The following is a 57,304-nucleotide window of genomic DNA, read 5'->3' as shown; positions in this document are numbered from 1 at the left end:
ACTCATCTTGAAAGAGGACATGGGCGATGTTCCCATCTACCAGTTTTTTTTTACTTCAGGGAAGGTGATTTCGACGAATTCTTTTTGTTTCTCTTCATCGGCATTGGCTAGTGTATAGGTCGGTTTCGTATAGCTTAGCCCTAACCGATGCAGAATGTCACTTGTTCCGCGAAGCGTGTATGTTGGCCCCCACTTTTGTTGAATGAGTTCAGCGATTATCGCAAGCGTCCAATTATATTTTGCTTCGAATCCCACATCTACGGGGAGCTGATGTTCAATGATCAAAGCCAGCTCTTTTTCCTGCTCAGGGGTCAATCGACGTGGGGCGCCAGGTGAGTATTTCATCTCCAGTCCATCAAGACCGCGCTGGGCGTAGGCATGAATATAGTTATAAATAGTTTTCTTGGATCGACCAATAATCGTTGCGATTTCTCCTTTGGTATATCCCTGCAAATGAAGATAAATCGCTTGGTAGCGTTCATATGCTCGTTTACTTTTTGCTTCTTTCATGGCAGTGGACAACTTTTCGATCTCGTCTTTGTGATTCGGCATCGTATCTTCTTTCCGTTCCCCTATTTTCTTTTTTTATTATTCACCGTGGAACGGGAGAAAACCTTTATTTCAATTTATACAGTAAAAGTCTTTATGCGAAATCGTCCCGTCAAAATCAGAAACAAACGCCCATTTGTTCATGAGATAACCTCCGTTTTTTGTATATGCATTCATCAAAGAAATTGAATCGCTTGGGCAACATCGTAGTCGCTTTGTTGTAATGTGGTAGATTGCCCAAGAATCATTTTCGCAAGCTCTGCTCCAACATACGGTCCTGCAGTCAAGCCGGATGCGCCAAGCCCATTCGCCACGTAAAGGCCTTCGATTTGTGGTACTGAACCAAATATAGGTAAAAAGTTCGGTGCATGGGGACGGAAGCCAACACGTGTTTCCACATGGGTCCAATCCGCTAAGTGAGGGGCAATAGTTAATGCTTTATGTAACACTTCGTATAATCCACCAGCAGTCACACGACAGTCGATATCGACACCGTCTTCATGTGTAGCTCCAACAACCATTTTTCCTTTTGGAAAGGCGAGTAAATATTGATTGTTTGGTGGCATGACGACAGGCCAATGATCGGTATGTTGTTCGGGATGTTGTAGATGGACAATTTGTGCTCGCTGCGGTGTGATGAGAAAATGAATGCCGAGCGGCAAAAGCAATGATTTCGCCCAAACACCTGCTGTGACAACGACCGCATCTGCTTCAAAACGTTCATTCCCAACTGTTGCGCCAATGACCCGTCCATTTTTATGCAAAAGGGTCGCGCTTCCTTTTACATATGTTGTTCCTAGTTGAATGGCAGCATGAATAAGAGCACGTCTTAATGCACGCCCATCCACTCGGGCAGCACCGCTTACATATATCGCCTCGTACCCATCGCTTAATACGGGAAAGCGCGTTATGACTTCCTCCGAAGACAAACGCGTAACCTCTCCGATTTCAGGGGCCTCTTCACGTCGTTTGTACACGCGTTCTTCCATACTTTGCAACTTGTCGGAATCATAATGTAAACAAATGACCCCGACACGTTTGTATCCTGTTTGATGACCGTACGCTTGCAATTGTTCAATGAGATAAGGGTAAAATGCTGCTCCTCCTTTTGCAAGGGCATACCATTTTTTGTTTCTGCGTTGCGATGTCCATGGACAAATTATTCCCGCCGCAGCATCAGTTGCTCGCCCTTGATCTTCACGGTCGATTAAAATGACGTTTGCTTTTTCTTTTGCTAAGTGAAAAGCAACAGAGGAGCCAACAATTCCACCGCCAATGACGATATAACGATTCATCGTTTACACCTTTCCTTTTCGTGATACTGTATCATTACGATAACATAGGACGTCAACTACCCAACGACTAAAGCCGTGGGCTTGCAACTCCCCAGAAGTGCAAGCGGATGTTATCCTCCTTCCTTCACTTGGGGTTGCATCAGGGCAGGTTGACAACTACCCAACGACGCAGGTCATGCCTGTGTCGTTCCTTCAACGATGTACTCGATTCCTTTTCGTTGAAGGTTCATCGCACCAACTCGGTCATCGTTTGAGGTATATCCGCATGTTCGACAACAAAACGTGTGCGTTTTCTTATTTCGGTTTGCTTTCTCTGTATGTCCGCATTTTGGACATGTTTGGGATGTGTATGTTGGGTCTACCACAATCACTTTGGCTCGGTGTTTGTGTGCTTTGTACTCGATTTTTTGTCTTAAATCATAAAACGCCCAAGATACCATTTCATACCGATGGTTAACGGACACTTTTTCTGTTCTTTGGCGAACACCTGTTAAATCCTCTAACACAAACAGCGTGTTCTTACCATAACGCTCAACGAGTGCCTTACTGATGCAATGGTTGACATCTTGCATCCAACGGTTTTCTCGTTGACCGATTTTCTTTAATCTTCTACGAGCAGACGGAGTTTGCTTTTTTTGTAGTTGTCTGCGGAGTTGTTTATACTTTGCTCGTTTGTGTTTGATGTGTCTACCTTTGAAAAATAACGTCTGTCCGTTTGAATCATAAACAGTCGCAAGAAAATTTACACCCATATCTACGCCAACCACTTGGCAAATGTGATGAAGGTTTGCTTCTTCCATTTCTTTGGATACAGGGATATGGAGAAACCACTTTTGATGTTTATTCACTAACTTTGCTGTTCCAAACGTCCATGTTCCGTCGAAATACGTTTCAAGTTCTTTCGTTTGAAAAGGAACTTTGATTCGTCCTTCTAACGTATTGATGGAAAACAACCCTTTGGTTAGGCTGTAATCTCGATTAAAAACGAGGTCTATTTGCGGTTTTTTAAACGCAATCTGACAACGCTTATGTTCATTGGTTTGGTTGGTTTTATATTTTGCAATCACCGTTTTTAACACAGACTGTGCCATTTGAGATTTTAAGCCAAATGTAGAGCGAAGTTTGCGGTACGTCATCTTGTGAAGTTTGGCTTGCACAAGGGTGTTTTCTTTGTATATCACTTCCGACACCGCATTGCACGCATCACGATATGCTTGCATCGTTTTTTGAAGAAGTTGTTCTTGTTCAGATGTCGGTAAAATTTTAATTTTTGCTGTTAAAGTCAATTTCATGTCCTCACCACCTTTCACTAATTTTATTTTATATTTTTTTAGCGAAAAATAAATAAAAAACGCATTCCTCCCCATGCTTGAAAGCAGGGGTTTCCTGCGTGATTAATCATGAAAAAAGCAAGGGTCTTCCCTTGCCTTTTAATAAAACCATTTTGCCATTTCATAATATAATGGCATGCCGATTGTTAAGTTAAATGGGAAGGTGAGCCCGAGCGCCATGCCGAGATAAATAGCAGGGTTTGCTTCTGGAACGGATGCACGCATCGCAGCTGGAGCTGCAATGTATGAGGCGCTAGCGGCAAGTACGCTAAGTAAAATCGTTCCTCCAAAAGATAGACCAGAATAATAGCCGATCACAACGCCTAAAAAGCCATATACAGGGGGGAGAAGGATGCCTAAGGCAAGCAATTTGAGCCCGTATTTGCGCACGGCCGCAAGTTGATTTCCGGCTGTTAACCCCATTCCGAGTAAAAAGAGAACAAGAATGCTCGGATATAAATCAATAAATAAAGGTTTTACAATGGTAAGAGCTCGATCTCCACCAATGAGCCCGACGAGAAGGCTGCCGACCATTAAAAAGACGCTTTTTCCAAATAACCCTTCTTTAATGATTGGTCCATACACAGATGTAGCAGAGAAGCGATATACCATTTCTTGTTTATGTGAACGACTTTCTAACAATTTCAATATGACAAGCGATACAATAATCGCAGGACTTTCCAATAAGACGACAAATGCATTCATATAGCTTTCGTAAGGGATATTTGCTTGTTCGACAAAAGCGAGTGCAGCACCGAATGTAACGATGCTAACTGAACCATATGTTGCGGCAATACCTGTTGCGTTTTTACGATCAATGCCAAGACGACGACAAACAGCAAACGTAATAATTGGGATGATGATACCAAGTAATAATGTTCCAACTAGTGGACGAATAAGCTCACTAAAAGAATGTTCCGCAAGTTCAATGCCACCTTTCATACCGATGGCGATTAATAAATAAATGCTTAACGATTCATTTAATCCTGTTGGTAATTTTAAATCCGATTTGACGAGAGCAGCAATAATGCCAAGAAGAAAAAATAAGATGGCTGGTGACGTTAAATTGTTGATAATCATTTCTTGCATGACAATCCTCTCCTTACGTTTCTGTTTTTATATTCAACAAAAAAACCGGAAACATTTTTCGATTCGATCGAAAAATATTTCCGGCTTATCTTTTACTGACCACAATGGGCCTTTAAAAGATCAACCTTGTATATCGATTGGCTCTTGTAACAAAAAGACGATCATCCGTTCCCCGGTTTTTGTACTAATATCCGTATGCATACTTGTTACTTGTTTACCTGTTAATGTATAAATCATTTGTTTTAACTGCTCGCTACCTGATTCAATTAAATCGGCACGAATGCGTTTAATAGACAACATTCCTTCTTTTGTTTCACACAATGCTTTTTCGGCAGGAGTTAAAATACCGCGCAACTGTACGATGACCATATTTCGTAAAATATCCGTTTTGACGGAGAGAGGACCGCGGCCTAAATATTCCTTCTCCCATTGAGTAAGGGCGCGACTAATTTGATCTTCTAGTTCTCCTTTTGTTCTCATAAGAATCCCCCTTTAGAAACGAAAATCGGCATGCTTCACGTATACACCATGTGAAACATACCGATGCATCTTTAGCCTAAACAGTTTCAACGTTTGCCTTTTCGCTTTCGCCATGTCACCACGTCAAAAGCGCTAAGGTAAAACAATGGAACTGCTTGGCTATCAATCACTCGGTGCGATAATTTGTTTTTAATTGTATAAAGCTTCAAAAATTATGTCAAGAGAAAAGATTAATGTTATCTATCGATATGCCATGATAGAATAATAAGGAAAGGAGAAGATAGGGAATGGGGGAGAAAGTTTGAAACTATATTTTATTGTCAATCCTTCGGCTAAAAATGGAAAGTGTAAAAAAATATGGAATAAAATTGAGCGGATGCTTCAACAGCAGCATATTTGTTATCGTGTTGTGTTCACACAAAAACAAGGAGACGGAGCGAAATTAGCACAACAAATAGCAGAACAGACAAATGAACCGATTGCATTCATTGCGGTCGGTGGGGACGGGACAATTCACGAAGTCATGAATGGGGTGGCCATGTACAGCCATGTGACTACAGGGTATATGCCCGCCGGGACAGGAAACGATTTTGCTCGTGGGATACAAATTCCAATAAAATGGAGCGAGGCTCTTAGCTATATGTTGTCGAGTGTTAAGGACGGGCATGTGGATGTGTATGACATCGGAACGTTCAAAGGAGCAAAGCAAGGTGTTTTTGTTAATAATGTCGGTTGTGGATTTGATGCGCATATTTCACGTAAGGTAAATGCGTCCAAATGGAAACATATTTTAAATCGCTTATATTTAGGGAAGTTTGTCTATATGTTTTATTTATTGAAAGAATTATTTACATATGAACCGACAGCTGTAAGAGTGACTGTTGATCAAAAACAATATACGTTTTCAAATGCGTGGCTTGTCACCGTTGCGAATCATCCGTATTATGGCGGTGGAATGAAGATTGCTCCATTTGCGCAGTCAAATGATCAACATTTTGATGTCGTTGTTGTCGATAATATATCACGTTTGAAATTACTCGCCTTATTTGTGACGGTTTTTTGGGGTGGTCATATAAAGATGAAAGAAGTACATACGTTTCGAGGGAAATATATTCATATTTGCAGCAACACGTCTCTTCCTCTCCATGCAGACGGCGAGCAAATTGGGGAAGGTGAGATTACGATTTCAGCAAACAAACAAATACGTGTACTGAAGTAGCCCGCATAAGAAAAAAATAGTGAAAGGCTCTTGTTGTCGCTAAGAGCCTTTAATACTTGTTTTGCATATGTCGCAATATTTCATAGGCGCGATCGCCAAGCAGTGCAAGTAGTTGCTCGAATATCGCATCTCGCTGTAGATCAAGCTCAATAATTTGTTTTGCTAAATCTATAGCTTTCTTTTCCATCGGCAATCTCCTTTCGAAGTTGTTCATATTTTTTTCGCAGTTCTGTTAGTGTCCAATGATGTATTTCTCCTTCTTCATGTAGTTTGTCGATATAAAATTGTTTTTGTTTCATCGTTATTTGCAGAAGGGTTCCCATTTCCTTTCCTCCTTCCATCATTTATTTGATAATCATTATATCGCTTCTCTATGTTGTAAACAGCACTTTTGTTACTTTTCATAACATAAATAATAAGTTTTGTTACTTTTTATAACAAAAATCATTCCAATATTCATAAAATACTGTATATTAATGTTATAAAATATAACGTACATGAGGGGGATGAGGATGGAATCGTATAAACATAAAAAAGTTATTTCAATTGGTATTGTTAGTGAGTTAACAGGTTTGTCACCGAGACAAATTCGGTATTATGAGGAGCGCCAACTTATTTTTCCTGATCGGTCAAAAGGGACGAGAAAGTATTCTTTCGCGGATGTTGAATGGCTCGTTGAGATTGCAAACAAACGAGAGGAAGGAGTGCAAACACGGGAAATTCGCTATGAAATGATGAAAGAAATTCGTGAAACGATGAGAAAAGGACAAATTAATGCTCATTTCCGTTCGCGTATGTAAATGACTCATTTCCGTGTTATAATGATAGCGGAAGGAGAGTTTCGGGCATGTTTATTGAGTTCCCGTTGGATCTGTTTACGTATGTATCGCTTTTTAGCGTTTTTATTGTCGCGATGACGTGTTATGTGACGCGTCAAGCGAAGCATCCTTTCTTCGTTCAGCGTTTCATCGCTCACGATGCAAGCGATGTTGTAATGGCAAGTGATATGTATGATATGCCGCTGTGTATGCGATTTGTTACGTTTCGACAGCGGAAAATTCCGATAAATGAGCAGTCGCATGCTAGCGATGAAGAAGGAAGGTGGCTCCTTGTTTGCTTATAATTACAAACAAGGAGGCATAAAATCGTGAAAAAATGGATGTTTTCGTTTTTTGTTGTAATATTAAGTGCATGTAATCGAAATGTGCCGATTACAGAGCATAGTCAAGGTGTATGGGATCATTATTTTGTTTACCCAATGTCAAAGCTATTACTGATGCTTGGACACGCATTTCAAGAAAATTACGGGCTTGCAATTATTGCGTTGACGATTGTTGTCCGTTTTGGGTTGCTTCCGCTCATGATTAAACAATTTCGTGCTAGTATCGCAATGCAACGCATTCGTCCTGAAGTACTAAAGCTCCAGCAAAAATACAAAGCAACAGACATGGAGACACAACGAAAGCTACAACAAGAAATGATGAAACTATATCAAAAGCACGGTGTCAATCCAATGAGCGGTTGCCTGCCGATTTTTATTCAAATGCCTATTTTCATGGCTCTATATTACGCGATTTCGCGTACAGAAGAAATTAAACTACATTCATTTTTATGGATGCAACTCGGTCATCGTGATCCATATTTCATTATGCCGATATTAGCAAGTTTAACGACATTTATTTCGATGCGTTTATCTCCATCTGCCACAACAACAGAAGTAGCGACACAAATGAAAATCATGTCATATGTTATGCCTGTGATGATTTTTATGGGGGCAAGTTCTGTCCCTTCCGCTTTATCGCTATATTGGGTCGTTGGTGGATGTTTTTCGATTATTCAGTCGCTTGTGATGCGTGCGCAATGGAAGAAGCATCAAGTAGAAACTGCCAAATAACCTGCTCGCTAGCTGAGCAGGTTTCTTTTCGTCAAGGGGTGAAAAAATGAAAGTGATTATTGCAGAAAAGCCTGATCAAGGAATGACGCTTGCATCGATTTTTCAAACAAAAAAACGAGAAGGATACATTGAAATTTTACCAAATGAGTTGTTTCCGAAAGGGGCTTATATGACATGGGCTGTTGGACATTTATTTGAATTAGCCTCTCCAGAAAAGTATGAAGCAAGTTGGAAACGATGGACGCTCGATACGTTACCGATTATTCCGAATCGTTTTCAATATGAGATTGATCGAAAAAAGGCGAAACAGTTTTCGATCATTAAGCAATTGCTTCATAAACCGGAAGTGACTGAAATTATTCATGCTGGTGATGCAGGGCGAGAAGGGGAATTAATCATTCGAAACATCATTTATATGAGCGGTGTAAAAAAACCGATCAAGCGTCTTTGGATTTCATCGTTAACACCAAAGGCGATTGAACAAGGATTTCGTCAGTTGTTGGATGAAAAACAGACACGTCCTTTATACGAGGAAGCGTATGCGCGAACATGTGCAGATTGGCTTGTCGGTATAAACGCCTCGAGGGTGTATACGATTTTATTGAAGCAAAGGGGAATGAACGATGTCTTTTCCGTTGGACGTGTGCAAACGCCAACACTCGCTCTAATTGTGAAAAGAGAAAAAGAAATTGAACAGTTTCGCTCGGAGCCGTTTTGGGAAGTTGTTGCTACATTTGATGTGGACGGAAAACGATACGAGGGAAAGTGGTGGCACGAAAATGAGACGCGCACATACGATCGAGAGCTTGCTGAGAAAGTGAGCGCGTTTTGCAGACGAAAACAAGTAGAGGTAGCAGAAGTTGTATGTGAACGAAAAACATTTTTACCGCCGCTTTTATTTAATTTATCAACATTGCAGGCAACGGCAAACAAGCGGTTTAAATATTCGCCACAAAAAACGTTAGATATATTACAAAAACTATATCAAAAAGGATATGTATCGTATCCACGCTCCGATTCACAATATGTAACTAAAGGAGAAGCGGAAACATTTCCACATATCTTAAAACAACTTTCACAAAAGGAAGAGTATGCTCCTTATTTTCCGCTTGTTCATGAATCAATTTTACATAATAAACGTTATGTAAATGAAAAGAAGGTAACAGATCATTATGCCATTATTCCAACTGAACAAGTGCCGAATTTGACAAAGTTAAGTCAGGATGAGCGAAATATTTACGACCTTGTCGTTCGGAGATTAATTGCTGCTCATAGTGAAGAAGCTATATTTGATTATACAACGATTGTAACCGTTGTCGATGGACGTGCTCGTTTTATTTCAAAAGGAAAGAAACAAATACAAGCAGGATGGCGGGACGTCCTTATGTCACAAGATGATGATGTACAACTTTTACCGAATGTACAAAGTGGAGAAAAAGGAACGGTATATGATGTGTATGTGAAAGAAGGAAAAACACAGCCGCCAAAGCGATATACAGAAGGCGAACTGATCACGTTAATGAAGACAGCAGGGAAGTTTTTAGATGATGAACAACTGGAGAAAGTATTAGCGAAAACAGAAGGACTTGGGACGGAAGCTACCCGCGCCTCCATTATTACAACGCTAAAACAGAGAAATTATATTGAGATAAAAAATAATCAAGTATATGTAACTGATAAAGGAAAAGTATTAATTGACGCAATCGGCCCGCACCTTTTGGCGTCTCCTGAAATGACAGCAAAATGGGAACAACGATTAAGTGAAATTGGCGAAGAAAAAGCATCGGCCACAGCATTTATGGAACAAGTGAAAAAATTGGCAGCGAAAATTGTGGCCGATGCGGTACAAGTGGCAAATCATTGGTCATTTGAAGGACTAGATACCACTTCGATTCAGCAGAAGAAAAAAACAACGATCGGAAAACATGTCGGGGTTTGCAAGCTTTGTGGGGGCTCGGTCATTGATAAAGGCTCGTTTTACGGTTGTGTCAACTATGCAAAAACAAAGTGCTCATTTACTATTTCAAAAACGATATTGGGCAAATCGATCTCACAAGCAAACGCCAAAAAATTATTAGCAGAAGGAAAAACGAGTGTTATCAAAGGGTTTAAAAAGGGAGAAAACACATTTAATGCTGCGGTTATATGGGATGAAAAAGAAAAACGTATATCGTTTTCGTTTGAAAAATAGGAGGCTTCCCTCCTATTTTTCAACTTCGCCTTTCCACTCATTCATACCGCCGGTCATATTATATATACTTGAGAAGCCTTCTTTTACTAGCAATTCGCTTGCTTGCGCTGAGCGATTACCGGAACGACAAACGACAATATACGTCTTGTTTTTGTTCAGTTCATCTACACGATCTGGAAGATGTTGTAAAGGTAATAAAATAGCTCCAGGAATATGACCGGAAGCATATTCCTCTTCTGTACGGACATCGAGCACAACAACGTCCTCTTTTTGCATCATTTGTGCAGCTTCATCGACAGAAATGTTTGTATAACGGTTTTGTGCACATCCGCTTATGATGAAAAGAAATGTAAATAAAAAAGAAAACCATTTTTGCGTCAACTACCCAACGACTAAAGCCGTGGGCTTGCAACTCCCCAGAAGTGCAAGCGGATGTTATCCTCCTTCCTTCACTTGGGGTTGCATCAGGGCAGGTTGACAACTACCCAACGACGCAGGTCATGCCTGTGTCGTTCCTTCAACGATGTACTCGATTCCTTTTCGTTGAAGGTTCATGGCACCAATTCGGTCATCGTTTGAGGTATATCCACATGTTCGACAACAAAACGTGTGCGTTTTCTTATTTCGGTTTGCTTTCTCTGTATGTCCGCATTTTGGACATGTTTGGGATGTGTATGTTGGGTCTACCACAATCACTTTGGCTCGGTGTTTGTGTGCTTTGTACTCGATTTTTTGTCTTAAATCATAAAACGCCCAAGATACCATTTCATACCGATGGTTAACGGACACTTTTTCTGTTCTTTGGCGAACACCTGTTAAATCCTCTAACACAAACAGCGTGTTCTTACCATAACGCTCAACGAGTGCCTTACTGATGCAATGGTTGACATCTTGCATCCAACGGTTTTCTCGTTGACCGATTTTCTTTAATCTTCTACGAGCAGACGGAGTTTGCTTTTTTTGTAGTTGTCTGCGGAGTTGTTTATACTTTGCTCGTTTGTGTTTGATGTGTCTACCTTTGAAAAACAGCGTCTGTCCGTTTGAATCATAAACAGTCGCAAGAAAATTTACACCCATATCTACGCCAACCACTTGGCAAATGTGATGAAGGTTTGCTTCTTCCATTTCTTTGGATACAGGAATATGGAGAAACCACTTTTGATGTTTATTCACTAACTTTGCTGTTCCAAACGTCCATGTTCCGTCGAAATACGTTTCAAGTTCTTTCGTTTGAAAAGGAACTTTGATTCGTCCTTCTAACGTATTGATGGAAAACAACCCTTTGGTTAGGCTGTAATCTCGATTAAAAACGAGGTCTATTTGCGGTTTTTTAAACGCAATCTGACAACGCTTATGTCCATTGGTTTGGTTGGTTTTATATTTTGCAATCACCGTTTTTAACACAGACTGTGCCATTTGAGATTTTAAGCCAAATGTAGAGCGAAGTTTGCGGTACGTCATCTTGTGAAGTTTGGCTTGCACAAGGGTGTTTTCTTTGTATATCACTTCCGACACCGCATTGCACGCATCACGATATGCTTGCATCGTTTTTTGAAGAAGTTGTTCTTGTTCAGATGTCGGTAAAATTTTAATTTTTGCTGTTAAAGTCAATTTCATGTCCTCACCACCTTTCACTAATTTTATTTTATATTTTTTTAGCGAAAAATAAATAAAAAACGCATTCCTCCCCATGCTTGAAAGCAGGGGTTTCCTGCGTGATTAATCATGAAATTATCGCCTCCGTATATAATCAAATACCCATACGTGTATTCTGGTTTATTTTTTCGATTTCTTCAAACGTTTCGACACCATTGTTATGTCTATATGTAGTACAATAGGAAGAAAGGTTTACATGGAAAGAAGGAGAGAGCATGTGCGGATCTATCATCGACTTGATTGGAAATACGCCCGTTGTTAAGCTCAATCGGGTTGTTTTTCGGGAGGGAGCAAGTGTATATATAAAGCTCGAGTCGTTCAATCCGGGTGGAAGTGTAAAAGATCGTGCGGCCAGACGAATGATTGAGCGGGCAGAGCAAGAAGGGAAAATTGTCCCTTTTCAAAGCACGATTATTGAACCAACATCAGGGAATACAGGAATTGGGTTAGCGATGGTATGCGCAGCGAAAGGTTATCGTTGCATCATCACGATGCCAGATAATGCGACAAAGGAACGAGTGAATTTATTGAAAGCATATGGTGCGGAAGTTCACTTAACTCCCGCTTCTTTACGTATGCAAGGAGCGATTGATGAAGCATATCGGCTTGCGGAGAGTATTCCAAACAGCTTTATCCCCATGCAGTTTGAAAATAAAGCAAATCCAGATGCTCACCGAATAAGTACAGCAGTTGAAATTGTAGAGGCATTTCCAGAAGGAATTGACGCGTTCGTGCTTACAGCAGGAACAGGGGGGACGGTAACAGGAACAGGGGAGGAGTTGAAGAAAACATTCCCTCATTTACGCATTTATGTTGTGGAACCATACGGATCCCCCGTACTTTCTGGAGGACAACCGGGGCCGCATAAAATTCCAGGTACTGGACCAGGTTTTATTCCGCCTATTTTAAATCGCAAGGTGTATGATGATATTTTGCTTGTCAAAGATGAAGAAGCACAGATGATGGCGCGGCGATTAGCTGCAGAAGAGGGGATTTTAGTGGGGGCTTCAGCTGGGGCAGCTGCCTTTTGTGCGGTTCAAGTGGCGCGAACTCTCCCGAAAGACGCACGTGTGCTTTGTATGGCACCAGATACAGGAGAGCGATATTTGTCCTCCGATTTATTTAACGGATAAGAGAGAGAAAAATTGTCGAGGCTATGAAATAAAAAGGAGTGATTGTATGTTTCGAGAAGAAGTAAAAACAATAGGAGGCCTTCGTCTTCATGTCATTCCGACGAAAAAATATAAGACGAATACGCTCGTATTAAAGATGAAAGCACCGTTATGTGAACGAGATGTAACGATGCGAGCCCTTATTCCGTATGTGTTACAAAACGCTACCGAGCGACATCCGTCGATGAAAGCGTTACGTACATATTTAGACGAACTATATGGTGCTACGTTACAAGTCGATTTAGCGAAAAAAGGAGAAAATCATATTATTACGATTCGAATGGATGTGGCAAACGAAAAATTTTTAGGCACCACATCTCCACTATTACGCGAAGCGTTGACCCTCTTTAGCGACATACTATTTCGCCCACTTACTGAACAGGGTGAATTTTCTGTTGCGATCGTTGAGCAAGAAAAACGGGCATTGAAACAAAAAATACAATCGTTGTTTGATGATAAAATGCGATATGCTCAACATCGACTCATCGAAGAGATGTATAAAGGTTCGCCTTATGCACTCGATGTTCACGGTAAACTGAGCGATATTGATACAATTGATGCTAAACGTTTATATAAACATTACGAACACATGCTGAAACACGATGAAATAGACTTATACATTGTCGGAGATGTGGCGTTAACGGACGTAGAACATGATGTTGTGGAACGTTTTCCGTTAGAAGCTCGTTCGTTATGTTCAACTGAAACGACAACGTTAACAAAACGAACAAGCGTGCAAGAAGTTATAGAAAAACAACATGTGAAACAAGGAAAGCTACATCTTGGTTATCGAACAAATACGACATACAACGATGCAGATTACGATGCGTTACAAGTGTGGAATGGGATCTTCGGTGGGTTTGCACATTCAAAATTGTTTATGAATGTGCGCGAAAAGGCAAGTTTAGCTTATTATGCAGCTTCGCGTATCGAAAGTCATCAAGGAATGATGATGGTCATGGCAGGAATTGAACCGAGCAATTATGAGCGTGCACTTGAAATTATTCATGCTCAGGCAGAGGCGATGCGTAACGGGCAATTTAGCGATGAGGAAATTATTCAAACAAAAGCAGTCATTCGTAATCAATTATTAGAAACAGTTGATACAGCGCGTGGAATGATTGAAATTTCCTATCATAACGTCATCGCGACGCGGCAACGTCCATTAGATGAGTGGTTAGAAGCGATTGAAAAAGTGACGTATGAGGATATTGTTCGTATAGGTGAAAAAATTGAATTAGATACAATTTATTTTTTAACAGAGAAGGAAGGTGAGAAAAAATGAAGATTATTCGCTACGATCAGTTGCAAGAACAATTATTTTATGAGCGATTAAACAACGGATTAGACGTTTACATTTTACCGAAAAAAGAATTCAATAAAACATATGCAACGTTTACGACAAAATACGGTTCGGTGGATAACTATTTTACTCCATATGGAAAAACGAGCATGAAAAAAGTGCCGGATGGCATCGCCCATTTTTTAGAGCATAAATTGTTCGAAAAAGAAGATGGCGATGTATTTCAAATATTTAGTAAGCAAGGGGCATCAGCGAACGCTTTTACATCTTTCACACGCACCGCCTATTTATTTTCGAGTACGACAAATGTAGAAAAAAATTTAGAAACTTTACTTGACTTTGTCCAAAAACCATACTTTACAGAGCAAACAGTCGAAAAGGAAAAAGGGATTATCGCTCAAGAAATTCGTATGTATGACGATAACCCGGATTGGCGTCTATATTTCGGAACAATTGAAAGCATGTACCACAATCATCCTGTAAAAATTGATATTGCAGGAACAGTGGAGTCGATTTCACATATTACGAAAGATTTATTGTATGAATGCTATGAAACGTTTTATCACCCGAGTAATATGTTGTTGTTTGTTACCGGTCCAGTTGATCCATTGACTATACTCGAACAAATTCGCACAAATCAAGCAAAAAAAACGTTCCGTTCGCCAACAGACATTGAGCGATTTCACTATGAAGAACCATCCCATGTCGCCCGTGAAAAACATGTCATTGAAATGAATGTACAGACATCTAAATGTCTCGTTGGTATAAAGGCGAAAAATGTATATACAAAAGGAAAAGAAAAATTAAAGCATGAATGCGCGATGGGATTATTGCTTGATCATTTGTTTGGAAAAAGTTCATCGCACTATGAGCGGCTATACCAACAAGGATTAATTGATGAAACATTTATGGTTGATTATACAGAAGAAAGTGATTTTGGGTTTGGTTTAATTGGTGGCGACACATTATACCCTGATCAATTAGCAGAAGAAATTCAACGCATTCTTGTGCAGTTTTCCGATATTGGTGATGAACAAGTGGAGCGGATGAAAAGAAAAAAAATCGGCTCGTTTTTACGATCGTTGAATTCGCTTGAGTATATTGCGAATCAATTTACTCGTTACGCATTCGACCAAATGAGTTTATTCGATGTTGTAGAGGCGTTACAATCATTGACATCGGATGATATAAAAGCGGTAGCCCGTGAATGTTTTGTACCCGAACAGTTTACGGTATGCCAAGTTGTTCCGAAAAGGTGAAATGTGATGAAATATGCTTTAGTTACAGGAGCGAGTGGAGGAATTGGACGGGAAATTGCCAGACAGCTCGCAAAAGATGGGTATGGATTGTATTTACATTACTACAAAAATGAACAATCTGTTCAATCTTTAATGAAGCAATTATCAACAGACATATATGCCATTCAGGCCGATTTATCTCATCCTTTTGGGGTCGATACGTTAGTGTCGTCTCTTTTTCATCCAATTGACGTGCTCGTTCATAATAGTGGAATGAGTACATATGGGCTGGTGACGGACATGACTGACGAACAAGTCGAGCGCATGGTACAGCTGCATGTGACAAGTCCGTTTTTATTGACGAAACGGTTGTTGCCCTCTATGATTCAGCGACGTCGCGGACAAATTGTTGTCATTTCATCGATCTGGGGACTCACAGGGGCGTCATGCGAAGTATTGTATTCGATGGTGAAGGGCGCGCAAAACACGTTCGTCAAAGCGTTAGCGAAAGAAGTTGCGCCAAGTGGCATACGAGTAAATGCCATTGCTCCAGGAGCCATTGATACACCGATGCTTCAGGAGTTTACTGCAGAGGAGTTAGAAGCGTTAGCGAACGAGATTCCACTCGGGAGAATCGGGAAACCAGAAGATGTAGCTAAAGCGGTATCGTTTTTAATTTCTGACGATGCATCGTATATTACAGGACAAATTTTATCCGTCAATGGCGGTTGGTATTGTTAAGCAAGCATAATTTTTTGTTTCATAAGGCAAACTGTTCTTGAAACGAATTTCAAGGAGGTTTGCATATGTCTGTTCTTGATAATTTTGAGCAATGGAAAAGCTTTTTAGCTGATCGTCTTCATCAAGCGGAAGCGCAAGGGATGAACCAACAAGTCATTTCGGATATCGCTTATCAGATTGGCGACTACTTGGCAAAACAAGTCGATCCGAAAAACCCGGAAGAGCGTGTACTTGCTGATTTGTGGCACGTAGCAAATGAGCAAGAGCAACATGCAATAGCCAACATGATGATTAAACTTGTACAAAATAAGTAAGTAATATGGGCAAGCTGGTGACATTCGCCAGCTTGTTTTACTATGTTTATCTGTTCACAAAAAACGGTTGTCTGTCCTTTTCATTCTCGCATTCAGATGGTAAAATAAACATACATGCGTGTTTCGACAAAGCGTTGCTTTAGGATCGTATCGTGTAACGTAAAGGGGAGAAGGGGTATATGGAAAAGAAAGAATGGTATTTAGAATATGAAATACATATCAATCGTCCGGGATTGTTGGGGGATATTGCATCGCTCCTTGGTATGTTGTCCATCAACATCATCACAATTAACGGAGTGGACGATTCACGTCGAGGGATGCTTTTGTTATGCAAAAGCCATGAGCAAATTGAACGGCTACAATCTATTTTGGCAACGATGGAAGATATCACGGTGACGAAGTTGCGCGAGCCGAAGCTACGCGACCGTCTCGCCGTTCGGCATGGGCGTTATATTCAGCGTGATGCCGATGATAAAAAAACGTTTCGGTTCGTTCGTGACGAATTAGGATTGCTTGTCGATTTTATGGCCGAGTTATTTAAACAAGAAGGTCACAAGTTAATTGGCATTCGTGGTATGCCGCGCGTTGGAAAAACGGAATCCATCGTAGCTGCGAGCGTATGTGCGAATAAACGTTGGCTATTTGTCTCATCTACGTTAATTAAACAAACAGTTCGCAGCCAACTCATTGAAGATGAGTATAGTGAAAACAATGTATTCATTATTGACGGAATCGTTTCGACGCGCCGCTCAAATGAACGGCATTGGCAACTCATCCGTGAGCTCATGCGACTACCAGCGACGAAAGTCATTGAACATCCCGATATTTTTGTAAGGCATACAGAATATAAGTTGGATGACTTTGACTATATTATTGAACTACGTCATGAAGCAGATGAAGAAATTACGTACGATCTTGTTGACCAATCTTCTTTCTTCGGCAACGACGGTTTTTCAAATATCGACTTTTAAAGATGGAAGGTGTTTCCGTTGACAGAGTTAGGGAAGCGTTTAAAAGAAGCGAGAGAACAGAGCAATATGAGCTTAGATGATTTACAAGAAATCACTAAAATTCAGAAGCGATACTTGATCGCAATTGAACAAGGAAATTATGTGATTATGCCCGGGAAGTTTTATGTTCGCGCGTTTATTCGTCAGTATGCTGAAGCGGTCGGCCTTGATCCCGAAGAGCTGTTTGAACAATACGCAAACGAAATTCCAAATGCTCAGCAAGAAGAACTTCCTGGCGAATTATCGCGTGTTAAATCGCGACAATTATCAGAACAAGGTGAAAAAGTACTGAATATCCTCCCCAAAATTTTAATCGGTATGTTAGCTGTTGGAGTAGCGGTTGTTCTATGGTTTTTCTTTCAAAACCGAACGATGGATGAACAACCGCAAGAGCAGGTGATAAATGAGGAGACAGAATTTGAGCAATCTGAGCAGGCGAACGAACAACAGCCTGAAAAACAAAATGAACAACAATCTGAAAAACAGAACGAACAACAACTAGAAAAAGAGCAAGAGCAACCATCGACAGCAATGATTAAGGTAGTAGACACGAATGGTCGAAAATCGACACTTGAAGTCACGGGGGAACAGTTGATCATTGACATTGCAACAAAGGGTGATGCGTGGATTGAAGTGAAAAATGGGAAAGGCAAAGCGTTCACAAGAAAAATGATGTATGCTAATCAAGCTGAAACGTTCGATTTGACGAACGAAACAGAAGTGTTGTTAGTCATCGGACAAACATTAAATACCGAAGTGGAAATAAATGGACAAACACTTCAATACCCTGTTAATCCAAGTGATCACGTGCGCCAAGATATTACAATCATCTACAAAAAACAATAATGTTGTATGACGTGTTGGAGGTTAGTACTGTGAATATACCGAATCAAATTACAATTGCCCGAATGCTACTTATTCCTTTTTTCCTCATTTTCCTCTTGGCACCGATTGACCTAGGTATGATTCAAATCGGAACAGAGCAATTGCCGATGACACACGCTGTTGCTGCGCTTATTTTTATTATTGCATCAATGACAGACTGGATTGATGGATACTATGCACGAAAATATGGGTTAGTAACGAATTTAGGAAAATTTCTTGACCCGCTTGCAGATAAATTGCTTGTATCGGCTGCGCTCATTGCGCTCGTTCAATTGGATTTGGCGCCAGCGTGGATGGTCATTGTTATTATTAGTCGTGAATTTGCAGTAACCGGATTGCGGCTCGTGTTGGCTGGAGAGGGGGAAGTGGTGGCAGCGAACATGCTTGGAAAAATTAAAACGTGGACGCAAATTGTAGCGATCGCTGCCCTTCTTTTGCACAATCTTCCTTTCTCCCTGCTGTCGTTTCCGTTTGCGGACATTTCTTTATGGATTGCACTCATTTTCACAATCTGGTCAGGATGGGATTACTTTGTTAAAAATAAACACGCATTTCGTCATTCGAAGTAAATAAAAAAGGGATGGGAGAAGGATGAAAGCAGAAATTATCGCCGTTGGCTCGGAGCTTTTGCTTGGCCAAATTGCAAATACAAATGCTCAATTTTTATCTCAACAATTAGCTGAAATAGGGATAGATGTATATTATCATACGGTTGTTGGAGATAATCCTCAAAGGCTTACACATGCGATTGAAGTAGCAAAGCAACGCTCGAATTTGATTATTTTTACGGGGGGACTTGGACCGACGAAAGATGATTTAACAAAAGAAACGATTGCAAAGATGTTAAATAAATCGCTCGTTTTAGACGAAGAAGCATGGCAATCCATTTGTGATTATTTCTCAAAAACAAATCGTCCGGTGTCCCCAAACAATCGAAAACAGGCGCTTGTGTTAGAAGGAAGTCACGTGTTAAAAAATGAACATGGGATGGCTCCTGGAATGGCACTTGTTGTTGATCATGTGACGTACATGCTTCTTCCAGGGCCACCAAAAGAAATGCAACCGATGTTCATGAAATATGGACGTCCTTTTTTATTGCAAAAGCGTCACGTTCGCGAAAAAATTGTTTCGCGTGTTCTTCGCTTTTTTCATATCGGGGAATCACAGCTAGAAACAGAAATTGAAGATTTGATCGATGCGCAAACGAATCCGACGATTGCTCCACTTGCGTCTGACGGTGAAGTGACTCTCCGCTTGACAGCAAAGCATGAACGTGAAGAAGAAGCGAAGCGAATGATTGACGAGGTAGAGGAAAATATTTTAGCGCGTGTTCGCCCTTATTTTTACGGTTACAATGATGAAACGTTGTTTAGCAAACTGTTAGCGACGTTAAAAGAAAAGGATAAGACACTTGCTGTTGCTGAAAGCTTAACGGGGGGGTTGTTTTTAAAGGAAATGACTGCTCTTCCGACAGCTTCTTCTGTCATAGCAGGAGGGGTTGTATGTTATACAAATGAAATAAAGGAAAATGTGCTTCATGTGCCGAAAGAAATATTACAAACAGAGGGTGCAGTAAGTGGGCGATGTGCACAATTGTTGGCGGAAAATGTTCGAAAACTTTGTCGAAGTGATATCGGTATAAGCTTTACAGGCGTCGCAGGACCGGACGATTTGGAAGGAAAACCAGTAGGAACGGTATGGATAGGGATTGCCACAGAACGAGGGACAAAAACGTTTGCACTTACATTATCTGGTGATCGTCAAGCCATTCGGATGCGTACGGCAAAATATGGTTGTTATCATTTGCTGCAATTGTTACATTGATTTACGAACATCTATTCGTTTTTTCTTGGCAAATAAACAGAAAACATGTATAGTAATAAGTAGCAGTTACTGCTTTATTTTTTGCAAGTAAAAGGAGGAGTTTCATTGAACGATCGTCAAGCAGCATTAGAACAGGCGTTAAAGCAAATTGAGAAACAGTTTGGAAAAGGCTCTATTATGAAGCTAGGGGAGCAAACAGATCGTCAAATTTCGACTGTATCAAGCGGCTCTCTTGCACTTGATATTGCTCTTGGAGTAGGAGGATATCCGCGCGGGCGTATTATTGAAATTTATGGTCCAGAATCTTCGGGTAAAACGACAGTTGCCCTTCATGCGATTGCTGAAGTACAAAAGCAAGGTGGTCAAGCGGCGTTCATTGATGCAGAACACGCTTTAGATCCTGTTTACGCTGAAAAGTTAGGTGTTAATATTGATGAATTGTTGCTTTCACAGCCTGATACAGGAGAGCAAGCGTTAGAAATTGCTGAAGCGCTTGTGCGTAGTGGAGCGGTTGACATTATTGTTATTGACTCCGTTGCAGCCCTTGTTCCGAAAGCAGAAATTGAAGGGGAAATGGGCGATGCTCACGTTGGATTACAAGCACGGCTCATGTCCCAAGCGCTACGTAAATTATCAGGCGCGATTAACAAGTCTAAAACGATCGCGATCTTTATTAACCAAATAAGGGAAAAAGTGGGGGTTATGTTCGGGAACCCCGAGACAACTCCTGGTGGTCGTGCATTGAAGTTTTATGCGTCTGTTCGTTTAGAAGTGCGTCGTGCAGAACAAATTAAACAAGGCAACGACATGGTTGGAAATAAGACGAAAATTAAAGTCGTGAAAAACAAAGTGGCGCCTCCGTTTAAAACAGCGGATGTAGATATTATGTATGGCGAAGGAATTTCAAAAGAAGGCGAAATTATTGATATGGGTGCTGAACTCGATATCATCCAAAAAAGCGGTGCTTGGTATTCATACAAGGATGAGAGACTGGGACAAGGGCGAGAAAATGCAAAACAATTTTTAAAAGAAAATCCACATATCATGGAAGAAATTGCACGTGAAATTCGCCAACATTATGGCATTACGACAGGTGCATCAGCGACACCTGTACGTGAAGATGATTTAGACTTCTTAGAGTAAAAAGAGGCACGTTGTGTCTCTTTTTTCTTTATTTTAGAAGATTCAACCATATGAAACGCTTTCCCACAATGACAAGCCTTGACAATATGGAAGGTCACCTTTAAAATGTACATGTATATTTGACAATTTTGAAGTGTATGTTGAATGGGTGCAATGTACATGCCGACATTGATGAAGTAACGAATTTATAGCAAGAGGAGGTGAGGATAATGGGTGAAACGATCATCTCCGCTTTGCTTGCCCTAGTCGTCGGTGCAGTTGTTGGCTTTTTTGTTCGTAAATCCATTGCCGAGGCAAAAATTGGCGGTGCACAAGCAGCTGCCAAGCAAATGATTGAAGAAGCGAAAAGAGAAGCAGACGCATTGAAAAAAGAGGCGCTCCTTGAAGCAAAGGATGAGATTCACAAACTTCGCGTGGAAGCAGAACGAGAAATTCGCGAACGAAGAAGTGAATTACAAAAACAGGAAAACCGCTTGTTACAAAAGGAGGAGAATCTCGATCGAAAGGACGAATCTTTAAACAAACGGGAAGCGTTGCTTGAGAAAAAAGAGAATTCTCTCAATGAAAGACAACAGCATATTGAAGAAATGGAAAGCAAAGTGGAAGAACTCGTTCGAAAAGAACAAGCAGAGCTTGAGCGTATTTCTAGCTTGACTCGTGAAGAAGCACGGCAAATCATTTTGGATCGTGTAGAAAAAGAGCTTTCTCATGAAATCGCGCTCATGGTCAAAGAAGCAGAAGCGAAAGTAAAGGAAGAAGCCGATAAAAAAGCAAAAGAAATTTTATCGCTCGCTATTCAACGTTGTGCTGCTGACCATGTTGCCGAAACGACCGTATCTGTTGTGAACTTGCCGAATGACGAAATGAAAGGTCGGATTATTGGACGCGAAGGACGTAACATTCGCACGTTGGAAACGTTAACAGGTATTGATCTCATCATTGACGACACGCCGGAAGCAGTCATTTTATCAGGCTTTGATCCGATCCGTCGTGAAACGGCACGAATTGCGTTAGATAAACTTGTTCAAGACGGGCGTATTCATCCGGCGCGAATTGAAGAGATGGTTGAAAAAGCGCGAAGAGAAGTGGATGAACACATTCGTGAAGTGGGAGAACAAACAACGTTCGAAGTGGGTGTTCACGGGTTGCACCCGGATTTAATTAAAATTTTAGGCCGATTGAAATTCCGTACAAGCTATGGACAAAATGTTCTTAAACATTCGATGGAAGTTGCGTACTTAGCTGGTTTGATGGCAGCTGAGTTAGGGGAAGATGAAATGCTTGCAAGACGAGCAGGTCTTCTTCACGACATCGGAAAAGCTGTTGACCATGAAGTAGAAGGAAGCCATGTTGAAATTGGTGTAGAGCTCGCAACGAAATATAAAGAACACCCAGTCGTTATCAATAGCATTGCTTCCCATCATGGTGATACGGAGCCGACGTCTATTATCGCTGTGCTTGTTGCTGCTGCGGACGCATTATCTGCTGCTCGGCCAGGTGCCCGTAGCGAAACGTTAGAAAACTATATTCGTCGACTTGAAAAACTTGAAGAAATCGCTGAATCGTATGAAGGTGTTGAAAAGTCGTATGCGATTCAAGCTGGACGCGAAATTCGCATTATGGTAAAGCCAGATATGATCGATGACTTGGAAGCGCATCGTTTGGCGCGTGACATTCGCAAGCGCATTGAAGAAGAGCTTGATTATCCAGGTCATATTAAAGTTACAGTAATCCGCGAAACGCGAGCTGTTGAATATGCAAAATAAAGCTACTCCTCGTTTGGAGTAGCTTTTCGTATTGATAAAAGCTTTGTTTTGTGCGAAACTGAAAAATAGAAATCATGAGTATAGAAAGGGTAATACGATGAAACTATTATTTATCGGTGATGTCGTAGGACAACCGGGAAGAAAAATGGTTGATGAATACGTCCCGAAGTTAAAAGTGAAATATAAACCACATGTGATTGTTATCAACGGTGAAAATGCTGCTGGTGGGAAAGGAATAACAGAAAAAATATATCGGCGCTTTTTAGAAATAGGAGTGCATGTAGTAACCCTTGGGAATCATGCGTGGGATAATCGTGAAATATTTGAGTTTATTGATCAAGCGAAAGTACTTGTTCGTCCAGGAAATTTTCCAGCAGGTACACCTGGAAAAGGAATTGTATTTATTCAAGCAGAGGGATATGAAGTCGCAGTCATCAGTTTGCAAGGGAGGACGTTTTTGCCAGCGATTGATTGTCCGTTTAAAAAAGCAGATGAGTTAGTAGAAATGGCGCTCGCACGAACTCCTGTCATTCTGGTAGATTTTCATGCGGAAGCAACGAGTGAAAAACAAGCGATGGGATGGTATTTAGATGGGCGAGTAAGCGCTGTCGTTGGTACGCATACACACGTTCAAACAGCGGACTCTCGTATTTTGCCAAACGGCACCGGTTATATTACTGATGTCGGTATGACAGGTCCTTACGATGGCATTTTGGGTGTGGATCGTGAGGCAGTATTACGTAAATTTTTAACGGGCTTGCCGGTTCGTTTCGAAGTGACGACGGGGCGCGCGCAGTTGAATGCTGTGCTTATCGATATAGATGAAAAAAGCGGGAGAACGAAATCAATTCAACGAATTATGATTAATGATGACCACCCATATTTCGACTAGTCTCTCTTTTTAGATTTTTCTAAAAAATGCATATAAATAGCAGGAATACGAGTGAACAGAGGTGAATATATAGTAAACAGTACGAATTTTTTACAAGCAATTGTTAGAAACAAGGAGGAGCTAGAAATGGAAATATTAAAAGTTTCAGCAAAGTCTAATCCTAATTCTGTAGCTGGTGCACTTGCTGGCGTGCTAAGAGAACGCGGTGCTGCTGAAATTCAGGCGATCGGTGCAGGTGCATTAAATCAAGCCGTGAAGGCAGTAGCGATCGCGCGAGGATTCGTAGCACCGAGCGGAGTCGATCTTATTTGTATTCCTGCGTTCACAGACATTCAAATTGATGGAGAAGAGCGGACAGCAATCAAACTTATTGTTGAACCGCGTTAATGCACATAAACCTGTTTGCTTGCATAGCAAACAGGTTATTTTTATCATATGCTACAGAGCGAATTTTCGTATGGAGGGGTCGTTGTGCGTATATTTGACGCTCATTGTGACGTTTTATATCAACTATTTTGTGACCAAGATGTATCGTTTGAGCGAAGCTCATTGCTACATGTCACGTACGATGGATTGCAGCAGGCGGGTGTAACAGTACAAGGATTTGCTATTTACATCCCAAAACATGTAAGGCCAGAATCGCGCTTTTTTGTAGCTTTAGAGATGATTGATTATTTCTATGAGAAAGTTGTGTCACAGCCAAATATGAAAGTAGTTTGTTCAAAAAAAGAAATTGATCAGTTACAACCAAATGAAATCGGAGCCATGCTCACATTAGAAGGGTGTGAAGCCATTGGCGAAAGTTTAACGCAATTGCGCACACTTCTTCGGCTTGGCGTTCGTTCTGTCGGTTTAACATGGAATGATGCAAATATGGTAGCGGATGGGGCATTTGAGCAACGAGGGGGAGGTTTAACGAAATTCGGGAAAGAAGTTGTCCGCTTATTGAACGAACAACAATGTTGGACAGATGTGTCGCATTTAAGTGAACGAGCGTTTTGGGATGTCATTGAATTAGCCCAATATCCGATTGCTTCACATTCAAATGCGTATACGCTTTGCCCGCACCCACGCAATTTGCGCGATGACCAGATTCAAGCTTTGATTAAGAAAAATGGGGTGATCGGTGTGACATTCGTTCCGCAGTTTTTACGTCATGATACGCAAACGACAACAGTGACAGATGTATTGCGTCATGTCGACTATATTTGCTCGTTAGGCGGCGAAAACCATATCGGGTTTGGATCTGACTTCGATGGCATTTTTGAAACGGTTGACCAATTAGCTAATGTTTCGCATTATACCCATTTCATTAATGAATTGCTGAAGCATTTTAAAGAGGAACAAGTGAGAAAATTTTTGTTTTGTAATTTTTATGAGCGAATCCCGCAATAAAAAATTCGGAAGAACAATTCACATTTTTGTGACAAATATGTTGCAATTTTTTTTCAATAGAGCTAGAATGAAAGCGTTTAGTAAATGAAATTTTTCGAAAAATTTATTAAGCGAAATGGTAGAGCTTTTTCTGGAAAAGTGCTACACTTATAATCGTATAATGTTACGTTACAATTGATGGAACTTTAAAGGGGTGTAAGACATGATTAGTCAACTTTCATGGAAAGTTGGAGGACAACAAGGGGAAGGTATTGAAAGTACGGGAGAAATATTCTCCATTGCGCTCAACCGACTAGGCTACTACTTATACGGTTATCGCCACTTTTCATCTCGTATTAAAGGTGGTCATACGAACAATAAAATTCGTGTTAGCACAACGCAAGTTCGTTCGATTGCCGATGATCTTGATATATTAGTAGCTTTTGACCAAGAAACAATTGATTTTAACTTTCACGAGTTACGTCAAGGTGGAATCGTCATCGCAGATGCAAAGTTTAATCCAACGATTCCAGACGAGTCAAGAGCTACGCTGTATGCGGTTCCATTTACAGATATTGCAACAGAATTAGGAACAGCATTAATGAAAAACATGGTTGCAGTCGGAGCTTCTAGCGCTGTACTCGGTCTCGATATTAGCGTATATGAAGGGGTCGTTCAGGAGATTTTCGGTCGCAAAGGCGAGCAGGTTGTTGCCAAAAACATGGAAGCGATCAGAGCGGGCGCTCAGTTTATGCGTGAACAACTTGGTGACAACATTCAACTCATGCAACTTGAGAAGGCGGACGGCAAAAAGAGAATGTTTATGATTGGAAACGATGCGATTGCGCTTGGTGCACTTGCGGGTGGCGCTCGTTTTATGGCAGCGTATCCAATTACCCCGGCGTCAGAGATTATGGAATACTTAATTAAGAAGCTTCCGCAATTTGGTGGTACAGTCATTCAAACAGAAGACGAAATTGCAGCTTGTACAATGGCTATTGGTGCGAACTATGCGGGTGTTCGCACGTTGACAGCTTCGGCCGGACCAGGTCTTTCGCTTATGATGGAAGCGATCGGATTAGCTGGAATTACAGAAACGCCAATTGTCATTGTTGATACGCAACGTGGTGGTCCGAGTACAGGTCTTCCGACGAAACAAGAACAGTCCGATTTGATGGCAATGATTTATGGAACACACGGAGAAATTCCGAAAGTAGTCATGGCGCCAAGTACTGTACAAGAAGCGTTTTACGATATGGTTGAAGCGTTTAACATTGCAGAAGAGTATCAATGTCCAGTCATCGTTTTAACAGACTTGCAACTTTCGTTAGGTAAACAAACAGTTGAGCCGCTAGAATACGATAAAATTGAAATTCGTCGTGGCAAACTTGTTACGGGAGAACTCCCTGAAATTCCAGACAAAGGTTGTTTTAAACGATATGAAGTGACGGAAGATGGCGTGTCACCGCGTGTATTGCCAGGAATGAAAAACGGTATTCACCATGTGACGGGCGTTGAGCACGATGAAACAGGCCGTCCTTCTGAAGTAGCAGCGAACCGTATTGCACAAATGGATAAGCGTCTGCGCAAGTTGAAACATATTCAATTCCCGACACCAGTTCATAAACATGTGAAGCATGAAGAAGCCGATGTGTTAATCGTTGGGTTTAACTCAACGCGTGGAGCGATTGAGGAAGCGATGGAACGTCTAGAGCGAGATGGCATCAAGGTAAATCATGCTCACGTTCGTCTCATTCATCCGTTCCCAACGGAAGAAATGTTGCCACTTGTGCAATCAGCAAAAAAAGTTATTGTTGTTGAAAATAACGCAACAGGACAACTCGCCAACATTTTAAAAATGAACGTTGGACATGCTGAGAAAGTATTTAACGTGTTGAAATATGATGGCAACCCGTTCTTACCGCACGAAGTTTATACAAAATGCAAGGAGTTGTTTTAAACATGGCGACATTTAAAGATTTCCGAAATAACATTAAACCGAACTGGTGTCCAGGTTGTGGTGACTTTTCTGTGCAAGCAGCTATTCAACGTGCGGCTGCCAACGTTGGACTTGAACCACATGAGCTTGTTGTTGTCTCTGGAATTGGTTGTTCTGGACGTATTTCTGGTTACATTAATTCGTATGGTTTTCATGGTGTTCACGGTCGGGCACTTCCGATTGCCCAAGGGGTAAAAATGGCCAATCGTGACTTGACTGTCATTGCTGCTGGTGGTGACGGTGATGGATTCGCGATCGGAATGGGGCATACGATCCATGCGATTCGTCGTAACATCGACATTACGTACATCGTTATGGATAACCAAATTTACGGCTTAACAAAAGGACAAACATCACCACGTAGTGAGGTCGGATTTAAAACGAAAAGTACACCACAAGGATCGGTTGAGCCAGCGTTGTCGATTATGGAGATGGCGTTGACAGCAGGGGCTACATTCGTCGCCCAAAGCTTTTCTAGTGATTTAAAAGAGTTGACGCAATTAATCGAAGAAGGCATAAAGCATAAAGGATTCTCGCTCATTAACGTATTTAGCCCGTGCGTCACGTACAATAAAGTAAACACATACGATTGGTTTAAAGACAATTTAACGAGCTTGAGCTCCATTGAAGGATATGATCCATCTAACCGCGAAATGGCGATGCAAACGTTGATGAAACATAAAGGGCTTGTTACAGGGCTCATTTATCAAAATAAAGAGCGCAAATCATATCAAGATCTTGTGCCTGGTTATAGCGAAAAACCATTGGCAGAAGCAGATTTAACAATGAGCAAGGAAAAATTTGATCAGCTTGTGGCTGAGTTTATGTAAGAAAAAAGAGGGTGGTGAAAGCCATCCTCTTTTTCATGGAAAAAACATTGTTTAAAAGTCCAGAAAATAATATACTATGTTAGTGTGCGTCTATGAACAAAAGAAAGGGGAATTATGATGAACGAAAAACAACGTTTACAGTACACAGCACAAATTGAAACAGATCATCCAACGGACAAAAAATCCGCTTTGGATGAAAATTTGCAACGTCTCAAGCAAAAAACGAGTCAAGACTATGAAAAATATTTTTCAACTGTATTTGTTCCTCCATCTTTAAAAGAAGCGAAAAAACGTGGAAAAGAGGAAGTGAAATATCATAAAGATTTCTCTATTCCAGAAGAGTTTCGAGGCATGGGGAACGGTCGTAAATTTTACATTCGTACGTACGGCTGTCAAATGAATGAACATGATACAGAAGTGATGGCTGGAATTTTTATGGCGCTCGGCTATGAACCAACGGATCGCCCAGAGGATGCCAACGTCATTTTGTTAAATACGTGTGCCATTCGTGAAAATGCAGAGAATAAAGTATTCGGAGAAATTGGACATTTAAAGCCACTCAAACAAAATAACCCGGATTTATTGCTTGGGGTATGCGGCTGTATGTCACAAGAAGAATCAGTCGTCAATAAAATTTTGAAGCAATTCCAATACGTTGATATGATCTTTGGCACGCACAATATTCATCGTCTTCCGTATATTTTGAAAGAGGCGTACATGTCAAAAGAAATGGTTGTTGAAGTATGGTCAAAAGAAGGCGATGTCATCGAAAACTTGCCGAAAGTACGCAAAGGAAATATTAAAGCATGGGTTAATATCATGTACGGTTGCGATAAGTTTTGTACGTACTGTATCGTTCCGTATACACGCGGTAAAGAGCGTAGCCGTCGCCCAGAAGATATTATTCAAGAGGTACGTCACTTAGCTGCACAAGGGTATAAAGAAATTACGCTTTTAGGACAAAACGTGAATGCGTATGGAAAAGATTTTACTGATATGAAATATGGTCTTGGCGATTTAATGGACGAACTGCGCAAAATTGATATTCCGCGCATTCGCTTTACAACAAGCCATCCACGTGATTTTGATGATCGTTTAATCGAAGTGTTAGCAAAAGGTGGAAATTTAGTTGAGCACATTCACTTGCCTGTACAGTCGGGAAGTAGTGAAGTGTTAAAAATGATGGCGCGTAAATATACACGTGAACAATATTTAGAGCTTGTTCGTAAAATTAAAGAAGCCATTCCAGGTGTGGCGCTTACAACAGACATTATTGTCGGATTCCCGAATGAAACAGATGAGCAATTTGAAGAAACGTTGTCGCTCTATCGCGAAGTCGAATTTGATTCTGCATTTACGTTTATTTACTCGCCACGTGAAGGAACACCGGCAGCAAAAATGGTTGATAACGTGCCAATGGAAGTGAAAAAAGAACGTTTACAACGCTTAAACGCATTAGTAAACGAAATTTCTGCGAAAAAAATGAAGGAATATGAGGGACAAGTTGTCGAAGTATTAGTAGAAGGGGAAAGTAAAAATAACCCAGACGTTCTCGCTGGATACACACGTAAAAACAAGCTTGTGAACTTCGTTGGACCTAAGTCTGCGATCGGTCAACTTGTAAACGTGCGCATTACAGAAGCAAAAACGTGGACATTAAATGGAGAAATGGTAGAAGAAACGATCGAGGTGAAATAACGTGGCGAAATATACAAAGGATGACATCGTCCAAAAAGCAAAAGAATTAGCTAAAATGATTGCTGAAACGGAAGAAGTAGAGATTTTTAAACAAGCAGAAGCCAAAATTCATGAAAATGAAAAAGTACGCACGATGATTGCTAAAATTAAATCGTTACAAAAACAAGCTGTAAACTTGCAACATTACGGAAAAGTTGAAGCGTTAAAAAAAGTAGAAGCAGAAATTGATGAAATTTACGAACAGCTATCAGACATTCCGATTGTAGAACAATTTAAACAATCGCAAGTAGAAATTAATGATTTGTTGCAGCTTGTTGCATCCACGATTTCAAAGACGGTGACAGATGAAATTATTACATCGACAGGTGGCGATGTGTTACGAGGAGAAACGGGTGCCCAAGTGAAACATAGCCATTGCGGCCATTGCCATTAAAGAGTCCATTTGGGCTCTTTTTTTATTTTTGTCACATATTTCGAACAAGTTGCATACAATGAACTATACGGAATGATTGTTTTTTTATGTACACTTTTAGTTTTTTCGTGCATAGGATAAAATGAACAATGCATTTTTGAGGAGGGTTTGTTTCATGTCCCAATACAGGGAAATTATTACAAAGGCAGTTGTTGGAAAAGGGAGAAAGTTTACGCAATCGACGCATACCGTTTCCGCGCAACATCGTCCAACGAGCGTGCTCGGTTGTTGGATTATTAATCATCGGTACGAAGCGAAAAAAGTGGATCGTAGTGTTGAAATTCATGGGAAGTATGATGTGAATGTTTGGTATTCGTACAACGATAATACAAAAACGGAAGTGCTCACAGAAACGGTATCTTATACCGATGTCATTCCGTTGAAGTATCGTAACGAAGAACTCATTAGCGAAGAACAAGAAGTGATTGCACGTGTTGTTCAGCAACCAAATTGTTTAGAATGTACGATTGCTTCAACTGGAAACAAGGTAACTGTGGAAGTAGAGCGAGAGTTCATCGCTGAGGTCATCGGGGAAACAAAAGTACGGATTGCGGTTGTTGATACATCATCTGAAGAAGTCGATGAGGATATTGAAGCTGAATTAGAACAGTTGGATGAAGAGCTTCTTCAAGAAGGAAGCAATAAAAACTAGGAAGTTTGTTCTTCCTAGTTTTTATTTTTTGTTATAATAATTGAAGTCAAGATTTCGGACGTTGGAGGAAAGGTCATGGCTTATACACCAATGATTCAGCAATATTTAGCAATTAAATCACAATATAAAGATGCCTTTTTATTTTTTCGTCTCGGTGATTTTTATGAGATGTTTTTTGAAGATGCGATTAAAGCATCACAAGAGCTAGAAATTACGCTTACTAGTCGTGACGGGGGCGGAGAAGAACGCGTGCCGATGTGCGGTGTACCTTATCATTCAGCCGCGATGTATATTGAACGTTTGATTGAGAAAGGATATAAAGTTGCGATTTGTGAACAAGTTGAAGACCCGAAAACTGCCAAAGGGGTTGTGCGACGCGAAGTCGTTCAACTCATTACCCCTGGAACAGTTATGGAAGGGAAGCAACTGGAAGAAAAAGCAAATAACTATTTAGCTTCATTGACATCATTTGAGGATGGTACGTATGGATTTGCATATGCAGATTTAACGACTGGAGAAAGTCGTATGACGATGCTCCATGCATTTGAAGATGTGCTCAATGAAATTTATTCTATTGGCGCGAAAGAAATAGTCGTTCCAACAGCGTATCAAGAAAAATGGGAATTATTTAAAGAAAGATATACTATTACCATTTCGTATGAAGATGAAACAACCATTCCGCTTGGTTGTACGTCTATTGTTTCACATTTGAAACAAGAAAAATTACTCGTGACGTTTGGGAGATTATTAAATTATTTAGTAAAAACACAGAAGCGACATTTAGATCATTTACAGCCGGTCGAGCTGTACGAAGTCGATGCACATATGAAAATCGACATGTACTCTAAACGTAATTTAGAGTTGACGGAAACAATTCGGAGTAAAGGAAAAACAGGTTCTCTTTTTTGGCTTCTGGACGAAACGATGACTGCGATGGGTGGACGTCTACTTAAGCAATGGATTGATCGTCCGTTATTAGATCGTGAAAAAATTGAACAGCGATGGCATTTTGTTGAACAACTGTTGATCCATTATTTCGAGCGTCAAGAATTACGCGAATATCTTCGCAGTGTATATGATTTGGAGCGATTAGCTGGGCGTGTGGCGTTTGGAAATGTGAACGCGCGTGATTTAATTCAATTGAAAAAGTCGTTAAAACAAGTACCTTTCATTTCCTCACTTCTTATGCAAATTCAAGATGATCACGTTCAATCATTTGCAAAACATTTAGATGCATGTGAAGAACTTGTTCAATTGTTGGAAGAAGCAATTGAGGAAAACCCACCGCTTTCCGTGAGAGAGGGTGGCATCATTAAAGATGGTTATAACGAAACGTTAGATCGCTTCCGGGATGCTAGTCGTAATGGGAAAACATGGATTGCACAGTTGGAAGCAAAAGAGAGAGAAGTAACAGGGATTAAATCATTAAAGATTGGTTACAATCGCGTATTTGGATACTATATCGAAGTAACAAAAGCGAATCTACATTTATTGCCAGAGGATCGATATGAACGTAAACAAACGTTAGCGAATGCTGAACGTTTTGTGACAAAAGAACTAAAAGAAAAAGAGGCACTAATTTTGGAAGCAGAAGAAAAAAGCATGGAACTTGAATACGAGCTGTTTGTTTCTATACGTGAACAAGTGAAACAATATATTGTTCGTCTACAAAAATTAGCGAAATACATGAGCCAATTAGATGTTTTACAATGTTTTGCTACGGTTAGTGAAAAATATAATTATTGTAAACCGCAGTTTTCTTATGATCGCCGTCTTGTCGTTCGACAAGGACGACACCCCGTTGTAGAGAAAGTGTTAGGAACAAATGTTTATGTTCCAAACGATTGTTATATGGATGCTGAACGAGAAATGTTGCTTATTACAGGTCCGAATATGTCTGGAAAAAGCACATATATGCGTCAAATCGCATTAACGGCGATCATGGCACAAATTGGTTGTTTTGTCCCGGCGGAAGAAGCGGTATTACCGATCTTTGATCAAGTATTTACGCGCATTGGAGCGGCTGACGATTTAGTTGCCGGGCAAAGTACGTTTATGGTAGAAATGCTTGAGGCGCGTCATGCGATCGTTCACGCAACACAAAACAGCCTCATCTTGTTTGATGAAATTGGTCGCGGAACATCCACATACGATGGGATGGCGCTTGCGCAAGCGATGATTGAGTATATTCATGACCGTATCGGCGCTAAAACGCTATTTAGTACCCACTATCATGAATTAACAGCGCTTGAACAACAATTGCCGCGTTTAAAAAATGTGCATGTGAGTGCAGTTGAAGAAAACGGTAACGTTATCTTTTTGCATCAAATTAAAGAAGGTCCAGCGGATAAAAGTTACGGCATTCATGTCGCGCAATTAGCGAAGCTGCCGTTAGACTTAATTCAGCGGGCGGAGCAAATTTTGCGGGAATTTGAGACAAATGCAACACCGATCGTTAAAGAAAATAGAGAGCAGTTTGAGCAGTTAAGCATGTTTGAAGAACAACGCGACGAAGGGCGCTCAAGTGCATCGAAAAAAGAAAAAGAAGTGATCAAGCGTATCCAATCTCTTAATTTACTTGATATGACACCGTTAGAAGCAATGAATAAATTATACGAAATTCAAAAATTATTAAAGTGAAAGGAGGGAGAACGTGGGGAAAATTCGTAAGCTTGATGAGGCGTTAGCGAATAAAATTGCGGCAGGGGAAGTTGTAGAGCGCCCGGCTTCTGTCGTGAAAGAACTTGTTGAAAATGCGATTGATGCTCATAGCACGATCATTGAAGTGGAGTTAGAAGAAGCGGGATTAGCGAAAATTCGTGTCGTTGACAATGGGGATGGTTTTGAGGAAGAAGATTGTTTTTTAGCGTTTGAACGACATGCAACGAGCAAAATTAAAGATGAGGCAGATTTGTTTCGTATTCGTACGCTCGGCTTTCGAGGAGAGGCGTTGCCTAGCATTGCTTCCGTCTCACATTTAGAATTGAAGACGAGTACCGGTGAAGGACCAGGGACGTGGCTCGTTTTAAAAGGTGGAGAACTTGTGCAGCATGGTCGGACAAGCAGTCGAAAAGGAACAGATGTTACCGTTTCTCATTTATTTTTCAATACGCCAGCGCGTCTAAAATATATGAAAACCATTCATACGGAACTTGGTCATGTTGTTGATGTGATAAATCGTCTAGCGCTTGCACATCCGCATATTTCATTTCGGTTAACACATAACGGAAAACAACTGTTTTATACGAACGGAAATGGGGATGTAAGGCAAGTATTGGCAGCGATTTACGGATTGGATGTCGCCAAAAAAATGATTGCGATTCATGCGGAGACGCTCGATTTTACAATTGACGGTTACGTTGCTTTACCTGAGGTGACGCGTGCGTCTCGGAATTATATGACGACGATCGTAAATGGACGGTATATTAAAAACTATTCGTTATATAAAGCGATTGAAGAAGGATATCATACGCTTCTCCCAATTGGACGGCATCCGATTACCTTTTTAAATGTTATGATGGATCCGCTTCTTATAGATGTGAATGTTCATCCAGCAAAATTGGAAGTGCGTTTTAGTAAAGAAGCCGAGTTAAACGAGCTTGTTCAACAAACGATTCGCCAATCATTTCAAAAAAAGACGTTAATTCCTGAGGTAACGGCACCGCGAGTAGAAAAAACGAAAGCAGAACAACAAACGTTTTCGTTTGAACATATCGTGAAAGAATCGAATACGATGTCACCTCGTGTAACGGAGATATATCGTGATCAAGAAAAGAAAACAGAAGAGCGAATCGTGTTGGAGAAAAGTGATGAACGTGTTCGTGATCAAGATGTCACACTACTTGATGTAGAATCCGTTGTTCCAAGCGAACATGTAACAGGAGAGATGGAGCAAGAACGCATTCCGCCATTATATCCGATTGGTCAAATGCATGGGACGTATATTTTAGCCCAAAATGAAAACGGGCTATATATTATTGATCAACATGCTGCTCAAGAACGAATTAAATACGAATACTTTCGTGAAAAACTAGCAACCGTTACAAATGAATTACAGCCGTTGCTTATCCCATTGACGCTTACTTATTCATCAAGTGAGTATGTACTTATTGAAAGTTACCGTGATCAATTAGCTGCTTGTGGTGTGTTTTTAGAGCCGTTTGGTCATAACAGTTTTATTGTTCGTTCTCATCCCCAATGGTTTCCGAAAGGGGAAGAATTAGAAATTATTGAGGAAATGATTAAGCAAGTGTTAACGATGAAAAAAGTGGATATGAAGCAACTAAGAGAAAAAGCTGCCATCATGATGAGTTGCAAACAGTCGATTAAAGCGAATCAATTTTTGCGTAACGATGAAATATTTGCGTTGCTCGAATCGTTGCGAAAAACGAGCGATCCGTTTACATGTCCGCACGGTCGCCCAATTATTATTCATTTTTCTACGTATGAATTAGAAAAAATGTTTAAACGCGTCATGTGAGATGTTTTTTCACATTTTTTCAAAATGAAATGATAAAATGCATATTGTTTGTCTATAATAGATGAATGTGAATTAGAATGGAAAGTAGTGGTATTTTATGGGAGGGAAAGTCGTTGTGTTAATCGGTCCAACGGCTGTAGGGAAAACGAAAATGAGTATACAATTGGCGAAACGCTTAAACGGGGAAATTATTAATGGTGATTCGATGCAAGTATATAAAGGACTGGATATTGGAACAGCTAAAATTCGTCAAGAAGAAACGGAAGGTATTCCACATCATTTACTAGATATAAAAGAGCCGCATGAATCTTTTTCTGTGGCAGAGTTTCAGACGCTTGCTCGTTCACTTATTAAAGATATAACGAAACGAGGAAAACTTCCGATCATCGTTGGTGGTACAGGGCTATATATCCAATCTGTTATTTACGATTATCAATTTTCAGACGCGCCTTCTAACGACTTGTATCGCCAGTCACTTGAACGTTGTTCACCTGATGAGTTGTATGAACAATTGAAACGGATTGATCCTTTAAGTGCGGAACGTATTCATCCGAATAACGTTCGTCGTGTCATTCGTGCGTTAGAAATTTATCATTGTACAGGAAAAACAATGACAGAATGGCTGAAAGAGCAAAAACGTCAGCTGGTATATAACGTAGCACTTATTGGGTTGACAATGGAACGAGAGAAGCTATATGCACGTATTAATCAACGAGTAGATCAAATGATTGATCAAGGGTTGATTGAAGAAGTGAAACGATTATATGAACAAGGTTTACGTGACTGTCAAGCAATTCAGGCAATCGGCTATAAAGAGTTATATGCGTATTTTGACGGGATGCTTACGCTGAAAGAGGCAATCGAACAATTGAAACAAAACTCTCGTCGCTACGCAAAGCGTCAGTTCACATGGTTCCGAAATCAAATGCCTGTTCAATGGTTTGACATGACCGATGATACAATATTTGAAAGACGAGTCAATGAAATTTTGCATTACATAGAAGGAAAGTTTCACTTTCAGTCGAATATGTAAACGTAATGTAGAGAGAAAAAGAGGAGGACGAAGCAATGAAAAACACGATAAACATTCAAGATCAGTTTTTAAACCAATTGCGGAAGGAAGAAACAACGGTTACTGTATTTTTGCTAAATGGATTTCAGTTGCGTGGGTTAGTGAAAGGGTTTGACAATTTTACAGTATTGTTAGAAGTGGATGGAAAACAACAATTAATTTATAAACATGCCATTTCCACATTTGCACCACAAAAAAACGTAAAAATTGAGATTGAGTAAGATATATCGCTCACCTATATCGGTGGGCGATTTTTTCGTTAGGCATTTGTCACGAAATGGGCGATGGTAGCGTATATTGATAAAAGAAGCAACGATGAAGGAGAGGTGACGTTGCCTTGTCAGAGTTGACGATGAAGCAAACAAAAAGTCAAATTAATATCGTGCTTAATGCGAAAAACGTTAATTACTTACCGAAAGAAGAAACACCGAATCGCATTGATTATCATCAACATGCAGTATTGAAAGAGATTCAGAAGGAACTAGATGAGTTAGTTGGACTAAGTGGAGTGAAAAAATTAATTAAAGAAATTTACGCATGGTTATACATTAATAAAGCACGTCAAGCAAATGGATTAAAGGGAAATAAACAGTCTCTTCACATGATTTTTAAAGGGAATCCCGGGACTGGGAAAACGACAGTTGCTCGTATTCTTGGTAAGTTATTTTTAGAAATGAATGTGTTATCTAAAGGACATTTTATTGAAGCAGAACGTGCGGATTTAGTTGGCGAATATATCGGTCATACCGCCAATAAAACACGTGACTTAATTAAGAAAGCACGTGGAGGTATTTTATTTATTGACGAAGCATACTCCCTTGCGCGTGGAGGGGAGAAAGATTTTGGAAAAGAAGCGATTGATACGTTAGTAAAAGGAATTGAAGATTTTTCTGATGACTTAGTCGTTATTTTAGCAGGATATCCAGCCGAAATGGACTATTTTTTATCTTTAAATCCAGGATTGCCGTCACGCTTTCCGTTAATACTTGAATTTCCTGACTATACAGCAGAGGAACTTGTACAAATTGCAAAACAAATGCTTCATATAAGAGAATACGAGCTTACTAATGAAGCAGAACGAAAGCTACGTGAACATATTGAGCAACTATTAGCCGACGGATATCAAAGAAAATTTAGCAACGGCCGTTACATTCGAAATTTGATTGAAAAAGCAATTCGAAAACAAGCGGTACGTCTGTTGCATGAAGGGCGTTATGACAAAAAAGAATTGATGATTATACGAGAACGCGATTTAGTTGTTGAATAAATAGGGGAGGGAAACCTTCCTTGTGGAAATTAACGAAGCGTTTGCGCCTGTCGTCCTCGCTTGGCAAAAAGAGATCGGTGCTCCCCTTTCGAAAGTGAACGTTAACGGTGGTGCTATCGCTTTAGGCCATCCGCTCGGCGCAACGGGCGTGAAACTGATGACATCGCTCGTTCACGAACTCGAACGACGAAAGGGGCGCTACGGCTTATTAACGATTTGCATCGGGCACGGCATGTCCACTGCGACCATCATCGAACGGTGGGAAGAATAAAAAGAAACCGGATGTTTCCATCGAGACATCCGGTTTCAGTTTCCTGCCTTCAACGACTTATTTGGCAATTTCCAGTTATATGTATACGATAAAATGCGCAATGTTGCAACAATAACAAACAATACATACAAACTAATTGAAGAATGTGCGATTCCGGTTCCGACTGCAATGCCAGCGACAATGGCCCACACAGCATAAATTTCATCCCGTAATACGAGCGGTTTTCTTCCGGCCAATACATCGCGGATCATTCCCCCACCGCTCCCGGTCAATACAGCAGCGACGATGACTGCACTCAACGGACGATTCATTTGAACAGCATATAGCGCTCCTTGAATAGCGAACGCTGAAAGACCGAGGGCATCAAAAAAGTTCCCCCACCGCTGCCAATGTGGTAGCATTTTTTGCGGAAACAAATAGACAATCGTCATCGCAATAAACGCAATCAAAAAAAGAGTTTGTTGCTGCCAAAGGATCGATACAGGTACACCAATTAATACGTTGCGTACAGCACCGCCGCCGAATGCGGTTACAATTCCGAGAATATACACACCTAAAATATCGTATTCTTCTTCCATAGCAACAATGGCTCCGCTAATCGCAAAGGCGATGGTGCCGATTATACTTAATACTTCCCAAGTCATCGTTGCATTCCTTTCTGTCGTGTAACATCACGTTAAAATTTTATGTGTAAAATATAAAAAAATCAATGCTCATTTTTCAGTCATAGCACTTTTACATAAGATTTGTTATGATGAGAACAGACGTTCAACAGGAAAGAGGGAAAATATGCAAAAAGAAAGAGTGATTATTGTTGGGTGTCAGTTGCCACATGTTAATGATGAACGGTTTTCGTATTCGATGGAAGAGCTTTCCTCGCTCGTTCGTACGGCAAATGGTGAAGTAGTCATAAGTCTCACACAAAGACGGGACACGATCCATCCGGCGACATATATCGGCAAAGGGAAAGTGGAAGAGCTTGTTCAACTTATTGAACAGTTTGAACCAGATGTTGTTATTTTTAATGATGAATTGTCACCAAGCCAAAACCGCAACTTAACGAAGGTATTAAACGTGCGTGTCATTGACCGCACGCAGCTTATTTTAGACATTTTCGCAAGCCGAGCCCGTTCAAAAGAAGGGAAATTGCAAGTTGAGCTTGCTCAATTGCAATACATCTTGCCTCGGTTAAGTGGGCAAGGTGTAGAACTCTCTCGTTTAGGTGGCGGAATTGGAACGAGGGGACCGGGGGAAACGAAACTAGAAACGGATCGTCGTCATATTCGCCGTCGCATCGATGAAATTAAAGCGCAGCTAAAAGCGGTCGTCGAACATCGTGAACGGTATCGTGAGCGGCGGAAGAAAAACGCTGTGTTTCAAATTGCGCTCGTCGGCTATACGAACGCTGGCAAATCAACGCTTTTTAATCGGCTTACGAACGCGGATGCGTTGGAAGAAAATTTATTGTTCGCTACGTTAGATCCGCTCACTAGAAAGCTTGTGCTGCCAAGCGGTTATACCGCGCTGTTGACGGATACGGTCGGCTTTATTCAAGACTTGCCGACAACGCTCGTTGCAGCGTTTCGTTCGACGTTAGAAGAAGTGAAAGAAGCCGATTTGATTTTACATATTGTCGATTCGTCGAATCCTGATTATATTCAACATGAACAAACGGTCTATCGCTTGCTTGAAGAATTGGAGGCGACGACCATTCCAATCGCTACTGTATATAACAAACGTGATATCACTCTTCCAAGCTTTGTTCCAAGCCCGAAAACAGACTATATATTAGTAAGTGCGTTTAGTGAACAAGATGTACAAAAGCTGCGCCGATTTATTGAATCACACATGATCGAAGCGATGGAACGTTACGATGTAGCGATTCCTGCATTTGAGGGGAAACTGCTCGCACAGCTAAAAGCAGAAACAATTGTGCAGCACATATATTACAATGAACAAAGTGGCATGTATGAATGTAGCGGCTACATATTGTCGGAACATCCACTTTTAGCACAACTAAAAACATATCAAAAATAGAAAGGGTTGTTTTATGTTCCAACATTTAACTCATGGAGAAAAAATTGAAGCGCTCGTCAAAGAAATTGAAGCACAAATTGCGCCAGTTCATCGGGCAATTGACGAGCGGATCGACTATAACCAATATCGTGTTTTGCAGAGTTTTCGTCACCATCAAGTGAGCGATGCTCATTTTATTCCATCAACGGGATATGGTTATGATGACATCGGACGTGATACGCTTGAAAAAGTGTATGCGGACGTATTCGGTGGGGAAGCGGCGCTCGTTCGTCCGCAAATCATTTCCGGTACGCACGCCATTACGATTGCCTTATTTGGCATTTTGCGCCCAGGCGATGAGCTTTTATACATCACTGGCAAACCGTACGATACACTCGAAGAAATTGTCGGCATTCGTGGCAAAGGTATCGGTTCGTTAAAAGAGTTCCATATCGGCTATCAGAGCGTACCGCTCACTCCAGAAGGAAAAGTCGATTTTGTAGCAGTCAAACAGGCGATCAACGAACGGACAAAGATGATTGGTATTCAACGCTCGAAAGGGTACGATCCTCGACCATCGTTCACTATCGCCGAAATAAAAGAGATGATTGATTTTGTTAAAGCAATCAAACAAGACGTTATTGTGTTTGTTGATAACTGTTACGGAGAATTTGTGGAAAACCAAGAGCCGTGCCATGTTGGTGCCGATTTAATGGCGGGTTCACTTATTAAAAATCCAGGTGGCGGATTAGCAAAAACGGGAGGATATCTCGTTGGTAAACGCGAATGCATCGAGATGTGTGCGTACCGCATGACATCTCCGGGAATCGGGGGAGAGGCAGGCGCCTCTTTATATAGTTTGCAAGAAATGTATCAAGGTTTTTTCTTAGCTCCGCATGTTGTTGGACAAGCGTTAAAAGGGGCGGTTTTCACATCAGCGATGCTCGAACGGATTGGAATGAATACGTATCCAACGTGGGATGCAGTACGTACGGATTTAATTCAATCGGTGCAATTTGATGATGCAGAACAAATGATTGCATTTTGTCAGGCGATTCAATTTGCATCACCAGTCAATGCCCATTTCACCCCATACCCGAACTATATGCCAGGCTATGAGGATGACGTCATTATGGCGGCAGGGACATTTGTACAAGGTGCAAGCATTGAGCTATCCGCCGATGGCCCGATTCGGCCTCCATATGTTGCATACGTACAAGGGGGTCTCACGTATTCGCACGTGAAAATTGCTGTTTGTATGGCTGTTGACCGATTGCTTGAAAAACGATTAATTCAATTATAAAATCTCTCAGAAAAAAATATGTAATAAAATATAACGTATCATTGACATATAGAGTAACATAGAATAAAATAAAAATACGTATTACGTAAGGAGGGGTCGACATGAATAGTCAAATTCGTCGCTCCATGCCGTTATTTCCTATCGGTATCGTTATGCAGTTAACAGATTTATCAGCACGTCAAATCCGTTATTATGAAGAACACGGTCTTATTTCACCTGCACGGACAGAAGGTAATCGGCGGTTGTTCTCGTTTAATGACGTGGATCGGTTGCTTGAAATTAAAGATCTAATCGAGCAAGGGGTTAATTTGGCGGGAATTAAACAAATTTTTGCTTCACGTCAGCAACAACACGCTGAAGCAACGTCACCTGTTGCGCCGAAAGTCATGAAGCAAGGTTTGTCGGAAGCGGAGTTGCGCAAACTTTTGCGTGCCGAGCTGATGCAAGCAGGTCGCTTTAATCGCGCTTCACTTCGTCAAGGCGATATCGCTCGTTTTTTTCATTAAAAAATTTATGTTTTTTAACATAAATGATCTTTTCATTTTGGGGGAGGAATATGTATGACTAAGTACACAAAAGAAGACATTTTTCGTATTGTAAAGGAAGAGAATGTAAAGTATATTCGCTTGCAGTTCACTGACATTCTCGGCACGATTAAAAACGTAGAAATTCCAGTGAGCCAGCTACAAAAAGCGCTCGATAATAAAATGATGTTTGACGGATCATCGATCGAAGGATTTGTTCGCATCGAAGAATCAGATATGTACTTGTACCCAGATTTAGATACATTCGTTATTTTCCCATGGACAGCTGAAAAAGGAAAAGTGGCACGCTTTATTTGTGACATTTATAATCCGGATGGTACACCGTTTGAGGGATGTCCGCGTTACAACTTAAAACGTGTACTAAAAGAAATGAAGGAGCTCGGATTTACAGAGTTCAACCTAGGGCCAGAGCCAGAGTTCTTCTTGTTTAAGTTAGATGAAAAAGGAGAGCCTACATTAGAGTTAAACGATAATGGCGGTTACTTTGACTTAGCACCAACCGATTTAGGAGAAAACTGCCGACGGGATATTGTATTAGAATTAGAAGAGATGGGATTCGAAATTGAAGCGTCTCACCATGAAGTTGCGCCAGGGCAACATGAAATTGACTTCAAGTATGCAAATGCGGTAAAAGCGTGTGATGACATTCAAACATTTAAGCTTGTCGTCAAGACTGTTGCACGTAAACACGGTTTGCACGCGACATTTATGCCAAAACCACTTTTTGGTGTAAACGGATCTGGTATGCATTGTAACTTGTCGCTCTTTAAAAATGGTGAAAATGCCTTTTTTGATCCGAACGGTCAGCTACAACTAAGTGAAACAGCATTACAGTTTATTGCCGGTGTATTAAAGCACGCTCCAAACTTTACAGCGGTAACAAACCCAACGGTAAACTCTTACAAACGTCTTGTTCCAGGCTATGAGGCACCTTGTTATGTGGCGTGGTCGGCACGCAACCGTAGCCCGCTTATTCGTATCCCGGCGTCACGCGGCATGAGCACACGAATTGAAGTGCGTAGTGTGGATCCTGCAGCTAATCCATATTTGGCCATGGCTGTATTGTTGGCAGCCGGACTAGATGGTATTAAAAACAAGTTGACGCCTCCTGCGCCAGTTGACCGCAACATTTATGTGATGACAAAAGAGGAGCGTTTAGAAGAAGGTATTGTTGACTTACCTGCGACATTAGCAGAAGCGCTCCAAAACTTAAAATCGGATGAAGTAATTGTTAATGCGCTTGGTAAACATTTATTCGAACACTTTGTCGAAGCGAAAGAAATTGAATGGGATATGTTCCGCACGGCTGTGCATCCATGGGAACGTGAACAATATATGAGCCTTTACTAAAAAAGCTAACGGTTTTTCCGTTAGCTTTTTTCCGTTTCTTTTTCTTAATGGATAGATCGATATACGCCGATGACTTTTCCTAAAATTGTAGCGTTTTGGACAATGATCGGCTCCATTGAAGAGTTCTCAGGTTGCAAACGGATATGGTCTTTTTCTTTAAAAAACCGTTTTACTGTCGCTTCATGATCTTCCGTCATCGCTACAACGATATCCCCATTATTTGCTGTTTGTTGTTGACGGACGATTACGTAGTCTCCGTCTAAAATACCGGCTTCAATCATGCTTTCTCCGACAATTTGCAACATAAATACTTGATCATCTGGTGAGACGAACCGTTCTGGGAGGGGGAAGTATTCTTCAATATTTTCAATTGCAGTAATTGGTTGTCCGGCTGTGACTTTTCCAACGATTGGGACATTGATGACATTTGTTCTCGGGATGGATTCATGTTCGTCCAAAATCTCAATGGCACGAGGTTTTGTTGGATCACGTCTAATGAACCCTTTGTTTTCTAAACGAGCTAAATGTCCGTGAACGGTAGAACTTGAAGCTAAACCAACTGCCTCGCCAATTTCCCTTACTGATGGTGGATACCCTTTCGTGCGCACTTCTTGTTTAATAAAGTCCAAAATTTGTTGTTGTCGTTTTGATAATTTCGCCATCTTTATACACCTCTTCCTTTTCAATCTTTGCCCACATTATAACATATATTCGTACATGGATACAAACATAAGTTCGAAAAAAAAGGTTGACACGAACAAAAGTTCTCGTTATGATAAATACAAACAAACGTTCTGTATTAAGGGAGTAGATGATATGGGAAAAATACATTACGTGATGATGATCTTATTTAGTGCATTGTTCGTGTGGGCTTTTTTACATGTAACACAATCTGTTGATAAAGAAAAGTATGTTGAAATTACTGTATCAGCTGGTGATACATTATGGGAACTAGCGGATAAGTATAAACATGAACATCGATTGTCCCGTCAACAATTTATTGAATGGGTGATGGAAGTCAATCGACGTTCAGACGACCGATTAATTGTTGGTGAAAAAATCGTGATCCCTGTGTTAAAATCAAATGGCGAGAACCAGCTTGTCGTTAACAAACAATAGTCAGTAGAAAGGGATGGCGAATGAACGCAATTATTTATTGTCGTGTAAGTACGACGAAGCAAGCGCAAGAAACATCTTTACAAAGACAAAGAGAGGAACTTAAACAACTTGCAACGGAATATGGCATGAATGTTGTCAAAATCATTGAAGAGCAAGCAAGCGGTTATGATATCGAGCGCGCAGGAATTATGGAGCTGCTCGATGCAATCAAACAACATCGTATTGACGTCGTTCTTGTTCAAGATGAAACAAGACTTGGAAGAGGAAATGCAAAAATTGCTCTTCTTCGTTGTTTACAAAAGGAAGGGATTCGCGTGTATACGGTAAGTCATCGCGGGGAGCTTCAATTATCAGAAGCAGACTCGATGGTGTTAGAGATTATTAGTATTGTTGAAGAATACCAAAGAAAGATACATAACTTAAAAATTAAACGTGGCATGCAACGAGCTGTCCAAAACGGATATCGTCCAGAAAACAATTTGCGCAACATTGGTGAACACGCTGGACGCGATCGGAAAGATGTGCCGATTGAAGATATTGTTCGTTTACGCCAAAATGGCTTAACGTTTACAGAAATTGCGGCTACGCTTCGTTCATTTGGTTATGATGTATCTAAAGCGACTGTTCATCGGCGATACAAAGAATACGAACAACTTGTCAACAAAGAAAAGTTTTTGTATGATGATACGAGCAAAAAATTCAATACAAAGGAATGAGGCTAAATGTTATCTTCTGAAAAAATAGCACGAATTAATGCATTAGCTAAAAAAGCAAAAATGGAAGGTCTTACGGACGAAGAAAAACAAGAGCAACTCCAACTTCGTACAGAGTATATTGCGGCGTTTCGTGCGTCAATGATCGAAACGTTGCATGCCGTGAAAGTCATTGATCCGAACGGAAACGATGTCACTCCTCAAAAATTAAAGGATAGTAAGAAAAAACGCCTGCATTAATACGCCTATCATAGAGAACATACGAGTATAGATGTTCTCTTTTTTCGTTAGTTTGTCAAAAAAATGTTGTGAAGCATTGTACATTTTACGAACTTTTCTATATCATAAAAGATGAACATGTTTACAAATGAAAGGATGAAGACGATGACACACTCTATTGAACAATTATCGATTGCTGCGATTCGTACGTTGTCCATTGATGCTATCGAAAAAGCTAATTCCGGTCATCCGGGTATGCCGATGGGCGCAGCACCGATGGCGTATACGCTATGGACGAAGTTTATGAATCATAACCCACGCAATCCAAAGTGGTTTAATCGCGATCGCTTTGTGCTGTCAGCAGGACATGGTTCAATGCTATTGTATAGCTTGCTCCATTTAAGTGGTTACGACGTCACGATGGAAGATATTAAGCAGTTTCGTCAATGGGGAAGTAAAACACCGGGACATCCAGAATACGGTCATACCCCAGGTGTCGAAGCAACAACTGGTCCGCTTGGGCAAGGAATTGCGATGGCTGTTGGAATGGCGATGGCAGAGCGTCATTTAGCAGCTACGTACAACAAAGATAAGTTCGAAATGATCAATCACTTTACATATGCCATTTGTGGTGATGGTGACTTAATGGAAGGGGTTTCAGCGGAAGCTGCATCGTTAGCGGGGCACTTGAAACTTGGCCGCCTCATCGTTCTTTATGATTCAAATGATATTTCGCTAGACGGCGAATTACATCTTTCTTTTTCAGAAAGTGTAGAACAGCGTTTCAAAGCGTATGGATGGCAATATATTCGTGTCGAAGATGGCAATAACATCGAGGAAATTGCCCAAGCTATTGCTGAAGCTCAAAAAGATTTAGAACGTCCGACATTAATTGAAGTAAAAACGACAATCGGTTATGGTTCACCAAACAAAGCGGGAACAGCTGATGTACATGGCGCTCCGCTAGGTAAAGATGAAATTAAGTTAACAAAAGAAGCATATAAATGGACGTTTGAAGAAGATTTTTACGTTCCAGATGAAGTATATGCTCATTTTGAAAAAGTAGTTAAAGAAGCCGGAGAGAAAAAAGAAGCTGAGTGGAATGCTTTATTTGCTGAATATGAAAAAGCATATCCAGATTTAGCGAAACAGCTAAAAATGGCGATTGAAGGTAAACTTCCTGAAGGTTGGGAAAAAGCGTTGCCTGTATATGCTGAAGGGAAGAGTCTAGCAACACGTGCTTCTTCTGGAGAAGTATTGAATGCTATCGCAAAAGTTGTGCCACAATTTTTAGGTGGATCCGCAGACTTAGCAGGTTCAAATAAAACGTTGATTAAAGGAGCAGGAGACTTCTTACCTGGAAGTTATGAAGGTCGTAACATTTGGTTTGGTGTACGTGAATTTGCGATGGGCGCAGCGTTAAATGGTATGGCGCTTCATGGTGGTGTAAAAGTGTACGGTGGTACGTTCTTCGTCTTTTCAGATTATTTACGTCCAGCGATTCGACTTGCTGCACTTATGGGATTGCCTGTCACATATGTATTTACGCATGATAGCATTGCTGTTGGTGAAGATGGTCCAACGCATGAGCCAATTGAACAACTCGCTTCATTAAGAGCGATGCCAAATGTATGCGTCATTCGTCCGGCAGATGCGAACGAAACAGCAGCTGCATGGCGGTTAGCGGTAGAATCTACGGATCGTCCGACAGCGCTTGTGTTGACACGTCAAAACCTTCCTACGCTAGCGACAACAGCAGAGCGTGCGTATGAAGGAGTGAAAAGAGGAGCGTATGTTGTTTCTGAAGCTCAAGGAGAAGTACAAGCCCTGTTGCTAGCATCTGGTTCAGAAGTTAGCCTAGCAGTAGAGGCACAAAAAGCGTTAGCGAATGAAGGAATTCATGTTTCGGTTGTAAGTATGCCTTCGTGGGACCGTTTTGAAGCGCAATCAGCGCAATATAAAGAAAGCGTCATTCCAAAGCATGTGAAAAAACGTCTTGCGATTGAAATGGGCGCATCTCTTGGTTGGGAACGCTATACAGGTGACGAAGGAGATATTTTAGCTATCGATCGCTTTGGAGCCTCAGCACCTGGTGAAAAAATTATGCAAGAATATGGATTTACAGTGGAAAATGTCGTTGCGCGCGTCAAAGCATTATTAAGTAAATAATAAACGGGGAGATGTGCTCCCCGTTTATTATCGAACGAAGATTTTTACTGAACATATTGTACAAACCGTTATTGTTTAGTATAGTGTAGTGTAGACAACGTGAAGGAGGAAAAAATATGTGGGAAATGATTTTAGTAGGCATTGTAGCGCTTGCTGCTGGCGTTGCGCTCGGATTTTTTATCGCGCGTAAAACAATGATGAACTACTTAAAGAAAAATCCACCGATTAATGAACAAATGATTCGAATGATGATGATGCAAATGGGAATGACGCCATCGCAAAAAAAGATCAACCAAATGATGAAAGCGATGAACAATCAGTTGAAATAAAGGTAAGGCACTCACAACGAGTGTCTTTTTTAGCATGGAAAGAAGCTGTTGCCCGTATTTGTATTTTTTTGATAAAATATAGATAAATGAAGAAAGAATGGAGTGCCAATCATATGGACATTCAACTGTTTGTTGCGTTTGGGGCAGGTGTGTTGTCGTTTATTTCTCCTTGCTGTTTGCCGCTTTACCCAGCCTTTTTATCATATATTACGGGAGTTTCAGTTAGTGATTTAAAGTCTGATTATGCATTGTTACAAAAAAGAAGTTTGTTACATACGTTATTTTTTTTGCTCGGTTTTTCTTTTATCTTTATTGCGATCGGTTTCGGCACATCGATTCTTGGACGTTTTTTTCATACGTACCAAGATCTTATTCGGCAAATTGGTGCAATACTGATGGTGTTTTTCGGATTTGTTATTATCGGCATCTTTAAGCCGACCTTTTTAATGACGGATCGTCGTTTATCCTTTCAACAACGTCCATCAGGTTACATCGGATCTTTCCTTATTGGCATGGCGTTTGCTGCCGGTTGGACGCCGTGTACAGGTCCGATTTTAGTATCCGTGATTGCTCTAGCAGCGACAAACCCAAGTTTAGGTGTAGTGTATATGACGGCGTATTCACTCGGTTTTGCTTTGCCTTTTTTGCTTTTATCGTTTTTTATTGGGAAAATGGGTTGGATTCGGAAACATCATGTTAAGCTAATGAAAGTCGGCGGATATGTCATGATAGGCATGGGGGTTGTACTGTTTTTTGATTGGATGACGAAAATTACGATTTATATGACAAACATATTTGGTGGCTTTACAGGTTTCTAGTTTCTTATGGTGTGGAGGGAAAGGAAATGGCAGGAATTTTAATTGTCGATGACGCGAAATTTATGCGTATGACGTTAGCAAATATTTTGAAAAAAGCGAATCATGAAGTAGTTGGGGAAGCAGAAAACGGAAGGGAAGCTGTTGAATTATATATAGAGTTAAAGCCAGACGTGGTGACACTCGATATTACAATGCCAGTGATGAGTGGTCTTGAAGCTGTGAGGGAAATTAAACGTCATGATCCTTATGCGAAGATTATTATGTGTTCCGCGATGGGGCAACAAAAAATGGTTGTTGAAGCTATTGAAGCAGGGGCGCTAGATTTTATCGTAAAACCATTTGATGAAAGTCGCGTCATGGAGGCTATTCAACGTGTGTTACAGTAAGATGAGAAAGGAAGATTGATTTTGGCTATTTTTAGTTCGGTATTTGCGGTGTTTATGGCTGGACTTGTTTTCTTTATTCGCATGAAAGCAGCAGAAAAACCGACAAACGCCAAAAAAATTATATTACCCCCTATTTTTATGAGCACAGGCGCCCTTATGTTTCTTCATCCAATGTTTCGAGTAACGATGTTAGAATGTGTAGAAGCAGTTTTTGTTGGAGCGCTTTTTTCTATTTTGTTAATTAAAACATCTTCGTTTGAAGTTCGAGGCAACAAAATTTATTTACAACGTTCAAAAGCGTTCGCTTTTATTTTTGTTGGCTTAATTGTATTGCGTCTCGCTTTAAAGACATATTTAAGCCGCACCATTGAGTACGGAGAACTTGCGGGAATGTTTTGGATTTTAGCCTTCTCGATGATTGTTCCGTGGCGAGTGGCGATGTATGCATCATATCGTCGCCTCCAACGCGAAATAAAAGAAAAAAGCTAATCAGCAACAGGCGATTAGCTTTTTTTTGTTAGTAGTAAATGTTCGTATTTTGTAAAATCAATTTGTTTTTCTCTTAGCGCTTTAATTAAAAATTTATGATCGCGTTTTGGTGTAGCGAGAATATAACCACGAACAACTAAATCTTCTGTAATTCGATCCGCCTGTTCTTGTAAAGCCAATTCTCCAATTTTACCAGCGATTTTTTGTCGAGCAACATCACGAAACAGCTCAGGAACAGGGCGAACTAAATCTTCGAGTAATGCTTTTTCTTTTTCAGACCATAGATGCCGTGTTTGTTCAATGTAATATTGTTGCCAATCCAATTCCGACTTTCCATCCTCTTTTGGCAGCCGCTTTAAAAATTTCCTAAACATGAAGAAGCCACCGATCGACATCGTAACAAGAAGAAAAACGACCCAAAATAAAATAAACCATAAAAACCAACCTGTTAGCATATATTCCACCTCAACGTTTATTATGTAAAAAAACAATGGTAGAATCAAGTAAAAGAGCTGACAGTTGCGTCAGCTCTTTTACATATCGTGACTTGAGTTATGCTTTTGACGGGTATGATTTTGATTTTTTACTTTTTTTGAACCACTAAGCGGTTCTGGTTGTCCTGGGTTATCTCCTTTTGGGGCATTTTTACGCATGTCTTTGCTTGTATTTTTGTTCACGCGACACACTCCTTTCTTTCATATGATGGCATGATAAACCGTATTTATGCATATTTCACCCGTTAATAGGCACGATAATAATAAAAAGAGGGGAGTGAAAGCGATGCCTTATCATAAAAATAAGCAACAGGCGTTTGAAGCTGCACAACAAGGAACAATGGAGGCAAAAGAATGGTATGATCATCTGGTGAAAAGTGACGCAGACTATGGAAGTCAGTTGCATCATCTAAAGCAAGAAGTAAACGAGGCGTTTGAACAAATTAATAACGCGCTTGAAGTAGCCTCGGAAAAACAACGCAAACAGCTTGAACAATTTCGTCATGATTTGCAAGCGATTGTCGAAGAAGTGAACATGTATGAATAATCCCGCTTCAAGCGGGATTATTGATTTTTCTTTCGTTTTTTATTATTTTGTTTTTGAGCTTCGGTGAGTGGCTCGTTGGAGAGCTCCTCATTGTAGCCAGCACCTTTTCCTTGTGCGCTCGCATCGTTCATGCCAGGAATGACATGATTTGCTTTTCTTTTTACCATCTTTTTTCACCTCCTACAACTATTGTTGGAAATAGAGCAAAAAAATATGCATTTATCTGAAACTTATAAACAATTATTATTTACTTATGGAGAGCATTGTATTAAGATAAAAGCGTAGGAATTTTGTGGGTGTGGGAGAAGATGATCTGTTAGAAGGGGGTAATACATAATGGTGAAAAATGATGTATTTCAAGCGCGTGATACGTTTGAGGTGAACGGGAAAAAATATCATTATTATCGTTTACAAGCGCTTGAAGAAGCAGGAATCGGAAATGTATCGCGTCTTCCGTACTCTATTAAAGTGCTTCTTGAATCAGTACTTCGTCAAGTTGATGGACGTGTCATTACGAAAGAGCATGTTGAAAATTTAGCGAAATGGGGAACGAGCGAACTAAAAGATGTAGATGTCCCGTTTAAACCATCTCGCGTCATCTTGCAAGACTTTACAGGTGTCCCTGCTGTTGTTGACTTAGCTTCCATGCGGAAAGCAATGGCCGACATCGGCGGAGATCCGTACGAAATCAACCCCGAAATTCCTGTTGATCTCGTTATTGACCACTCTGTTCAAGTTGATAAAGCTGGAACAGAAGATGCGCTCGAGTATAACATGAATTTAGAATTTGAACGCAATGCAGAGCGTTATAAGTTTTTAAAGTGGGCACAAAAAGCGTTTAGCAATTATCGTGCTGTTCCTCCAGCAACAGGTATTGTGCACCAAGTTAACTTAGAGTATTTAGCGAATGTGGTGCATGTTGTTGAAGGGGAAAATGGTGAGTATGAGGCGTTCCCAGATACGCTTGTTGGCACAGACTCCCACACAACAATGATTAACGGTATTGGTGTACTCGGTTGGGGTGTTGGTGGTATCGAGGCGGAAGCAGGCATGCTTGGACAACCGTCCTACTTCCCAGTACCAGAAGTAATCGGTGTGCGTTTAACAGGAAAATTGCCAAACGGTACAACGGCAACAGACCTTGCGTTAAAAGTTACACAAGTGCTTCGAAAAAAAGGTGTTGTCGGTAAATTCGTTGAGTTTTTCGGCCCAGGTGTTGCGACGCTGCCATTAGCCGATCGTGCAACAGTAGCAAACATGGCGCCTGAGTATGGTGCGACATGTGGCTTCTTCCCTGTTGACGCAGAGGCACTTGATTACTTGCGTTTAACAGGTCGTGATGAGCAACATGTTCAAGTCGTTGAAGCATATTGTAAAGCAAACGGTTTGTTCTATACTCCAGATGCACAAGAACCTGTATTTACAGATGTCGTTGAAATTGACTTATCAGAAATTGAACCAAATCTTTCTGGACCAAAGCGTCCACAAGATTTAATTCCGCTTTCAAAAATGAAAGAATCGTTCCGTCAAGCCGTAGTTTCCCCGCAAGGAAATCAAGGCTTTGGCTTGACTGAAGCAGATTTTGATAAAGAAATCACAGTCACGTTAAACGGCGAAGAAGTAAAAATGAAAACAGGTGCGATTGCGATTGCTGCAATTACAAGCTGTACAAACACGTCTAACCCATACGTGTTAATCGGTGCAGGCTTAGTGGCGAAAAAAGCGGTGGAAAAAGGATTGAAAGTACCAAAATACGTAAAAACATCACTTGCACCTGGTTCGAAAGTCGTCACAGGATATTTAAAAGATTCAGGTCTTCTCCCTTACTTAGAGCAAATTGGCTTTAATATCGTTGGTTACGGTTGTACGACATGTATCGGTAACTCTGGTCCGCTTGCTCCGGAGCTTGAAAAAGCGATTGCCGAAAACGATTTGCTTGTAACAAGCGTATTGTCTGGTAACCGAAACTTTGAAGGGCGTATTCATCCGCTCGTCAAAGGCAACTATTTAGCATCACCGCCGCTTGTCGTGGCATACGCTCTTGCCGGAACAGTCGACATCGATTTGTTAAATGATCCGATCGGTAAAGATCAAAACGGCAATGATGTGTACTTTAACGACATTTGGCCATCTACAGAAGAAGTGAAAGAAGTTGTGAAAAAGACGGTGACACCAGAATTGTTCCGTAAAGAATACGAGCGAGTATTCGACGATAACGCGCGATGGAACGCGATTGAAACGACGGACGAGCCGCTTTATCAATGGGATGAAAACTCAACATATATTCAAAATCCGCCATTCTTTGAAGGATTATCGCCAGAAGTGGAAGAAGTAAAACCACTTGTTGGTTTGAGAGTGGTTGGAAAGTTTGGCGACTCTGTTACAACAGACCATATTTCGCCAGCTGGATCGATCGGTGTAAACACGCCAGCAGGACAATATTTAATTTCTAAAGGTGTTGATCCGAAAGACTTTAACTCGTACGGTTCTCGACGTGGTAACCACGAAGTAATGATGCGCGGTACGTTTGCAAACATCCGTATTCGCAACCAAATCGCGCCAGGTACAGAGGGTGGCTATACAACATATTGGCCAACAGGCGAAGTCATGTCGATTTACGATGCTTGCATGAAATATAAACAAGATGGTACAGGGCTTGTTGTTATTGCTGGAAAAGATTACGGAATGGGAAGCTCACGCGACTGGGCGGCAAAAGGAACATACTTGCTCGGTATCAAAACGGTTATTGCGGAAAGCTTTGAACGTATCCATCGTTCAAACCTTGTACTTATGGGTGTGTTACCACTCCAATTCAAAGAAGGGGAAAATGCTGAGACGCTTGGATTGACAGGTAAAGAAGTATTTGAAGTGCATATTGATGAAAACGTCAAACCGCGCGACTACGTCAAAGTAACAGCGACAGACGAGCAAGGAAACAAAAAAGAATTTGAAGTGCTTGTTCGTTTCGATAGCGAAGTAGAAATCGACTACTACCGTCATGGTGGAATTTTGCCGATGGTATTGCGCGAGAAGTTAAAACGATAAGAAGAGAGCGATCTGCTCTCTTCTTTATTTTGTGTTTGTCTTTTTCGCTGCGTTTTCTAATGCACTTTTTGGATCAGGGGTAAATGTGGCATCATATCCTTGTGGATTGACGCTTGGAGCGTTTTGCCCACGATTTCTTCCGTTATTTTTACTCATCATGTCCACCTCCTGCGCATATTGTATCCGTCTTTTTCAAAAAATATATATAAGAGGAGGCAGTGACGTCAACTACCCCCACTTAGCTAACGCTTGAAGTGAGGGCTTGCAACTCCCCAGAAGTGCAAACGGACTTCGTCCTCCTTCCTTGACTTGGGGTTGCATCAGGGGCAGGTTGACGACTACCCAACGACGCAGGTCATGCCTGCATCGTTACCGATTCTCTCGGTGTGTCTGTTGGCAGTACTTGGCTTCCACACACAACAGACGGACCTACGCTCGATGTTTTACGGTTACAACGTTTCCTGTAACCAACTCCATACATCGAGTAGCAGTTATTGGAGTGCCTTTATTGAACGGTTTTCTCCACGCCTTTATTATATCATACACAAAAGAAAGGGGGAACGCGCATTCCTCTCCCACTTACTCCCTTTGGTCGTTGAAGTGGGAGTCTCCTGCGCGAAATAGGATGAATCGAGCCATTCAAACAGCATTGTGTACCATTGCTTTAGCCCAATTTTTAAAAATTCCATTGACGAAAAGAAAAACGAAAAAGTGGGATTGGTCGCTTTTTTTTGAAACGGGAGGCATGCCAAGTTCACATTCTGCAGGTGTTGCCTCCCTTGCTACATATGTTGCTTTAAAAAGAGGAGTGCATAGTATAGATTTTGCCCTTGCAGCCATTTTTGGTTTAATTGTTATGTATGACGCCCAAGGAGTGCGTCATCAAGCAGGAGAGTTAGCTATTCGTGTGAACGAATTAACTGAGGAAATCGAACGGTTAAAAGGTGCTCAAGACGACGGAAAGTTGGACCGAAAAGAGGAGTTGTTGCGCGAACGGCTTGGTCATCAACCAATTGAAGTGATTGGAGGGGCACTTCTCGGCATCGTTACAGGTGGATTATCATATGTAATCGGCAGACGAAGGCGCTCGCTATGACAGACGAGCGCTCTTTTTTCTTTGCCATATTTGTTGAGGAAGTTCAGACAAAATCATTCCTAATAAAATAAGTGCAGCACCAAATAAAGCTGCTTGTTGGAGACGTTCATCATTCCATATATATGCAGTTAAAGCAGCGAAAACAGGTTCTAAAGCGAAAATTAAGGCAACACGTGTCGGTGATGTATATCGTTGAAAATGCGTTTGAATAAAGAAAGCAATCGTTGTTGCGAATAGTGCGGTGATGAGTAGAGCCAGCCACACATCAAATTCAAAAAAAGTGGATAGTGGAATAAGAGACCAGTCTTCAAACAAATATGAACATATAAAACAAATGATGGATACTGTTTGAACTTGAATCGTTGTTAGTAGGATAGGTGAAAATTTTGTTGCATATATGCTTGTCGTTACGATATGTAGCGAGAAAGCGATAGCGCACAAAAAGACGAACACATCTCCTTTATTGATCGACATATCTCCGCTTGCGGTTAAAAGATATAGTCCGCATGTAGCGAGTATGCTTCCGACAACGGCGTTAAACGAAGGTCTTCGCTTTAAAATGATAAATGAAAGGAAAGGAACGATAACAACATTTAACCCGGTAATGAATCCCGCTTTTGATGAAGTCGTATACAATAAGCCAATCGTTTGAAAGGTATATCCAAGACATAGCCATATACCAAGAAGCAATCCAGCACATATAAGTTGTCGATCGAGAGGTTTATGTTCGAAGATAAGCACCCAAGCCCATAGCAGTACGCTAGCGATCGCAAAACGTACGCCATTAAACATTAACGGAGGTAAAAAAGCAATGGCGTTTTGAACGATGACAAACGTAGCCCCCCAAACAAATGCAACAAACAATAAACTAGCGTCCGCTTTGTATTTCATATTTCTTTCGCTCCTTTACAAAAAATGTTGTATAAGACAAAAGTCTCATACAACATTTTACCATTATTCTGTATATTTTGGAGATATTTTTTTTGCAAAATATACAAAAGGTGTATCCAACATTGCAACAATCCATTTTAGTACATACGTTGTCATAAAAATTTGTATCCAATCATGCAACGGAAATACACCGAGAAATGCAATGGATGTGAAAACCAATGTATCGATCAATTGGCTAATCATTGTGCTTCCATTATTGCGAATCCAAAGTTGCGAATCGCGCGGAAATTTCTTTTTAAACCAATGAAATAAGTGAACATCAAGCGATTGACTAATTACAAAAGCAAGTAAGCTACCAAACGCAATACGTGGCAATAAACCAAAAATCGTTTCTAACGCTGGTTGAGCAAAATCGCTCACATGCGGCTTAAATAATAAAGCGATTTGCATGACGATTGTGAGTGAAATAAGTGTAAAAAAGCCGAGCCATACCGCTTTTTGTGCTTCTTTTTTTCCGTATTTTTCACTTAAAATGTCAGTCACTAAAAAGGCGGTTCCGTACATGACGTTTCCGAGTGTAGCTGTCATACTAAGCAATTCAACGGTTTTGACGACTTGTAAATTAGCAACGACAGTAGAAAAGCCGATCCATACGAATAAACCTGAGCGACCGAAGAAACGATAAATGAGCAATACAAGTGAAAATGTGACGATGGCAGAAAAAAGACCGAGTATTTCGTTAAACATCGTGATCCCTCCTCGTATGAAAATATAAAGACACAAACGATATTATACAACTGAGAAGTTTTTTTGTCTAAACTGTTATAATAAAAAAAGAAAGGGTGAGCGATATGAAGGTATTTATCGAGTGGACATATGTAACGCGGAACAAAAGAGAGACGGTATGGACATCTAAAGAAATGAATGTAGAGGAAGCACTAGCTATTGCGGAAGACATAGAAAAAACTGGAAGAGTAAAGCAGCTTTTATTTTATGATGATCGTGGTGTGTCGTGGTCGAAAAAAGAGTTGGCTAAACTAATGAAAAAAGTAGAGACAGAGCCGCATGACGTGATTGCTTATTTTGATGGCGGTTATGATCGTCAATCAAAAAAAGCAGGAGTTGGAATCGTGATTTATTATAAACAAAACGGTGCACAATTTCGTATGCGAGCAAATGCGCAGTTAGATGAATTGCAGTCAAATAATGAAGCAGAGTATGCAGCATTTTATTTTTTACTCGAACAAATCGAGCATCTCGGTGTCCACCATTTGCCTGTTGTATTCCGTGGGGATGCGCATGTTGTATTGCATCAATTGTCTAATGATTGGCCTGTATTTTCAGACGAGGAGAGATGGGTGGAGCGAATTGAGCAAAAAATGAAAAAGCTTCGTATTTCTCCAATTTATGAACCCATTAATAGAAAAGAAAATAGTGAAGCAGATCAGTTAGCAACACAAGCTCTTCGTGGAAAGATAATTGTAAGTACAATACAATTGGAGCGTGAATGATGAATCGAAAAGATGTGTTACTTCGAATAAATGAATTACTTGACACGTATTGTGAGGAGTGTTTTGTAAAACGTGCACTCCGTAAAGAATACGGGAAATTATATGCACAATCGTTTTGCATCCAAACATGTACAATAGGAGAAAAAATGAAGCAATA

General features: G+C 40.7%; 62 protein-coding genes and 1 pseudogene (2 of these 63 cut by a window edge). 47 read left to right on the top strand and 16 right to left on the bottom strand.

The window, feature by feature from the left end; genetic code table 11:
• The 5 genes from NSQ23_RS08360 to NSQ23_RS08340 form a co-directional block, all read right to left on the bottom strand.
• Window positions 1-552, bottom strand: a protein-coding gene (locus NSQ23_RS08360; protein ID WP_339170135.1) for an IS630-like element ISBs2 family transposase whose coding sequence is annotated in 2 segments (ribosomal slippage) — window positions 1-49 and window positions 52-552 — 1,041 coding nt in all; it reaches 491 nt to the left of the window's first position. Because the reading frame shifts where the segments join, the coding sequence is not laid out codon by codon here.
• 173 nt (window positions 553-725) lie between these two features.
• Window positions 726-1,844 (bottom strand): FAD-dependent oxidoreductase, encoded by a 1,119-nt coding sequence (locus NSQ23_RS08355; protein WP_004890711.1) that lies wholly within the window; start codon window positions 1,842-1,844, stop codon window positions 726-728.
• Between the two features lie 173 nt (window positions 1,845-2,017).
• The gene (locus tag NSQ23_RS08350) at window positions 2,018-3,136 is read right to left on the bottom strand and encodes an RNA-guided endonuclease TnpB family protein (RefSeq protein ID WP_064220628.1); all 1,119 of its coding nucleotides are present in this window, start codon (window positions 3,134-3,136) and stop codon (window positions 2,018-2,020) included.
• A 138-nt stretch (window positions 3,137-3,274) separates the two neighbouring features.
• Window positions 3,275-4,264, bottom strand: coding sequence for a sodium-dependent bicarbonate transport family permease (locus NSQ23_RS08345; RefSeq protein WP_339170130.1), 990 nt, complete (start codon window positions 4,262-4,264; stop codon window positions 3,275-3,277).
• A gap of 120 nt (window positions 4,265-4,384) precedes the next feature.
• Complete coding sequence (locus tag NSQ23_RS08340) at window positions 4,385-4,744, bottom strand: DUF2294 domain-containing protein (protein ID WP_339170127.1); 360 nt, start codon at window positions 4,742-4,744, stop codon at window positions 4,385-4,387.
• Between the two features lie 301 nt (window positions 4,745-5,045).
• Here NSQ23_RS08340 and NSQ23_RS08335 point away from each other — a divergent pair, with 301 nt between their 5' ends.
• The gene (locus NSQ23_RS08335; RefSeq protein ID WP_339170124.1) at window positions 5,046-5,963 is read left to right on the top strand and encodes a diacylglycerol kinase family protein; all 918 of its coding nucleotides are present in this window, start codon (window positions 5,046-5,048) and stop codon (window positions 5,961-5,963) included.
• A 49-nt stretch (window positions 5,964-6,012) separates the two neighbouring features.
• Here NSQ23_RS08335 and NSQ23_RS08330 read toward each other — a convergent pair whose 3' ends face one another.
• A complete protein-coding gene (locus NSQ23_RS08330; protein ID WP_006323411.1) occupies window positions 6,013-6,150 on the bottom strand; it encodes a hypothetical protein in 138 nt (45 codons plus the stop codon).
• 325 nt (window positions 6,151-6,475) lie between these two features.
• Between NSQ23_RS08330 and NSQ23_RS08325 the strand changes: the two genes are divergently transcribed.
• Genes NSQ23_RS08325 through NSQ23_RS08310 form a run of 4 tightly spaced genes read left to right on the top strand, consistent with a single transcriptional unit; the run spans window position 6,476 to window position 10,048 of the window.
• Window positions 6,476-6,763, top strand: coding sequence for a MerR family transcriptional regulator (locus NSQ23_RS08325; RefSeq protein ID WP_006323413.1), 288 nt, complete (start codon window positions 6,476-6,478; stop codon window positions 6,761-6,763).
• 47 nt (window positions 6,764-6,810) lie between these two features.
• Complete coding sequence (locus NSQ23_RS08320) at window positions 6,811-7,086, top strand: hypothetical protein (protein ID WP_004890702.1); 276 nt, start codon at window positions 6,811-6,813, stop codon at window positions 7,084-7,086.
• Window positions 7,087-7,122: 36 nt separating this feature from the next.
• Entirely contained in the window at window positions 7,123-7,857 is a 735-nt protein-coding gene (yidC, locus tag NSQ23_RS08315) for a membrane protein insertase YidC (protein ID WP_192949391.1), read from the top strand.
• A 46-nt stretch (window positions 7,858-7,903) separates the two neighbouring features.
• The gene (locus NSQ23_RS08310) at window positions 7,904-10,048 is read left to right on the top strand and encodes a DNA topoisomerase III (protein WP_339170118.1); all 2,145 of its coding nucleotides are present in this window, start codon (window positions 7,904-7,906) and stop codon (window positions 10,046-10,048) included.
• Window positions 10,049-10,060: 12 nt separating this feature from the next.
• Here the strand turns inward: NSQ23_RS08310 and NSQ23_RS08305 are convergent, their stop codons facing one another.
• Together NSQ23_RS08305 and NSQ23_RS08300 are read right to left on the bottom strand one after the other, a co-directional pair.
• Complete coding sequence (locus tag NSQ23_RS08305) at window positions 10,061-10,429, bottom strand: rhodanese-like domain-containing protein (RefSeq protein ID WP_004890691.1); 369 nt, start codon at window positions 10,427-10,429, stop codon at window positions 10,061-10,063.
• A gap of 117 nt (window positions 10,430-10,546) precedes the next feature.
• Window positions 10,547-11,665 carry an RNA-guided endonuclease TnpB family protein gene (locus NSQ23_RS08300; protein ID WP_004889056.1) on the bottom strand — a complete coding sequence of 373 codons (1,119 nt, stop codon included), beginning with the start codon at window positions 11,663-11,665 and terminating at the stop codon, window positions 10,547-10,549.
• Window positions 11,666-11,919: 254 nt separating this feature from the next.
• Between NSQ23_RS08300 and cysK the strand changes: the two genes are divergently transcribed.
• The 25 genes and pseudogenes from cysK to NSQ23_RS08175 form a co-directional block, all read left to right on the top strand.
• On the top strand, window positions 11,920-12,837 hold the full coding sequence (cysK, locus tag NSQ23_RS08295) for a cysteine synthase A (RefSeq protein ID WP_339170116.1): 918 nt from the start codon (window positions 11,920-11,922) through the stop codon (window positions 12,835-12,837).
• Between the two features lie 46 nt (window positions 12,838-12,883).
• On the top strand, window positions 12,884-14,161 hold the full coding sequence (locus tag NSQ23_RS08290; protein ID WP_339170115.1) for a pitrilysin family protein: 1,278 nt from the start codon (window positions 12,884-12,886) through the stop codon (window positions 14,159-14,161).
• On the top strand, window positions 14,158-15,438 hold the full coding sequence (locus NSQ23_RS08285; RefSeq protein ID WP_064220908.1) for a pitrilysin family protein: 1,281 nt from the start codon (window positions 14,158-14,160) through the stop codon (window positions 15,436-15,438). Before NSQ23_RS08290 ends, NSQ23_RS08285 begins: the two co-directional genes overlap by 4 nt.
• Before the next feature lie 6 nt (window positions 15,439-15,444).
• Entirely contained in the window at window positions 15,445-16,158 is a 714-nt protein-coding gene (locus NSQ23_RS08280) for an SDR family oxidoreductase (protein ID WP_064220907.1), read from the top strand.
• Between the two features lie 65 nt (window positions 16,159-16,223).
• Entirely contained in the window at window positions 16,224-16,472 is a 249-nt protein-coding gene (locus tag NSQ23_RS08275) for a DUF3243 domain-containing protein (RefSeq protein ID WP_004890680.1), read from the top strand.
• A gap of 179 nt (window positions 16,473-16,651) precedes the next feature.
• Window positions 16,652-17,443, top strand: coding sequence for a DUF3388 domain-containing protein (locus NSQ23_RS08270; protein ID WP_339170113.1), 792 nt, complete (start codon window positions 16,652-16,654; stop codon window positions 17,441-17,443).
• Window positions 17,444-17,452: 9 nt separating this feature from the next.
• The gene (locus NSQ23_RS08265; RefSeq protein WP_339170110.1) at window positions 17,453-18,328 is read left to right on the top strand and encodes a RodZ domain-containing protein; all 876 of its coding nucleotides are present in this window, start codon (window positions 17,453-17,455) and stop codon (window positions 18,326-18,328) included.
• 29 nt (window positions 18,329-18,357) lie between these two features.
• The gene (gene pgsA / locus NSQ23_RS08260) at window positions 18,358-18,936 is read left to right on the top strand and encodes a CDP-diacylglycerol--glycerol-3-phosphate 3-phosphatidyltransferase (protein WP_339170108.1); all 579 of its coding nucleotides are present in this window, start codon (window positions 18,358-18,360) and stop codon (window positions 18,934-18,936) included.
• 22 nt (window positions 18,937-18,958) lie between these two features.
• Entirely contained in the window at window positions 18,959-20,191 is a 1,233-nt protein-coding gene (locus NSQ23_RS08255; RefSeq protein ID WP_339170106.1) for a competence/damage-inducible protein A, read from the top strand.
• Between the two features lie 105 nt (window positions 20,192-20,296).
• Window positions 20,297-21,334: a recombinase RecA gene (gene recA, locus NSQ23_RS08250; protein ID WP_041638422.1), complete on the top strand. Its 1,038-nt coding sequence runs from the start codon at window positions 20,297-20,299 to the stop codon at window positions 21,332-21,334.
• A gap of 209 nt (window positions 21,335-21,543) precedes the next feature.
• Window positions 21,544-23,100, top strand: coding sequence for a ribonuclease Y (gene rny, locus NSQ23_RS08245; protein WP_004890666.1), 1,557 nt, complete (start codon window positions 21,544-21,546; stop codon window positions 23,098-23,100).
• A 97-nt stretch (window positions 23,101-23,197) separates the two neighbouring features.
• Entirely contained in the window at window positions 23,198-23,992 is a 795-nt protein-coding gene (locus tag NSQ23_RS08240; protein ID WP_004890664.1) for a TIGR00282 family metallophosphoesterase, read from the top strand.
• 126 nt (window positions 23,993-24,118) lie between these two features.
• Complete coding sequence (spoVS, locus tag NSQ23_RS08235; RefSeq protein WP_003181955.1) at window positions 24,119-24,379, top strand: stage V sporulation protein SpoVS; 261 nt, start codon at window positions 24,119-24,121, stop codon at window positions 24,377-24,379.
• A gap of 48 nt (window positions 24,380-24,427) precedes the next feature.
• Entirely contained in the window at window positions 24,428-25,387 is a 960-nt protein-coding gene (locus tag NSQ23_RS08230) for a dipeptidase (protein WP_004890661.1), read from the top strand.
• Between the two features lie 202 nt (window positions 25,388-25,589).
• The gene (locus NSQ23_RS08225; RefSeq protein ID WP_339170102.1) at window positions 25,590-27,326 is read left to right on the top strand and encodes a 2-oxoacid:acceptor oxidoreductase subunit alpha; all 1,737 of its coding nucleotides are present in this window, start codon (window positions 25,590-25,592) and stop codon (window positions 27,324-27,326) included.
• 2 nt (window positions 27,327-27,328) lie between these two features.
• Window positions 27,329-28,195, top strand: a complete 867-nt coding sequence (locus NSQ23_RS08220; RefSeq protein WP_041638415.1) for a 2-oxoacid:ferredoxin oxidoreductase subunit beta — start codon at window positions 27,329-27,331, stop codon at window positions 28,193-28,195.
• Window positions 28,196-28,312: 117 nt separating this feature from the next.
• Window positions 28,313-29,893: a tRNA (N6-isopentenyl adenosine(37)-C2)-methylthiotransferase MiaB gene (gene miaB / locus NSQ23_RS08215; RefSeq protein ID WP_035021064.1), complete on the top strand. Its 1,581-nt coding sequence runs from the start codon at window positions 28,313-28,315 to the stop codon at window positions 29,891-29,893.
• A gap of 1 nt (window position 29,894) precedes the next feature.
• Window positions 29,895-30,326 carry a RicAFT regulatory complex protein RicA family protein gene (locus tag NSQ23_RS08210; RefSeq protein WP_006323460.1) on the top strand — a complete coding sequence of 144 codons (432 nt, stop codon included), beginning with the start codon at window positions 29,895-29,897 and terminating at the stop codon, window positions 30,324-30,326.
• 154 nt (window positions 30,327-30,480) lie between these two features.
• On the top strand, window positions 30,481-31,017 hold the full coding sequence (locus NSQ23_RS08205) for an outer spore coat protein CotE (RefSeq protein ID WP_004890648.1): 537 nt from the start codon (window positions 30,481-30,483) through the stop codon (window positions 31,015-31,017).
• A 75-nt stretch (window positions 31,018-31,092) separates the two neighbouring features.
• Window positions 31,093-33,657 (top strand): DNA mismatch repair protein MutS, encoded by a 2,565-nt coding sequence (gene mutS, locus NSQ23_RS08200; RefSeq protein WP_339170091.1) that lies wholly within the window; start codon window positions 31,093-31,095, stop codon window positions 33,655-33,657.
• Window positions 33,658-33,670: 13 nt separating this feature from the next.
• Entirely contained in the window at window positions 33,671-35,497 is a 1,827-nt protein-coding gene (mutL, locus tag NSQ23_RS08195; RefSeq protein WP_004890642.1) for a DNA mismatch repair endonuclease MutL, read from the top strand.
• A gap of 97 nt (window positions 35,498-35,594) precedes the next feature.
• Window positions 35,595-36,530, top strand: a complete 936-nt coding sequence (gene miaA / locus NSQ23_RS08190) for a tRNA (adenosine(37)-N6)-dimethylallyltransferase MiaA (protein ID WP_192954103.1) — start codon at window positions 35,595-35,597, stop codon at window positions 36,528-36,530.
• 35 nt (window positions 36,531-36,565) lie between these two features.
• Window positions 36,566-36,790, top strand: a complete 225-nt coding sequence (gene hfq / locus NSQ23_RS08185) for an RNA chaperone Hfq (RefSeq protein ID WP_004890637.1) — start codon at window positions 36,566-36,568, stop codon at window positions 36,788-36,790.
• 116 nt (window positions 36,791-36,906) lie between these two features.
• Window positions 36,907-37,836 (top strand): stage V sporulation protein K, encoded by a 930-nt coding sequence (gene spoVK, locus NSQ23_RS08180; RefSeq protein ID WP_128356611.1) that lies wholly within the window; start codon window positions 36,907-36,909, stop codon window positions 37,834-37,836.
• 19 nt (window positions 37,837-37,855) lie between these two features.
• A pseudogene (locus tag NSQ23_RS08175) lies at window positions 37,856-38,107 on the top strand (steroid 3-ketoacyl-CoA thiolase); the annotation flags it as partial.
• 35 nt (window positions 38,108-38,142) lie between these two features.
• On the opposite strand, the gene NSQ23_RS08170 reads toward NSQ23_RS08175, so the two are convergent.
• Window positions 38,143-38,751 carry a trimeric intracellular cation channel family protein gene (locus tag NSQ23_RS08170; protein ID WP_128356612.1) on the bottom strand — a complete coding sequence of 203 codons (609 nt, stop codon included), beginning with the start codon at window positions 38,749-38,751 and terminating at the stop codon, window positions 38,143-38,145.
• Between the two features lie 145 nt (window positions 38,752-38,896).
• On the opposite strand from NSQ23_RS08170, the gene hflX reads away from it, so the two are divergent.
• The 4 genes from hflX to glnA all read left to right on the top strand — a co-directional run bounded on the left by hflX (window position 38,897) and on the right by glnA (window position 43,321).
• Window positions 38,897-40,144, top strand: coding sequence for a GTPase HflX (gene hflX / locus NSQ23_RS08165; RefSeq protein ID WP_339170084.1), 1,248 nt, complete (start codon window positions 38,897-38,899; stop codon window positions 40,142-40,144).
• Window positions 40,145-40,157: 13 nt separating this feature from the next.
• Entirely contained in the window at window positions 40,158-41,426 is a 1,269-nt protein-coding gene (locus NSQ23_RS08160; protein ID WP_339170081.1) for a methionine gamma-lyase family protein, read from the top strand.
• Window positions 41,427-41,527: 101 nt separating this feature from the next.
• On the top strand, window positions 41,528-41,932 hold the full coding sequence (locus NSQ23_RS08155) for a MerR family transcriptional regulator (RefSeq protein WP_128356618.1): 405 nt from the start codon (window positions 41,528-41,530) through the stop codon (window positions 41,930-41,932).
• Window positions 41,933-41,986: 54 nt separating this feature from the next.
• Entirely contained in the window at window positions 41,987-43,321 is a 1,335-nt protein-coding gene (gene glnA, locus NSQ23_RS08150) for a type I glutamate--ammonia ligase (RefSeq protein ID WP_004890621.1), read from the top strand.
• Window positions 43,322-43,365: 44 nt separating this feature from the next.
• Here the strand turns inward: glnA and lexA are convergent, their stop codons facing one another.
• Window positions 43,366-43,983, bottom strand: a complete 618-nt coding sequence (gene lexA, locus NSQ23_RS08145; RefSeq protein WP_004890619.1) for a transcriptional repressor LexA — start codon at window positions 43,981-43,983, stop codon at window positions 43,366-43,368.
• Between the two features lie 154 nt (window positions 43,984-44,137).
• Between lexA and yneA the strand changes: the two genes are divergently transcribed.
• The 8 genes from yneA (at window position 44,138) to NSQ23_RS08105 (ending at window position 49,563) form a co-directional block, all read left to right on the top strand.
• Entirely contained in the window at window positions 44,138-44,440 is a 303-nt protein-coding gene (gene yneA, locus NSQ23_RS08140) for a cell division suppressor protein YneA (protein ID WP_128356619.1), read from the top strand.
• 20 nt (window positions 44,441-44,460) lie between these two features.
• Complete coding sequence (locus NSQ23_RS08135; RefSeq protein WP_128356621.1) at window positions 44,461-45,156, top strand: recombinase family protein; 696 nt, start codon at window positions 44,461-44,463, stop codon at window positions 45,154-45,156.
• Window positions 45,157-45,162: 6 nt separating this feature from the next.
• Window positions 45,163-45,393 (top strand): DUF896 domain-containing protein, encoded by a 231-nt coding sequence (locus NSQ23_RS08130; protein ID WP_006318312.1) that lies wholly within the window; start codon window positions 45,163-45,165, stop codon window positions 45,391-45,393.
• Between the two features lie 144 nt (window positions 45,394-45,537).
• A complete protein-coding gene (tkt, locus tag NSQ23_RS08125) occupies window positions 45,538-47,541 on the top strand; it encodes a transketolase (RefSeq protein WP_339174352.1) in 2,004 nt (667 codons plus the stop codon).
• 116 nt (window positions 47,542-47,657) lie between these two features.
• On the top strand, window positions 47,658-47,870 hold the full coding sequence (locus NSQ23_RS08120) for a YneF family protein (protein ID WP_003398951.1): 213 nt from the start codon (window positions 47,658-47,660) through the stop codon (window positions 47,868-47,870).
• Between the two features lie 113 nt (window positions 47,871-47,983).
• Window positions 47,984-48,688 carry a cytochrome c biogenesis protein CcdA gene (locus NSQ23_RS08115; RefSeq protein ID WP_064214153.1) on the top strand — a complete coding sequence of 235 codons (705 nt, stop codon included), beginning with the start codon at window positions 47,984-47,986 and terminating at the stop codon, window positions 48,686-48,688.
• A gap of 26 nt (window positions 48,689-48,714) precedes the next feature.
• The gene (locus tag NSQ23_RS08110; protein WP_064220903.1) at window positions 48,715-49,074 is read left to right on the top strand and encodes a response regulator; all 360 of its coding nucleotides are present in this window, start codon (window positions 48,715-48,717) and stop codon (window positions 49,072-49,074) included.
• A 21-nt stretch (window positions 49,075-49,095) separates the two neighbouring features.
• A complete protein-coding gene (locus NSQ23_RS08105; RefSeq protein ID WP_004890601.1) occupies window positions 49,096-49,563 on the top strand; it encodes a cytochrome c biogenesis protein CcdC in 468 nt (155 codons plus the stop codon).
• A 14-nt stretch (window positions 49,564-49,577) separates the two neighbouring features.
• On the opposite strand, the gene NSQ23_RS08100 is transcribed toward NSQ23_RS08105, so the two are convergent.
• On the bottom strand, window positions 49,578-50,018 hold the full coding sequence (locus NSQ23_RS08100) for a DUF2621 domain-containing protein (RefSeq protein WP_004890598.1): 441 nt from the start codon (window positions 50,016-50,018) through the stop codon (window positions 49,578-49,580).
• Window positions 50,019-50,096: 78 nt separating this feature from the next.
• Window positions 50,097-50,240 carry a small acid-soluble spore protein P gene (locus NSQ23_RS08095; RefSeq protein WP_006318326.1) on the bottom strand — a complete coding sequence of 48 codons (144 nt, stop codon included), beginning with the start codon at window positions 50,238-50,240 and terminating at the stop codon, window positions 50,097-50,099.
• A gap of 103 nt (window positions 50,241-50,343) precedes the next feature.
• On the opposite strand from NSQ23_RS08095, the gene NSQ23_RS08090 reads away from it, so the two are divergent.
• Window positions 50,344-50,604 carry a hypothetical protein gene (locus NSQ23_RS08090; protein WP_004890593.1) on the top strand — a complete coding sequence of 87 codons (261 nt, stop codon included), beginning with the start codon at window positions 50,344-50,346 and terminating at the stop codon, window positions 50,602-50,604.
• A 17-nt stretch (window positions 50,605-50,621) separates the two neighbouring features.
• Here NSQ23_RS08090 and sspO read toward each other — a convergent pair whose 3' ends face one another.
• Window positions 50,622-50,771 carry a small acid-soluble spore protein O gene (gene sspO / locus NSQ23_RS08085; protein WP_004890592.1) on the bottom strand — a complete coding sequence of 50 codons (150 nt, stop codon included), beginning with the start codon at window positions 50,769-50,771 and terminating at the stop codon, window positions 50,622-50,624.
• A 169-nt stretch (window positions 50,772-50,940) separates the two neighbouring features.
• Between sspO and acnA the strand changes: the two genes are divergently transcribed.
• Window positions 50,941-53,649: an aconitate hydratase AcnA gene (gene acnA, locus NSQ23_RS08080; protein ID WP_064220901.1), complete on the top strand. Its 2,709-nt coding sequence runs from the start codon at window positions 50,941-50,943 to the stop codon at window positions 53,647-53,649.
• A gap of 24 nt (window positions 53,650-53,673) precedes the next feature.
• Here acnA and sspL read toward each other — a convergent pair whose 3' ends face one another.
• Window positions 53,674-53,805 carry a small, acid-soluble spore protein L gene (gene sspL, locus NSQ23_RS08075; protein WP_035018667.1) on the bottom strand — a complete coding sequence of 44 codons (132 nt, stop codon included), beginning with the start codon at window positions 53,803-53,805 and terminating at the stop codon, window positions 53,674-53,676.
• A 469-nt stretch (window positions 53,806-54,274) separates the two neighbouring features.
• On the opposite strand from sspL, the gene NSQ23_RS08070 reads away from it, so the two are divergent.
• Window positions 54,275-54,745 carry a divergent PAP2 family protein gene (locus NSQ23_RS08070; RefSeq protein ID WP_339174349.1) on the top strand — a complete coding sequence of 157 codons (471 nt, stop codon included), beginning with the start codon at window positions 54,275-54,277 and terminating at the stop codon, window positions 54,743-54,745.
• On the opposite strand, the gene NSQ23_RS08065 is transcribed toward NSQ23_RS08070, so the two are convergent.
• Both NSQ23_RS08065 and NSQ23_RS08060 read right to left on the bottom strand, forming a co-directional pair.
• Window positions 54,740-55,636 (bottom strand): DMT family transporter, encoded by an 897-nt coding sequence (locus NSQ23_RS08065; protein ID WP_339170063.1) that lies wholly within the window; start codon window positions 55,634-55,636, stop codon window positions 54,740-54,742. The genes NSQ23_RS08070 and NSQ23_RS08065 overlap by 6 nt on opposite strands.
• A gap of 63 nt (window positions 55,637-55,699) precedes the next feature.
• On the bottom strand, window positions 55,700-56,383 hold the full coding sequence (locus tag NSQ23_RS08060) for a queuosine precursor transporter (protein ID WP_339170060.1): 684 nt from the start codon (window positions 56,381-56,383) through the stop codon (window positions 55,700-55,702).
• A gap of 104 nt (window positions 56,384-56,487) precedes the next feature.
• Between NSQ23_RS08060 and NSQ23_RS08055 the strand changes: the two genes are divergently transcribed.
• On the top strand, window positions 56,488-57,147 hold the full coding sequence (locus tag NSQ23_RS08055) for a ribonuclease H family protein (RefSeq protein ID WP_339170057.1): 660 nt from the start codon (window positions 56,488-56,490) through the stop codon (window positions 57,145-57,147).
• Window positions 57,147-57,304, top strand: the 5' portion of a protein-coding gene (locus NSQ23_RS08050) for a zinc-finger domain-containing protein (RefSeq protein WP_339170054.1). The gene runs 31 nt beyond the window's last position; only the first 158 of its 189 coding nucleotides appear in the window; its start codon is at window positions 57,147-57,149; the stop codon falls past the right edge of the window. Before NSQ23_RS08055 ends, NSQ23_RS08050 begins: the two co-directional genes overlap by 1 nt.

The organism is Anoxybacillus sp. FSL W8-1294, from assembly GCF_037965005.1.
Lineage (GTDB): Bacteria > Bacillota > Bacilli > Bacillales > Anoxybacillaceae > Anoxybacillus > Anoxybacillus flavithermus_G.
This window is presented reverse-complemented; position numbering and strand designations above follow the sequence as displayed.

What these genes read in the sequence shown, in the direction of transcription:
- spoVS (WP_003181955.1), top strand. Translation starts at nt 24,119, where the DNA reads ATGGAAATATTAAAAGTTTCAGCAAAGTCTAATCCTAATTCTGTAGCT.
- sspO (WP_004890592.1), bottom strand. Translation starts at nt 50,771, where the DNA reads ATGGTAAAAAGAAAAGCAAATCATGTCATTCCTGGCATGAACGATGCG.
- tkt (WP_339174352.1), top strand. Translation starts at nt 45,538, where the DNA reads ATGACACACTCTATTGAACAATTATCGATTGCTGCGATTCGTACGTTG.
- hfq (WP_004890637.1), top strand. Translation starts at nt 36,566, where the DNA reads ATGAAAAACACGATAAACATTCAAGATCAGTTTTTAAACCAATTGCGG.
- NSQ23_RS08330 (WP_006323411.1), bottom strand. Translation starts at nt 6,150, where the DNA reads ATGGAAAAGAAAGCTATAGATTTAGCAAAACAAATTATTGAGCTTGAT.
- NSQ23_RS08090 (WP_004890593.1), top strand. Translation starts at nt 50,344, where the DNA reads ATGCCTTATCATAAAAATAAGCAACAGGCGTTTGAAGCTGCACAACAA.
- NSQ23_RS08110 (WP_064220903.1), top strand. Translation starts at nt 48,715, where the DNA reads ATGGCAGGAATTTTAATTGTCGATGACGCGAAATTTATGCGTATGACG.
- NSQ23_RS08355 (WP_004890711.1), bottom strand. Translation starts at nt 1,844, where the DNA reads ATGAATCGTTATATCGTCATTGGCGGTGGAATTGTTGGCTCCTCTGTT.
- sspL (WP_035018667.1), bottom strand. Translation starts at nt 53,805, where the DNA reads ATGAGTAAAAATAACGGAAGAAATCGTGGGCAAAACGCTCCAAGCGTC.
- NSQ23_RS08055 (WP_339170057.1), top strand. Translation starts at nt 56,488, where the DNA reads ATGAAGGTATTTATCGAGTGGACATATGTAACGCGGAACAAAAGAGAG.
- mutS (WP_339170091.1), top strand. Translation starts at nt 31,093, where the DNA reads ATGGCTTATACACCAATGATTCAGCAATATTTAGCAATTAAATCACAA.
- NSQ23_RS08255 (WP_339170106.1), top strand. Translation starts at nt 18,959, where the DNA reads ATGAAAGCAGAAATTATCGCCGTTGGCTCGGAGCTTTTGCTTGGCCAA.
- NSQ23_RS08100 (WP_004890598.1), bottom strand. Translation starts at nt 50,018, where the DNA reads ATGCTAACAGGTTGGTTTTTATGGTTTATTTTATTTTGGGTCGTTTTT.
- NSQ23_RS08345 (WP_339170130.1), bottom strand. Translation starts at nt 4,264, where the DNA reads ATGCAAGAAATGATTATCAACAATTTAACGTCACCAGCCATCTTATTT.
- NSQ23_RS08270 (WP_339170113.1), top strand. Translation starts at nt 16,652, where the DNA reads ATGGAAAAGAAAGAATGGTATTTAGAATATGAAATACATATCAATCGT.
- NSQ23_RS08115 (WP_064214153.1), top strand. Translation starts at nt 47,984, where the DNA reads ATGGACATTCAACTGTTTGTTGCGTTTGGGGCAGGTGTGTTGTCGTTT.
- NSQ23_RS08280 (WP_064220907.1), top strand. Translation starts at nt 15,445, where the DNA reads ATGAAATATGCTTTAGTTACAGGAGCGAGTGGAGGAATTGGACGGGAA.
- NSQ23_RS08135 (WP_128356621.1), top strand. Translation starts at nt 44,461, where the DNA reads ATGAACGCAATTATTTATTGTCGTGTAAGTACGACGAAGCAAGCGCAA.
- NSQ23_RS08205 (WP_004890648.1), top strand. Translation starts at nt 30,481, where the DNA reads ATGTCCCAATACAGGGAAATTATTACAAAGGCAGTTGTTGGAAAAGGG.
- NSQ23_RS08155 (WP_128356618.1), top strand. Translation starts at nt 41,528, where the DNA reads ATGAATAGTCAAATTCGTCGCTCCATGCCGTTATTTCCTATCGGTATC.
- NSQ23_RS08220 (WP_041638415.1), top strand. Translation starts at nt 27,329, where the DNA reads ATGGCGACATTTAAAGATTTCCGAAATAACATTAAACCGAACTGGTGT.
- NSQ23_RS08120 (WP_003398951.1), top strand. Translation starts at nt 47,658, where the DNA reads ATGTGGGAAATGATTTTAGTAGGCATTGTAGCGCTTGCTGCTGGCGTT.
- NSQ23_RS08290 (WP_339170115.1), top strand. Translation starts at nt 12,884, where the DNA reads ATGTTTCGAGAAGAAGTAAAAACAATAGGAGGCCTTCGTCTTCATGTC.
- NSQ23_RS08340 (WP_339170127.1), bottom strand. Translation starts at nt 4,744, where the DNA reads ATGAGAACAAAAGGAGAACTAGAAGATCAAATTAGTCGCGCCCTTACT.
- NSQ23_RS08160 (WP_339170081.1), top strand. Translation starts at nt 40,158, where the DNA reads ATGTTCCAACATTTAACTCATGGAGAAAAAATTGAAGCGCTCGTCAAA.
- NSQ23_RS08230 (WP_004890661.1), top strand. Translation starts at nt 24,428, where the DNA reads ATGCTACAGAGCGAATTTTCGTATGGAGGGGTCGTTGTGCGTATATTT.
- lexA (WP_004890619.1), bottom strand. Translation starts at nt 43,983, where the DNA reads ATGGCGAAATTATCAAAACGACAACAACAAATTTTGGACTTTATTAAA.
- NSQ23_RS08225 (WP_339170102.1), top strand. Translation starts at nt 25,590, where the DNA reads ATGATTAGTCAACTTTCATGGAAAGTTGGAGGACAACAAGGGGAAGGT.
- NSQ23_RS08300 (WP_004889056.1), bottom strand. Translation starts at nt 11,665, where the DNA reads ATGAAATTGACTTTAACAGCAAAAATTAAAATTTTACCGACATCTGAA.
- NSQ23_RS08275 (WP_004890680.1), top strand. Translation starts at nt 16,224, where the DNA reads ATGTCTGTTCTTGATAATTTTGAGCAATGGAAAAGCTTTTTAGCTGAT.
- NSQ23_RS08240 (WP_004890664.1), top strand. Translation starts at nt 23,198, where the DNA reads ATGAAACTATTATTTATCGGTGATGTCGTAGGACAACCGGGAAGAAAA.
- NSQ23_RS08310 (WP_339170118.1), top strand. Translation starts at nt 7,904, where the DNA reads ATGAAAGTGATTATTGCAGAAAAGCCTGATCAAGGAATGACGCTTGCA.
- miaB (WP_035021064.1), top strand. Translation starts at nt 28,313, where the DNA reads ATGAACGAAAAACAACGTTTACAGTACACAGCACAAATTGAAACAGAT.
- NSQ23_RS08320 (WP_004890702.1), top strand. Translation starts at nt 6,811, where the DNA reads ATGTTTATTGAGTTCCCGTTGGATCTGTTTACGTATGTATCGCTTTTT.
- NSQ23_RS08065 (WP_339170063.1), bottom strand. Translation starts at nt 55,636, where the DNA reads ATGAAATACAAAGCGGACGCTAGTTTATTGTTTGTTGCATTTGTTTGG.
- glnA (WP_004890621.1), top strand. Translation starts at nt 41,987, where the DNA reads ATGACTAAGTACACAAAAGAAGACATTTTTCGTATTGTAAAGGAAGAG.
- NSQ23_RS08285 (WP_064220908.1), top strand. Translation starts at nt 14,158, where the DNA reads ATGAAGATTATTCGCTACGATCAGTTGCAAGAACAATTATTTTATGAG.
- yneA (WP_128356619.1), top strand. Translation starts at nt 44,138, where the DNA reads ATGGGAAAAATACATTACGTGATGATGATCTTATTTAGTGCATTGTTC.
- NSQ23_RS08060 (WP_339170060.1), bottom strand. Translation starts at nt 56,383, where the DNA reads ATGTTTAACGAAATACTCGGTCTTTTTTCTGCCATCGTCACATTTTCA.
- yidC (WP_192949391.1), top strand. Translation starts at nt 7,123, where the DNA reads ATGTTTTCGTTTTTTGTTGTAATATTAAGTGCATGTAATCGAAATGTG.
- NSQ23_RS08170 (WP_128356612.1), bottom strand. Translation starts at nt 38,751, where the DNA reads ATGACTTGGGAAGTATTAAGTATAATCGGCACCATCGCCTTTGCGATT.
- hflX (WP_339170084.1), top strand. Translation starts at nt 38,897, where the DNA reads ATGCAAAAAGAAAGAGTGATTATTGTTGGGTGTCAGTTGCCACATGTT.
- NSQ23_RS08325 (WP_006323413.1), top strand. Translation starts at nt 6,476, where the DNA reads ATGGAATCGTATAAACATAAAAAAGTTATTTCAATTGGTATTGTTAGT.
- NSQ23_RS08130 (WP_006318312.1), top strand. Translation starts at nt 45,163, where the DNA reads ATGTTATCTTCTGAAAAAATAGCACGAATTAATGCATTAGCTAAAAAA.
- cysK (WP_339170116.1), top strand. Translation starts at nt 11,920, where the DNA reads ATGTGCGGATCTATCATCGACTTGATTGGAAATACGCCCGTTGTTAAG.
- miaA (WP_192954103.1), top strand. Translation starts at nt 35,595, where the DNA reads ATGGGAGGGAAAGTCGTTGTGTTAATCGGTCCAACGGCTGTAGGGAAA.
- acnA (WP_064220901.1), top strand. Translation starts at nt 50,941, where the DNA reads ATGGTGAAAAATGATGTATTTCAAGCGCGTGATACGTTTGAGGTGAAC.
- rny (WP_004890666.1), top strand. Translation starts at nt 21,544, where the DNA reads ATGGGTGAAACGATCATCTCCGCTTTGCTTGCCCTAGTCGTCGGTGCA.
- NSQ23_RS08070 (WP_339174349.1), top strand. Translation starts at nt 54,275, where the DNA reads ATGAATCGAGCCATTCAAACAGCATTGTGTACCATTGCTTTAGCCCAA.
- NSQ23_RS08350 (WP_064220628.1), bottom strand. Translation starts at nt 3,136, where the DNA reads ATGAAATTGACTTTAACAGCAAAAATTAAAATTTTACCGACATCTGAA.